The sequence below is a fragment of the Streptomyces sp. SolWspMP-5a-2 genome (assembly GCF_900091845.1).
Taxonomy (GTDB): Bacteria; Actinomycetota; Actinomycetes; order Streptomycetales; family Streptomycetaceae; genus Streptomyces; species Streptomyces doudnae.
On sequence record NZ_FMCI01000032.1, the window covers coordinates 1 to 47,861 of the forward strand.

At 70.6% G+C, this 47,861-nt stretch carries 40 protein-coding genes, 1 tRNA gene and 3 pseudogenes; 28 read left to right on the forward strand and 16 right to left on the reverse strand.

Annotation, left to right across the window (positions count from 1 at the left end; all coding sequences use genetic code 11):
• From GA0115242_RS01980 to GA0115242_RS01995, 4 genes and pseudogenes are all read left to right on the forward strand, one after another.
• Window positions 1-952: tetratricopeptide repeat protein (locus tag GA0115242_RS01980; protein ID WP_141721454.1), on the forward strand; the 952-nt coding region annotated here is incomplete at its 5' end.
• 3 nt (window positions 953-955) lie between these two features.
• Window positions 956-2,201: pseudogene (locus GA0115242_RS01985) on the forward strand (PP2C family serine/threonine-protein phosphatase).
• Window positions 2,202-2,302: 101 nt separating this feature from the next.
• Complete coding sequence (locus GA0115242_RS01990) at window positions 2,303-3,634, forward strand: vWA domain-containing protein (RefSeq protein ID WP_093823826.1); 1,332 nt, start codon at window positions 2,303-2,305, stop codon at window positions 3,632-3,634.
• A 48-nt stretch (window positions 3,635-3,682) separates the two neighbouring features.
• Window positions 3,683-5,104 (forward strand): FHA domain-containing protein, encoded by a 1,422-nt coding sequence (locus tag GA0115242_RS01995; RefSeq protein ID WP_093823828.1) that lies wholly within the window; start codon window positions 3,683-3,685, stop codon window positions 5,102-5,104.
• A gap of 12 nt (window positions 5,105-5,116) precedes the next feature.
• Here the strand turns inward: GA0115242_RS01995 and GA0115242_RS02000 are convergent, their stop codons facing one another.
• Window positions 5,117-6,094: a methyltransferase domain-containing protein gene (locus GA0115242_RS02000; protein WP_093823830.1), complete on the reverse strand. Its 978-nt coding sequence runs from the start codon at window positions 6,092-6,094 to the stop codon at window positions 5,117-5,119.
• 96 nt (window positions 6,095-6,190) lie between these two features.
• Between GA0115242_RS02000 and GA0115242_RS02005 the strand changes: the two genes are divergently transcribed.
• Window positions 6,191-6,595 (forward strand): globin, encoded by a 405-nt coding sequence (locus tag GA0115242_RS02005; RefSeq protein ID WP_093823832.1) that lies wholly within the window; start codon window positions 6,191-6,193, stop codon window positions 6,593-6,595.
• Between the two features lie 293 nt (window positions 6,596-6,888).
• On the opposite strand, the gene GA0115242_RS02010 is transcribed toward GA0115242_RS02005, so the two are convergent.
• The 8 genes from GA0115242_RS02010 to GA0115242_RS02045 all read right to left on the reverse strand — a co-directional run bounded on the left by GA0115242_RS02010 (window position 6,889) and on the right by GA0115242_RS02045 (window position 17,494).
• Window positions 6,889-7,557 carry a hypothetical protein gene (locus GA0115242_RS02010; protein ID WP_093823834.1) on the reverse strand — a complete coding sequence of 223 codons (669 nt, stop codon included), beginning with the start codon at window positions 7,555-7,557 and terminating at the stop codon, window positions 6,889-6,891.
• Complete coding sequence (locus tag GA0115242_RS02015) at window positions 7,554-7,964, reverse strand: acyl-CoA thioesterase (protein WP_093823836.1); 411 nt, start codon at window positions 7,962-7,964, stop codon at window positions 7,554-7,556. The genes GA0115242_RS02010 and GA0115242_RS02015 overlap by 4 nt, the downstream gene beginning before the upstream one ends.
• A gap of 6 nt (window positions 7,965-7,970) precedes the next feature.
• A complete protein-coding gene (ettA, locus tag GA0115242_RS02020; protein WP_093823838.1) occupies window positions 7,971-9,635 on the reverse strand; it encodes an energy-dependent translational throttle protein EttA in 1,665 nt (554 codons plus the stop codon).
• Window positions 9,636-9,786: 151 nt separating this feature from the next.
• On the reverse strand, window positions 9,787-10,161 hold the full coding sequence (locus GA0115242_RS02025; RefSeq protein ID WP_093823840.1) for a hypothetical protein: 375 nt from the start codon (window positions 10,159-10,161) through the stop codon (window positions 9,787-9,789).
• A gap of 44 nt (window positions 10,162-10,205) precedes the next feature.
• Window positions 10,206-11,624 carry a Cys-Gln thioester bond-forming surface protein gene (locus GA0115242_RS02030; protein WP_093823842.1) on the reverse strand — a complete coding sequence of 473 codons (1,419 nt, stop codon included), beginning with the start codon at window positions 11,622-11,624 and terminating at the stop codon, window positions 10,206-10,208.
• A 261-nt stretch (window positions 11,625-11,885) separates the two neighbouring features.
• Window positions 11,886-12,458, reverse strand: coding sequence for a single-stranded DNA-binding protein (locus tag GA0115242_RS02035; protein WP_093823844.1), 573 nt, complete (start codon window positions 12,456-12,458; stop codon window positions 11,886-11,888).
• Between the two features lie 400 nt (window positions 12,459-12,858).
• Complete coding sequence (locus GA0115242_RS02040) at window positions 12,859-15,084, reverse strand: GTP-binding protein (protein WP_370672248.1); 2,226 nt, start codon at window positions 15,082-15,084, stop codon at window positions 12,859-12,861.
• Between the two features lie 802 nt (window positions 15,085-15,886).
• On the reverse strand, window positions 15,887-17,494 hold the full coding sequence (locus GA0115242_RS02045) for a dynamin family protein (RefSeq protein WP_093823847.1): 1,608 nt from the start codon (window positions 17,492-17,494) through the stop codon (window positions 15,887-15,889).
• A 320-nt stretch (window positions 17,495-17,814) separates the two neighbouring features.
• Between GA0115242_RS02045 and GA0115242_RS02050 the strand changes: the two genes are divergently transcribed.
• Window positions 17,815-17,890, forward strand: a tRNA-Arg gene (locus GA0115242_RS02050).
• Window positions 17,891-18,126: 236 nt separating this feature from the next.
• Here GA0115242_RS02050 and GA0115242_RS02055 read toward each other — a convergent pair.
• The 4 genes from GA0115242_RS02055 to GA0115242_RS02070 all read right to left on the reverse strand — a co-directional run bounded on the left by GA0115242_RS02055 (window position 18,127) and on the right by GA0115242_RS02070 (window position 22,792).
• Window positions 18,127-19,518 carry a tyrosine-type recombinase/integrase gene (locus GA0115242_RS02055; RefSeq protein ID WP_237548634.1) on the reverse strand — a complete coding sequence of 464 codons (1,392 nt, stop codon included), beginning with the start codon at window positions 19,516-19,518 and terminating at the stop codon, window positions 18,127-18,129.
• On the reverse strand, window positions 19,515-19,700 hold the full coding sequence (locus GA0115242_RS02060) for a helix-turn-helix transcriptional regulator (protein ID WP_093823897.1): 186 nt from the start codon (window positions 19,698-19,700) through the stop codon (window positions 19,515-19,517). The genes GA0115242_RS02055 and GA0115242_RS02060 overlap by 4 nt, the downstream gene beginning before the upstream one ends.
• A 1,165-nt stretch (window positions 19,701-20,865) precedes the next feature.
• Window positions 20,866-21,417, reverse strand: a complete 552-nt coding sequence (locus tag GA0115242_RS02065; protein WP_093823850.1) for a GNAT family N-acetyltransferase — start codon at window positions 21,415-21,417, stop codon at window positions 20,866-20,868.
• A gap of 25 nt (window positions 21,418-21,442) precedes the next feature.
• Complete coding sequence (locus GA0115242_RS02070; protein ID WP_237548639.1) at window positions 21,443-22,792, reverse strand: hypothetical protein; 1,350 nt, start codon at window positions 22,790-22,792, stop codon at window positions 21,443-21,445.
• Window positions 22,793-23,047: 255 nt separating this feature from the next.
• Here GA0115242_RS02070 and GA0115242_RS02075 point away from each other — a divergent pair, with 255 nt between their 5' ends.
• The 18 genes and pseudogenes from GA0115242_RS02075 to GA0115242_RS02165 all read left to right on the forward strand — a co-directional run bounded on the left by GA0115242_RS02075 (window position 23,048) and on the right by GA0115242_RS02165 (window position 40,888).
• Complete coding sequence (locus GA0115242_RS02075) at window positions 23,048-23,566, forward strand: ATP-binding protein (RefSeq protein ID WP_093823852.1); 519 nt, start codon at window positions 23,048-23,050, stop codon at window positions 23,564-23,566.
• 42 nt (window positions 23,567-23,608) lie between these two features.
• Window positions 23,609-25,108: a sensor histidine kinase gene (locus GA0115242_RS02080; protein ID WP_093823854.1), complete on the forward strand. Its 1,500-nt coding sequence runs from the start codon at window positions 23,609-23,611 to the stop codon at window positions 25,106-25,108.
• A 63-nt stretch (window positions 25,109-25,171) separates the two neighbouring features.
• Window positions 25,172-25,687, forward strand: coding sequence for a roadblock/LC7 domain-containing protein (locus GA0115242_RS02085; RefSeq protein WP_093823856.1), 516 nt, complete (start codon window positions 25,172-25,174; stop codon window positions 25,685-25,687).
• On the forward strand, window positions 25,684-26,112 hold the full coding sequence (locus GA0115242_RS02090; RefSeq protein WP_093823857.1) for a DUF742 domain-containing protein: 429 nt from the start codon (window positions 25,684-25,686) through the stop codon (window positions 26,110-26,112). Before GA0115242_RS02085 ends, GA0115242_RS02090 begins: the two co-directional genes overlap by 4 nt.
• A gap of 58 nt (window positions 26,113-26,170) precedes the next feature.
• Window positions 26,171-26,746, forward strand: a complete 576-nt coding sequence (locus tag GA0115242_RS02095) for a GTP-binding protein (RefSeq protein ID WP_093823859.1) — start codon at window positions 26,171-26,173, stop codon at window positions 26,744-26,746.
• Window positions 26,746-27,387, forward strand: coding sequence for a GAF domain-containing protein (locus tag GA0115242_RS02100; RefSeq protein ID WP_093823861.1), 642 nt, complete (start codon window positions 26,746-26,748; stop codon window positions 27,385-27,387). The genes GA0115242_RS02095 and GA0115242_RS02100 overlap by 1 nt, the downstream gene beginning before the upstream one ends.
• A gap of 81 nt (window positions 27,388-27,468) precedes the next feature.
• A pseudogene (locus tag GA0115242_RS02105) lies at window positions 27,469-28,698 on the forward strand (acyl-CoA dehydrogenase family protein); the annotation flags it as partial.
• 761 nt (window positions 28,699-29,459) lie between these two features.
• A complete protein-coding gene (locus tag GA0115242_RS02115; RefSeq protein ID WP_256089347.1) occupies window positions 29,460-29,972 on the forward strand; it encodes a hypothetical protein in 513 nt (170 codons plus the stop codon).
• On the forward strand, window positions 29,969-30,544 hold the full coding sequence (locus GA0115242_RS02120; protein ID WP_093823863.1) for a DUF6624 domain-containing protein: 576 nt from the start codon (window positions 29,969-29,971) through the stop codon (window positions 30,542-30,544). Before GA0115242_RS02115 ends, GA0115242_RS02120 begins: the two co-directional genes overlap by 4 nt.
• Window positions 30,545-30,615: 71 nt before the next feature.
• Window positions 30,616-31,083, forward strand: a complete 468-nt coding sequence (locus GA0115242_RS02125; protein WP_093823865.1) for a DUF6082 family protein — start codon at window positions 30,616-30,618, stop codon at window positions 31,081-31,083.
• A 130-nt stretch (window positions 31,084-31,213) separates the two neighbouring features.
• Window positions 31,214-31,399, forward strand: coding sequence for an FxLD family lanthipeptide (locus tag GA0115242_RS02130; RefSeq protein WP_093823867.1), 186 nt, complete (start codon window positions 31,214-31,216; stop codon window positions 31,397-31,399).
• 270 nt (window positions 31,400-31,669) lie between these two features.
• Entirely contained in the window at window positions 31,670-33,568 is a 1,899-nt protein-coding gene (locus GA0115242_RS02135; RefSeq protein ID WP_093823869.1) for a lantibiotic dehydratase family protein, read from the forward strand.
• Window positions 33,565-34,635: a lanthionine synthetase LanC family protein gene (locus tag GA0115242_RS02140; protein ID WP_093823871.1), complete on the forward strand. Its 1,071-nt coding sequence runs from the start codon at window positions 33,565-33,567 to the stop codon at window positions 34,633-34,635. The genes GA0115242_RS02135 and GA0115242_RS02140 overlap by 4 nt, the downstream gene beginning before the upstream one ends.
• Before the next feature lie 23 nt (window positions 34,636-34,658).
• On the forward strand, window positions 34,659-36,707 hold the full coding sequence (gene fxlM / locus GA0115242_RS02145) for a methyltransferase, FxLD system (RefSeq protein WP_093823873.1): 2,049 nt from the start codon (window positions 34,659-34,661) through the stop codon (window positions 36,705-36,707).
• Window positions 36,708-36,711: 4 nt separating this feature from the next.
• Entirely contained in the window at window positions 36,712-37,821 is a 1,110-nt protein-coding gene (locus GA0115242_RS02150) for a hypothetical protein (RefSeq protein WP_093823875.1), read from the forward strand.
• A 200-nt stretch (window positions 37,822-38,021) separates the two neighbouring features.
• Window positions 38,022-38,834, forward strand: a complete 813-nt coding sequence (locus GA0115242_RS02155; RefSeq protein WP_141721455.1) for a hypothetical protein — start codon at window positions 38,022-38,024, stop codon at window positions 38,832-38,834.
• A 79-nt stretch (window positions 38,835-38,913) separates the two neighbouring features.
• On the forward strand, window positions 38,914-39,339 hold the full coding sequence (locus GA0115242_RS40220; RefSeq protein ID WP_141721456.1) for a hypothetical protein: 426 nt from the start codon (window positions 38,914-38,916) through the stop codon (window positions 39,337-39,339).
• Window positions 39,340-39,532: 193 nt separating this feature from the next.
• A complete protein-coding gene (locus tag GA0115242_RS02165; protein WP_093823881.1) occupies window positions 39,533-40,888 on the forward strand; it encodes a GntR family transcriptional regulator in 1,356 nt (451 codons plus the stop codon).
• A gap of 84 nt (window positions 40,889-40,972) precedes the next feature.
• Here the strand turns inward: GA0115242_RS02165 and GA0115242_RS02170 are convergent, their stop codons facing one another.
• The 3 genes from GA0115242_RS02170 to GA0115242_RS02185 form a co-directional block, all read right to left on the reverse strand.
• The gene (locus GA0115242_RS02170; RefSeq protein WP_176729722.1) at window positions 40,973-41,569 is read right to left on the reverse strand and encodes a hypothetical protein; all 597 of its coding nucleotides are present in this window, start codon (window positions 41,567-41,569) and stop codon (window positions 40,973-40,975) included.
• A complete protein-coding gene (locus GA0115242_RS02175) occupies window positions 41,566-42,753 on the reverse strand; it encodes an MAB_1171c family putative transporter (protein WP_093823883.1) in 1,188 nt (395 codons plus the stop codon). Before GA0115242_RS02175 ends, GA0115242_RS02170 begins: the two co-directional genes overlap by 4 nt.
• Before the next feature lie 728 nt (window positions 42,754-43,481).
• Window positions 43,482-43,931, reverse strand: a complete 450-nt coding sequence (locus tag GA0115242_RS02185) for a helix-turn-helix domain-containing protein (protein ID WP_093823887.1) — start codon at window positions 43,929-43,931, stop codon at window positions 43,482-43,484.
• Between the two features lie 680 nt (window positions 43,932-44,611).
• On the opposite strand from GA0115242_RS02185, the gene GA0115242_RS02190 reads away from it, so the two are divergent.
• From GA0115242_RS02190 to GA0115242_RS02205, 4 genes and pseudogenes are all read left to right on the forward strand, one after another.
• Entirely contained in the window at window positions 44,612-45,508 is an 897-nt protein-coding gene (locus GA0115242_RS02190; RefSeq protein ID WP_093823889.1) for a helix-turn-helix domain-containing protein, read from the forward strand.
• Window positions 45,509-45,510: 2 nt separating this feature from the next.
• Window positions 45,511-46,224: a zinc finger domain-containing protein gene (locus tag GA0115242_RS02195; RefSeq protein ID WP_093823891.1), complete on the forward strand. Its 714-nt coding sequence runs from the start codon at window positions 45,511-45,513 to the stop codon at window positions 46,222-46,224.
• Window positions 46,225-46,384: 160 nt separating this feature from the next.
• The gene (locus GA0115242_RS02200) at window positions 46,385-47,026 is read left to right on the forward strand and encodes a WhiB family transcriptional regulator (RefSeq protein WP_093823893.1); all 642 of its coding nucleotides are present in this window, start codon (window positions 46,385-46,387) and stop codon (window positions 47,024-47,026) included.
• Window positions 47,023-47,861: pseudogene (locus tag GA0115242_RS02205) on the forward strand (hypothetical protein); the annotation flags it as partial. The gene GA0115242_RS02200 and the pseudogene GA0115242_RS02205, both read left to right, overlap by 4 nt.

Consider the following 47,861-nt stretch of genomic DNA (forward strand, 5'->3'; position numbering starts at 1 on the left):
GCCGGGCATCGTCAGGGCCGTCGACGCCGCCGCCGCGGCGCTCGCCCTGCCGGTGCCGCGGGTCGACCCGGGCGACCCCGACGCCGGTTTCCTGGCCGGTCTGATCACCAGCGCGCCCACCGAACTCCTGGGCGCGCTCGCGGCGGCCCCCGCGGACTCGGTGGAGACCCGGCTGCGGCGCATCCGCGCCTGGCTGGAGAACGGCGACCTCGGCGCCGCCCTGAACGCGCTGCGGGCCGTGGAGGACGAGCGGCCCGACGACTGGCGGGTGGTCTGGTACCGGGGTGTGGCCGCGCTGGTCACCGGCGACCAGGAGGGCGCCGCGCTGGCCTTCGACGCGATCTACGACGCCTTCCCCGGCGAGACCGCCCCGAAGCTGGCGCTGGGGCTGTGCGCCGAGGTGCTGGGCCAGCTCGACAACGCGGCCGAGTACTACCGGCTGGTCTGGTCGACCGACCCGAGCTACGTGAGCGCCGCCTTCGCCCTGGCCCGGGTGCAGTTGGCGAGCGGCGACCGGGCGGCCTCCGTGCGGACCCTGGAGTCGGTGCCGGAGTCGTCGATCCACTGCACGGCGGCCCGGGTGGCGGCGGTGCGGGCGCGGCTGCGGCGGCGTCAACGGGACGGGGCCTCGGGGGACGTACCCTTCCTGGACGACCTGCGCGCCTCGGCGGGGCAGGTCGAGGCGCTCGACGCGTACGGTCTCGACCCGGCTCGCCGGGAGCAGTTGTCGGCCGAGGTGCTCGGGTGCGCCCTGGACTGGATACTCTCCGGTGGCCAGGGTTCAGGACCGGCGGCACAGCGGGTGCTGCTCGGCAGCGCGCTGGACGAGCGGGGACTCCGCTTCGGTCTCGAGCGTTCGTACCGCACGCTGGCCCGGTTGGCGCGGGGCGGCGAGGAGAGGATCGACCTGGTGGAACGTGCCAATCGTTACCGCCCCCGGACGTGGGTGTAGTTGATGTCGCAGATGCCCCAGCTGTCCGCGTGCCCGAGCTGCGAGTGGCCGCTCGAATCGGGCGACCGCTTCTGCGGCGCGTGCGGATACGACCTGTCGGCGGTCCCCGCCCGGCCGGACGACCATCCGACGGTCGCCCTGAACGGCGCGGTCCCGCCGGAGGAGCCGCCGCGGCCCGCGGCACCGGCGCCCGCTCCGGGAACCGGGCCCGCGGCACCGGCGGCCGCTCCGGGGACCGGTGTGCGCTTCGACCGCGCGCCGTCGTCCGACGACTACCCGCTGCAGGCGCCCGAACCGCCGCCCGCCGCGGCCCCCGAGGCGCCCGCCGCCGATCAGAAGGTCTGTGTGGCCTGCCGGGCGGGCCGTGTCGACCGGGACGGGGTACTGCGAGAACTGCGGGCACGCGCAGCCGCGCGAGCGCGACCACATGGAGCAGGAGGCGGGGCCGATCGCAGCCGTCTCCGACCGGGGCCTGCGCCACCACCGCAACGAGGACGCGTTCGCCATCGCGGCCTGCGCGCTGCCCGACGGCTCCCCGGCCTCCGTCGCGATCGTCTGCGACGGCGTCTCCTCGGCGACCCGGCCCGACGACGCGTCGCTGGCCGCCTCACGGGCCGCGAGCCGGTCGCTGCTGGCCGCGCTGCCCCGGGGCACCCATCCGCAGCAGGCGATGCACGAGGCCATCGTCGCCGCCTCGCACGCCGTCGACGCGCTGGCCGCCGAGCCCGCCACGGCCCGGGAGCAGGCCCCGCACCAGAACGCGCCGGCCTGCACGCTGGTCGGCGCGATCGTCACGGCCGGGCTGCTGACCGTGGGCTGGGTCGGGGACAGCCGCGTCTACTGGGTGCCGGTGGACCGCTCGTCGCCGCCCGCCCGGCTCACCGAGGACGACTCGTGGGCCGCGCAGATGGTCGCGGCGGGCCTGATGAACGAGGCCGAGGCGTACGCCGACGAGCGCGCCCACGCGATCACCGGGTGGCTGGGCGCCGACGCCTACGAACTGGAGCCGCACACCCAGTCGTTCAAGCCGGACCGGCCGGGTGTGGTGGTGGTGTGCACCGACGGCCTGTGGAACTACGCGGAGGGCGCCGAGGAGATGGCCGAGGCGCTCCCCGCGGACGCGGCCGTCCGGCCGCTGCACAGCGCCCGGGTGCTGGTCGGTCACGCCCTGGACGGCGGGGGCCACGACAACGTAACAGTGGCCGTCGTGCCGTTCCCCGCCACGGCACAGGGGGCAGGATCGGCCTGAGAGGCCGCGCACGGGGAAGGAGCCGCGGGACGGAGGGGACCGCCCGCGGCCGGACCAGGCCCTGTCCGGATCCGGGGGCCACGAGGGGGATGTGAGCAGCCATGGCCAATTTCTCGAAGGCGCACGTGCCGCAGTTCTCGGTGGACGTGTACCAGAACGAGTACTTGCCGGAGGGCGGCCGCGAGGTCAGCGCGATCGTGACGGTCACCGCCACCGGCGGCGGCACCACGGGCGGCGCGGTCGCGGCGTCCGGGCACGGCCCGTCGGCCGCGGTGGCGCTGATGGTCGACTGCTCCGGTTCGATGGACTACCCGCCGGCGAAGATGCGCAACGCCCGGGACGCGACGGCCGCCGCCGTGGACGCCCTGCGGGACGGTGTGCACTTCGCGGTGATCGGCGGCACGCACGTCGCCAAGGAGGTCTACCCGGGCGGCGGGCGGCTCGCGGTCGCCGACGCGACCACCCGGGAACAGGCCAAGTTCGCGCTGCGCAAGCTGGCGGCGGGCGGCGGCACGGCCATCGGCACCTGGCTGCGGCTCGCGGACCGGCTGCTGTCGTCGGCGGACGTGTCGATCCGGCACGGCATCCTGCTGACCGACGGCCGCAACGAGCACGAGGCGCCCGAGGATCTGCGGGCGGCGCTGGAGTCCTGCGCGGGCCGGTTCACCTGTGACGCCCGCGGGGTCGGCACCGACTGGGACGTGAAAGAAGTCACAGCGATCGCCTCGGCGCTGCTCGGCACCGCGGACATCGTGGCCGATCCGGGCGGTCTCGCGGCCGACTTCACCGGGATGATGGAGAAGACGATGGGCAAGGAGGTCGCCGACGTCGCGCTGCGGGTGTGGACGCCGGTCGGCACGTCCATCAAGTTCGTCAAGCAAGTCGCCCCGGCGGTCGCGGAGTTGACCGACCGGCGGACGGAGGCGGGGCCGCGCGCGGGCGACTACCCCACCGGTTCCTGGGGCGACGAGTCCCGCGACTACCACGTCTGCGTCGAGGTCCCGGCCGCGCAGCTCGGCCAGGAGATGCTCGCCGCGCGGGTCTCCCTGGTGGTCCCGCAACCCGACGGATCCGCCCGGAACTTGGGCGCCCAGGGCCTGGTGCGGGCGGTCTGGACCGACGACATGGCCGCCTCGACGTCGATCAACCCGCAGGTCGCCCACTACACGGGCCAGGCCGAACTGGCACAGGCCATCCAACAAGGTCTCGACCTTCGCAAAGCGGGCGATTTCGACGGCGCAACGGCCAAATTGGGCCGGGCCGTTCAACTGGCGAGCGCCTCCGGGAACGCGGATACTGCGAAACTGCTTTCGAAGGTGGTGGACGTGGTCGACGCCGCGACGGGTACTGTGCGACTGAAGGCGAAGGTCGCCGAGGCCGACGAGATGACTCTCGAGACCCGGTCCACGAAAACCGTTCGCGTGAAGAAGTGACCCTGCACCACCCGGACAGGCTTGACGAGGAGAGGGGGAAGCGCCGACATGCCGACCTGCCCGAACGGACACCAGTCGGGTTCCGACGACTGGTGCGAGGTCTGCGGTCACCGCATGGCCGGTTCCGTGCCCCCGCCTCCGCCGCCGCCCCCGCCCGGCGGTGGCTACGGCTTCCCGCCGCCGCAGGGCGGACGCCCCGGCCAGGACCCGGAGCTGTGCCCGCAGTGCCGCACGCCCCGCGAGGGCGGCGCCCCGTTCTGCGAGGAGTGCCGGTGGAACTTCCTCACCAACACGGCGACCTCGTACACCCCGGCGGCCCCGCGCCCGCAGGGCCCCGGCCAGGGCGCCCCGCGCTTCCAGCAGCCGCCCGGACCCTCGTACGGCGGCGCTGACCCGTTCGAGTACCAGGGTTCGCGCCCGTCGCAGGTGAACCGGCCCGCCGAGCCGATCCCGCCGTTCGGCGGCGACCCCTCGCGCCCCGACCCGTCCGGCCCCCCGAACTTCGGCGGCCAGGGGCAGTCGCCCTTCGGCCACCAGGGCCGTCCCGACCAGCAGGGCCCGCCGCCGTACGGCACCCAGCCGGGCCGCCCCGACCAGGGCCGCCCGCCGTTCGGGTCGGACCCCGACCAGCAGGGCCCGCCGCACTTCGGCCGTCCCGACCAGCAGAACCCGCCCTTCGGCGGGCAGGGCCGTCCCGATCCCTCGGGTCCGCCCGCTCCCCCGAACTTCGGCGGCCCGTCCGGCTACGGCTCCGACCCGTCCCGTCCGGTCCCGCCGCCGCCCGGCCCCACGCCCTCCGGAGGCCCCGGTGGCCCGCAGGCGTTCCAGCAGGCGGGGCCGCCCGCCCCGCCCGCGTTCCCGCAGCGCGAGACCGGCCGCCCGCAGCAGGGCGGCCAGGGCTTCGGCGGCGGTGACGACGACTGGGTGATCTCCCCGCCGACCCACGGCCCCGGCGGCCAGGGCGGTCCCGGCGGCCGTGGTCCGCAGGGCGGCCAGGGCGGCTACGGCTACCCCGGCCCCGGTGCCCAGCAGGCCCCCGGCTACCCGCAGGCGCCCCGCGGCCCGGTCACCTGGACGGCGACCATCGGCCCGGACCGCGAGTACTTCATGGCGATGATGCAGCGTTCAGGTCCGGAGGCGACCGGCCTCAACCTGCCCGCGTACTCGCCCGAGCAGCAGCGCACGCTCAGCGGCAACCAGGTCACCATCGGCCGCCGCAGGCACTCCACCGGCGACACCCCCGACATCGACCTGGCCGTGCCCCCGGAGGACCCGGGCGTCTCCCACCAGCACGCGGTGCTGGTCCAGCAGGCGGACGGCAACTGGGCGGTCGTCGACCAGAACTCGACCAACGGCACCACCGTCAACGGCGGCGAGGAGCCCATCCAGCCGTTCGTGCCGGTCCCCCTCCAGGACGGCGACCGGGTGCACGTCGGCGCCTGGACGACGATCACCGTCCGCCGGGGCTGAGGCGCGGGCCGGTCACTCCGGCAGGGGCCAGCGGTACCGGCCGTCCGGCCGGTCGAGCCACGCCCACCGGCGGTCGCCGTCGACGCTCACGCCGTACCGCTCCCGCACCGGCCGGCCCTCGCGCTCCCACAGCGCGTGGGCCGCGCGCGGGTCGAGGTCGTCGGGGGTGAGGGCCAGCAGGAAGCGGAACAGCTCGTGGTCAGCCGCCGCGGGCGGCACCCCGTCCGGTGGCTCCTCACGGGCCGCCCGGCGGGCCGCCCCGCGCAGCGGCACGAAGTAGGCGGGCGTGTGCAGGAACCGCCCCTCGGCGTGCCCGGCGTCCCGCACGGTCAGCGTGAGCAGCCCGGTCGCGAGGGGCGCGAGGACCCGGGCCCCCGGCACGCACTGGCCGGGCCAGGCGCGCGGCACCGAGGTGAGCGCGCAGGTGGCGATGATCCGGTCGAAGGGGGCGCGCTCCGGCACGCCCCGCGCGCCGTCCCCGGTGACGACGGCGGGCCGGTGCCCGGCGGCGGCCAGATGCCGGCGTGCGCTCTCGGTGATCTCCGGCTCCAGGTCGACGGTGGTGACGAGGGAGTCGTCGCCGAGCCGGTGGGCGAGCAGGGCCGCGTTGTAGCCGGTGCCCGCCCCGACCTCCAGGACCCGGTCGCCGTCGCGCACCCGCAGCTCGGTGAGCATCACCGCCATCAGGGACGGCTGGCTGCTGGAGGAGACCAGGTCGCCGTCGCGCAGCCGGGTCGCCAGCGGGACGTCCTCGTACACCCCGCGCAGCCAGCGGTCGCGGGCCCGCGGATCGGGGTCCCCGCACCAGCGCCGTTCGTGGCCCCCGGGGACGGGCGCGTAGTAGTACGGCACGAAGAGATGGCGCGGGACGGCGGTGAACGCCTCCCGCCACACCGGGTCGGTGTCCCAGACGCCGGTCGCGTCGATCGCCCGCACCAGCGCGCGCCGGGCCTGCGCGGCCGGCGGGGTGTCGGGTTCGGGGGCGCCCATGGTCCCACTGTGCGGCCCCGGCGCCGTCGGGGCGAGCGCCGGGACGGAAGTCCTGGGCCTGAGGTCCTGGTCCCCGCCGTCTGAGACCATGGAGGGGTGAACGAGATTCGGCGCGGAACGCTTCAGCAGCAGACCTTCTACGAGCAGGTCGGCGGGGAGGAGACCTTCCGCCGCCTCGTCCACCGGTTCTACGAGGGGGTGGCCGACGACCCGCTGCTGCGGCCCATGTACCCGGAGGAGGATCTCGGCCCCGCCGAGGAGCGCCTGGTGCTGTTCCTGATCCAGTACTGGGGCGGCCCGACGACGTACAGCGACAACCGGGGCCACCCCCGGCTGCGCATGCGGCACGCGCCGTTCACCGTGGACCGCGCGGCGCACGACGCCTGGCTGCGGCACATGCGGGACGCCGTGGACGACCTGGGCCTCTCCGAGGAACACGAGCAGACCCTGTGGAAGTACCTGACGTACGCGGCGGCGTCGATGGTGAACACCCCGGAGTGACGACGGGCCCCGGACGCCGCAGGGGACGGCCGGAGGTTCCGGGCGCCCGTGAGCAACCTGCACACCCCGGCGCAGTCCGCAAAGTCCACCGGACACTGCTTCCTGAAAGACCCAACGGACGCTGCTGCGCGCGCACTTCAGCGAACGCCGATGTCCGGGAAGTACAACGGCCGCTGACGTCGGGGCGGTGCAACGGCCGCTGACGTCGGGACGGTTCAACGGATGCTGACGTCCGGGCAGTTCAACGGCCGCTCACGTCGGGGCGGTTCAACGGATGCTGAAGTCGGCTGGGTTCAGCGGACGCTGACGTCCAGGGCGCCGAGTCCCGCGCGGCGTACGGCGATCGAGCCGTAGGGGGTGCGCAGGCGCAGCCAGGCGCCCGCGGCGACGAGGACCACCGGGACCCCGGGCCGCAGGAAACCGAGCGACTGGGCCGCGTGCACGGCCCGCACCGGCAGCCGGGTGCGGCCGACCGTGCGGGACCAGATCTCCCGCCCGATCCGGTCGAGTTCGGCCCTGGTGCGCCCTTCCGGCGCCAACTCCTGCGTGCGGGACCGGAATTCGGCGACCCCGGCGCGGACGAGCGCGCCCAGCGCGTCCGGCGCTGGCAGCCCGTTCTCGGCCCGCCAGCCGCCGCGCGGGGGCAGCACTCCGGCCCACGGCGGGCCGGTGACGGCGGTCGGGACGCCCGCCGTGGCCGCCGACTCGTCGACGGTCTCCAGGAGTTCACCGGCGGAGACGGTCACGTCCAGGGTGACGTCGAGGCCGTTCTCGTACGGCTTGGCGAGCCGGACGGCGCGGACCGCGAGCACCTCGAAGGACGGCGGTCTGCCGAAGACGGCGAGCGCGGTGCCGATCGCCTGGAGCCGCACGGCGGCGCCGCGGTCGTAGTGGAGCAGCCGGGAGAGGAAGGCCGCGAGGTCCGCCGCCTCCCCCTCGTCGGCGAGGTGGAGACCCGTCATGCGGCGACGGCCTCCTCCTTGTCGTCCCGGTACTCCGCGAGGAACTCCCGTTCCTCCGCGGTGATCCGCCGCGGGCGCTGGGTCTGGAAGTCGAACGGCACGATGACCGTCGCGGCCTTCACGTAGACCTGGTCGCCGTCCTTCACCTCGTAGCGGATGGTGAAGGACGCCGCCCTGATCTCGGTGACCCACAGCTCGATGTCCACGGGCGCGTGCCGGTGGACGAGCTGCCGCTTGTAGTCGATCTCATGGCGTGCCACCACCGACCCCTGCTGGAAGTCCTTCTCCGGGCGGAACAGGAAGTCGATACGGGCTTCCTCCAGGTAGCGGAGGAAGACCACGTTGTTGACGTGGCCGTACGCGTCCATGTCCGCCCAGCGCAGTGGGCAGCGGTAGATGTGCCGCAAGATCGATCAGCCCCGGGTCAGCTTCTTGTAGGTCGCCCGGTGCGGACGCGCCGCGTCCGGGCCGAGCCGCTCGACCTTGTTCTTCTCGTACGACTCGAAGTTGCCCTCGAACCAGAACCACTTGGACTCGCCCTCGTAGGCGAGGATGTGGGTGGCGACCCGGTCCAGGAACCACCGGTCGTGGGAGACGACCACGGCGCAGCCGGGGAACTCCAGGAGCGCGTTCTCCAGGCTGGAGAGGGTCTCGACGTCGAGGTCGTTGGTGGGCTCGTCGAGGAGCAGCAGGTTGCCGCCCTGCTTGAGGGTGAGCGCGAGGTTGAGGCGGTTGCGCTCACCACCGGAGAGCACCCCGGCCGGCTTCTGCTGGTCGGGGCCCTTGAAGCCGAAGGCGGAGACGTAGGCCCGGCTGGGCATCTCGACCTGTCCGACGTTGATGTAGTCCAGCTCGTCGGAGACGACGGCCCACAGCGTCTTCTTGGGGTCGATGTTCTCGCGGCTCTGGTCGACGTACGAGATCTTGACGGTCTCGCCGACCTTGATCGAACCGGAGTCCGGCTCCTCCAGGCCCTGGATCATCTTGAACAGGGTGGTCTTGCCCGCGCCGTTGGGGCCGATGATGCCGACGATGCCGTTGCGCGGGAGCGTGAACGACAGGTCGTCGATGAGGACCTTCTCACCGAAGGCCTTGCCGAGGTTGCTGACCTCGACGACGACGCTGCCCAGCCGCGGGCCCGGCGGGATCTGGATCTCCTCGAAGTCCAGCTTCCGCATCTTGTCGGCCTCGGCCGCCATCTCCTCGTACCGCGCGAGGCGGGCCTTGGACTTGGCCTGGCGTCCCTTGGCGTTGGAGCGGACCCACTCCAGCTCCTCCTTGAGGCGCTTCTGCCGCTTGGCGTCCTTCGCGCCCTCGACCTTGAGGCGGGTGGCCTTGGTCTCCAGGTACTTGGAGTAGTTGCCCTCGTAGCCGTGCAGCCGGCCGCGGTCGACCTCGCAGATCCAGCCCGCGACGTTGTCCAGGAAGTACCGGTCGTGGGTCACGGCCACGACGGTGCCCTCGTACTTGGCGAGGTGCTGCTCCAGCCAGTTCACCGACTCGGCGTCGAGGTGGTTGGTGGGCTCGTCGAGGAGCAGCAGGTCGGGCGCCTCCAGGAGGAGCTTGCAGAGCGCGACCCGGCGCTTCTCGCCACCGGAGAGCTTGGCGACGGACCAGTCGCCGGGCGGGCAGCCCAGCGCGTCCATGGCCTGCTCGAGCTGGGCGTCGAGGTCCCAGGCGTTGGCGTGGTCGAGGTCCTCCTGGAGCTTGCCCATCTCGTCGAGCAGCGCGTCGGAGTAGTCGGTCGCCATCAGCTCGGCGATCTCGTTGAACCGGTCGAGCTTGCCCTTGACGCCGGACACGCCCTCCTGGACGTTCTCCAGGACCGTCTTCTCCTCGTTGAGCGGGGGCTCCTGGAGGAGGATGCCGACGGTGTAGCCGGGGGTCAGGAAGGCGTCGCCGTTCGACGGCTGCTCCAGCCCGGCCATGATCTTCAGGACCGTCGACTTACCGGCACCGTTCGGACCGACGACACCGATCTTGGCACCCGGGAGGAAGCTCAGGGTGACGTCGTCGAGAATCACCTTGTCGCCGTGCGCCTTGCGCGCCTTGCGCATGGTGTAAATGAACTCAGCCAAGAGAAACCGTCCGGCAGCTTGAAATCAGGCAAGGGCAGATACACCCCATCTTGCCGTACGTCCACCCTCGGGTGGTAACCCGTGTGGGCTAGGCGCCGTGAGCTGGGGTTTGTCCGGGAGGCCGTGGGGCGGCGATGGCCCGCCCGCGCTCTCAGGGACGGGACGGGCGCCGGGTGAGCAGGGCCGCAGTCACCAGCGTCACCCCGACGGCCCCGGCGACGCCGATCGGGCCAGCCGAGCGGACCGCGTGGCTGGAGCGCCAGGACAGGACCGACCAGCGGGACTGCGCGGAGCACAGAGAACCGGTGCTCAGCCAGGAGCCCCCGGACAGCGCCGACAGGGCCGAGCCGATCGAACCGGCGGAGAGCGCGCTGCCGATCGAGGCGACCGACAGGACCGAGCCGACCGAGCCGATGGAGAGCACCGACCCCACCGAGCCGATCGACAGCACCGAGTCCTGCGACCAGAGGGAGAGGAAGGAACCCGTGCGGGGGTCCGTCGCCGTGGGCTTCGCCGACTTCGTCATGAGGCCATTGTGCCCGCGCCGCCCGGTCCCCCGCAGGGCGCCGTTCAGCTCTCCCCGGCGGCTTCCTCGCGCTTGCGGATCACGACCAGGGCCGCTCCGCCGATCACCACGAACCCGATGGCGACGCCCGCGATCAGCGGGGTCGGGGAGGTGCTGCCGGTGGCAGCGAGGTTGGTGTCGCCGCCGGAGATCCCGCCGACCGTGGCCGGGCTGGGCTCGCTGAGCGTCTGGACGGCCGCGCCGCCCTCCTCGCTGCTCTGCGTCCGGCAGTCGAGCACCCCGGTGAACCGTGTCGCGAGCGCGCCGGGTCCGCTGATGGTGAAGTCGTACGCCTGGTCCTCGCGCAGCGGGACCGTCACCGTGCGCGACTCCCCCGCCGGGATGGCGTAGTCGGTGCCCATCAGCGAGAACGCGAACTCCTCGTCGCCCCGGTTGGCCGCGGTGATGTCGAGGCCGCCCTTGACGCAGTTCAGCTCGGAGGACAGGGCCGGTACGGCGCCCTGCCCGCCCCAGGTGGCGGTCGCCGTCGCGGAGACCGTCGACTCGCTCGACCCGGCCAGGATCTGCGTCTGACTGCGGCTCTCGGAGACCAGGGCCCGGCCGACCGGGACGGTGGTCGACGCCTGCACGGTCAGGGCGGCCGAGCCGTCCGCCGCGTCCTCGGGCACGTCGAAGAAGACCTTGTCGCCGTCGGCCGCGTCGGTGATCTCCTCGCCGTCCTCGCCGACGATCCGCACTCCGCTGGTGACCGCGTCGGCGGGCGGCGTGAGCGAGACCCCTCCGGCGTCGGTGCGCACGGTGACCGGGCCGAGCCGCTCCCCGGGGTGGCCGGAGACGGCGGGCGGGTCGAGGGTCAGCGACGCCGTCGGCTCGGTGAGCGCGACCGCGTTCTTCTCCAGGTAGTCCGCGAGCTTCTCGGCGCGCGGCTCGACCGCGTCGATGTCGGCGGCGTCCGAGTAGCGCCAGATCGCCACCTGGGTGCCGGCCGCCGCGTCCTGCTCGGTCAGTCCGCCCTTGACTCCCGCCTTGGCGGCGAGCGCGGCGAGGTCGTTGACCTGGGGGTAGGAGTTCTGCAGGATCCAGCGGATCTTCCCGGCCTGCTTGTTCGAGGCCAGCGAGGTGCCGCTCCAGGACGTCTCGTGGTAGCGGGCGTCGCGCTGGGTGGGGTTGTGCAGGTCGATGCAGTACGTCTGGAGGGTGCCGCCGCCGTCGACGGACATCTCGAAGAGGCCCGCCGAGACCTGCTGGTCGCCCGTCTCGTCGTGGATCACCGCGGTGCCGTACGTCTTCAGCCCGCCGATCGTCGCGGTGGCCCCGCTCCGGCCCGGCGCCGTTCCCTCGGCCGCCGCCGCACCGGCTCCGGCCAGCGCCCCGGCGGTGAGGAGTCCGGACGCCAGCGTCAGGGCGGCGAGCCGGGCGGTGGCCCGCCTGCGCAAGGACGACACAGAGAACACAGAAAGCACCAAATTCCCCTTCGAGCAGGACCCTTTGACGTGGAGGTTTGGTCCCACCAGCAGAATCAGAAGCCCTGAGAGCTATGCCCGGCATCCTAGGTATGCGCTTGCACCGCCTTTCCCGGTCATACGGCCGGACAACGGATCCGACCTTGAATCGTTATCGCCCACGCCGGTGACGAGCAGGGCTTATCGACAAATCCACTACGTGGTCACGGAATGCATCGGCCGATAAGCCGCACTCGGTTCAGCGCGGGACACGGGGTGACATCACGTCACCGCGACCGGCTCGTCCTCCGGTTGCCCCGGCCCCGCGACGCCCTGCCCGTCCGGGCCTGCCGGTTCCCCCCGCCCATCCGGGTCGGCGGAGTCGGCGGGGTCGGTGGGGTCTGCCAGTCCGGCGGGACCGGCCGCCGGCCGTGCGGTGTGCGGTGCGGCCGTCTCCCAGTCGGGCTCGGGCCGGGCGGTCCTGGCCGCCGTCTCCGGTTTGCCCGCGCGGCGGAACGCCGAGGTGCCGCGGGCGAGATCGTGCCCGATGGCCACCGCGTCCAGGTCCGCCGAGGTCCGGCTCTGGCCCTCGCGGACCTCCGTGCGCACCTTCAACCGCCCCTGCACGACGACCGGGTCGCCGACGCTGAGCGACGCCGCCGTGTTCGTGGCGAGCTGGCGGTTGGCCCACACCGTGAAGAAGTTGGTGTGCCCGTCCGCCCAGGTGTTCTTCTCCCGGTCCCAGTACCGCGAGGTCACCGCCAGTCGGAACCGCGCCGACGGCCCCGACGGCGTCTCCCGGTACACCGGCTGGGTGGCCACGTTGCCCACGGCGCAGACGATCGTCTCGTTCATGGTTCGCCCCTCCCCGCCCGGCCGTTGGGACCGGGCGGACCCCCGCCCGCGGGCCCCTCCCGCGCGGCGGCTTCCGTCATCCGTGACGACCGCGTCCGCCGCGATCGCCGCGCAGCCAGACTGCCCCCACCGGGCCGGACCCGCCGGGCCCTGTGGACCACCCCCGGCCTGTGGAGAACCCCGTCACCCGCACGAGCGACCCCACGTTCCCCAGCCGCCCACCACCCCACCGGGGCCCGCCAAGTCCCCCGGGCGGGCCCGCCCGAACACCCCGAGCGCCCCGAGCGCCCTGACTGCCCTGGACACCCCGGCTGCCCCTGCGATCCCTGCCGTCCCTGCTACCCCTGCTACCCCTGCTGCCCCTGCGGTTCCTCCCGCTCCCCCTCCCCCTCCCCCGCTGTCACCCGGCGCCCGCCGCCGCCCCCACCCCCGTGACGCGCGCGTACTGCTCCCTGACCTCCCGGTACCGCAGGAGTTCCGCCGCCACCGGGTCCAGGACGCGGGCGCGTCCGCAGCCCGCCGCGGCCTCCCGCAGGCGCCGTTCCGCGTCCGTGCCGTAGCGGCGGGCCGGACCGCGCGCCGCCATCCGGCAGCTCCACTCGACCAGCGGGCCGCCGATGATGCCGAGCACCATCAGCAGCACCGGCACCCCCAGGTTCGGCGCCATGACGTCCACGATCTGCCCGGCCAGCCACAGGCCGCCGACGATCTGGAGGATCGTCATGGCCGCCTGGGTGAGCACCGCCGCGGGCCACCAGCCGGGCCGCGGCGGACGGCCGGGCGGCAGTCCGGCCCGCGCCGCCAGCTCGTCGAGCGCCTCGGGCAGCCCCTGCGAGCCGCGCACGGCGGCCTCCCGCACGGCCTGCGCCCAGGGCGCGGGCAGCCCCGTCGAGGCACGTTCGGAGAGCGTCCGCACGGCGTGCTCGACGCGCTGCCTCGCCGTCGCCTCCTCGTCGGCCTGGTTGCGCACCGGGAGCCGCCCGGTGGGCGAGTCGTAGCGGTCCTGGTACCAGCGCCACAGCCGAAGCCACGGCGTGCCGCACGCGCGGTTGGCGTTGCGCAGCCACGCGCGTTCGGCGGCCTCACCGGCCGCGGTGGCGCCGACCGCCTCGGCGAGCCGGTCGGCGAACTCGTCGCGCGCCTGCTCGCTCAGGCCGATCCGCCGCCGGGTGGCGTAGACGGGCCTGAGCCCGGCCGCCGCGTGGTCGAGGTCGGCGGCGATCCGCCGGGCGGGCGCGCCGCGCTCGGCGACGAACTGGCCGAGGGAGTCGCGCAGTTCGCCGACGCCGTCGCCGGTGAGGGCGGAGAGCGCGAGGACGGTGGCGCCGGGTTCGCCGTACTCGCCGAGCGCGATGCCGTCCTCGTCGAGCAGGCGCCGCAGGTCGTCGAGGACCTGCTCGGTGGCCTCGCCCGGCAGCCGGTCGGTCTGGTTGAGGACGACGAACATGACCTCGGCGTGTCCGGCCATGGGCCGCAGGTACCGCTCGTGCAGGACGGCGTCCGCGTACTTCTCCGGGTCGACGACCCAGACGACGGCGTCGACCAGCGCGAGCACCCGGTCGACCTGTTCGCGGTGCTGGACGGCGGCCGAGTCGTGGTCGGGCAGGTCGATGAGGACCAGGCCGCGCAGTTGCGCCTCCGCCTCCACGCTCTGCACCGGGCGCCGCCGCAGCCGTCCCGGGATGCCGAGCCGGTCCAGGAGGCTCGCGGCGCCGTCGCTCCAACTGCACGCGATGGGCGCGGAGGTGGTGGGGCGGCGGACGCCGGTCTCCGAGATCGTCACGCCCGCGAGGGAGTTGAACAGCTGCGACTTGCCGCTGCCGGTCGCGCCCGCGATGGCGACGACGGTGTGCTGGCCCGAGAGCCTGCGCCGGGCGGCGGCCTCGTCCAGGACGCGCCCGGCCTCGGCGAGGGTGCGGCTGTCGAGCCGGGTCCTGGAGAGGCCGACGAGTTCGCGCAGCGCGTCCAGGCGGGCGCGCAGCGGTCCGTCGTAGGCGAGGGGCGCGGCCAGCGCCTGCGCGGTGGGTCCCCGGGTCTCGACGACGGCGACGGGTTCCGGGGCGGGGGTCCCCTCGGTGACGCGCCGGGCGATCAGGCCGTCGTCCCAGGCACCGGTGGGCGGCGGCTCGGGCGCGGGGGCGCTCGGCGGGACGTCCTGGTCGCGGCGCGGCGGGTTCCTGTCGCCCCGGCGGCGGCGCGGCGCGTCGCCGTCCACGCGCGCGTGGCGGGCACGCCCGATCCCGACGGCCGCGTAGACCCTCCCGGCCCCGGACAGCGCGCGTTCGGCCGCGGCCCGTTCGGCCTCGTCCTCCGGTCCACCGTCGCGGACCTCCGCACCGGCCTCCCCAGGACGCCCGGAGAAGGGCGCGGCACCGGAGGACTCCCCACCCCCGGCCACCGCACCGCCACGCCCGGGGCCGACACCGGCCTCGTCGGCAGGGGGGACGTCGCCAGGGGGGACGTCCGCACGGGGGCCATCGGCAGCGGGCTGCTCGGCACCGGCCTCGTCCACGTCGGCGACCGCCCCGGAAGACTCCCGGGACGGCTCACCGGGCGCCCCGGGAACGCCCTGATCGGGAACCTCGGCGGTCCGGTGCAGGGTGGGGCGGTCCAGGGTGGGCGGAATCCAGGAGGACCGGTCTCCGCCCAGGTTCTCGTCGACGGGCGCGGCCTCCTTGACGGTCTGCTCGTCGGCGGGCGCGTCCTCCTTGACGGGCTGCTTCTCGACCGGCGCGTCCTCCTTGCCGGGCTGCTCCTCGACGGGCCGGTCCCAGTCCCGGTCCTCGTCCTCCGTGGACTGGTCCCCGGCAAGGCCGTCCCAGACAGGGTGCCTGCCGCCGGACGCGTCCTCAGCGAGCCGCTCGTCGACCGCCTCACGCGTGGCGTACCGGTCCCAGGCGGAGGGCTCGTCCGCCGGGTGCTCATCGCCGGACCGGTCCTCGCCGGGCCGAGCCTCGGCGGGACGGTCCTCAGCGGGCCGAGCCTCGGCGGGACGGGTGCCGTCAGCCCGCACCAGGGCAGACGGGTCTCCAGCAGACGGGTCTCCAGCAGACCGCTCCCCGACGGGACCGTCTCCCGCAAGCCGCCCATCAACCGGCCCATGCCCAGCGGACCGCTCCTCCGCGGCAGCGCCCTCCCCGGCGGGACGGCCCTCGACTCCGCCGTCCACCGCCCCTCCCCCCTGCTCCGCGGGCCCGCGTTCCCCACCCGGCGCCCGGCGCTTCAGCCGGTCCCGGGCCTCCTCCTCGTCCCGGTTCCGACGCTCGTCCCGCGAACTGCCTCCCTGACCCTGACCCTGATCCCGCTCCTGCTCCTGCTCCTTGCTCTGACCCTGCCCCTGGTCCTGGCCCGGGTCCTGTTCCTTGCCCCGGTCCTGTTCCTGGTCCTGGTCTTGGCCCTGGCCCTGGTCGGTGACGGCGGTCATGCGGTCACTTCTCCTTCTGCAGTACGGACAGCGCGGCGATCAGTTCGGCCTGGGGTTCGGGGTGGACGTCGAGGGCGTCGAGCGGGGCGAGCCTGCGTTCGCGTTCCGTGTGCATGACGCGGTCGAGGTGCTCGGCGAGCAGCCGTCCCCCGCGGTCGCGCAGCCGCAGCGCCCCGTGCGCGCCCAGCCGCTCGGCGAGGTTCTCGCCCGCGGAACGGGCCCGTCGGCCGCCGAGCAGGGCGGTGGCGACGAGCGCGGCGACCACCTCGGGGTCGGGCGCGACATTGCGGTCGAGGTCGCGGATCTCCTCCTCGGCGTACTCCTCCAGCTCGCGCCGCCACCGCCGTACCGCCATGCCGATGCGGTGCTCGGGGGTCTCCAGGTGCGGGTCGCGGTCGGTGAGGCCCGGGGCGAGCGCGGCGGGCTCCCGGCGCCAGGCGTCGTCGACGCGCTCGTCGGCGGCGGTGACGGCGCACAGCAGGAGCGCGGCCAGGCTCTCCACCAGCGCGTCGAGGAGTTCGGCCGCGGTGCAGTCGAGGGGGAAGGCCCGCCAGCGCTTGAGGGCGCCCCCGGCGAGCACGGCGCCCGCCTGCAACCGTCCGCGCACGCGCGTGTGCTCGCTGTCGTAGGCGCCGTCCACGGCGGCGGTGAGGCGCAGGGAGGCGGCGTACTGCGCGGCGGCGGCACCGGCCAGCTCGGGCATCCGGGACTTGAGCGAGTCGAGGACGCCGTACGCGGTGCGGGCGAGGGCCTGCTGGCGGGCGGCGGGGTCCTGGACGTGGTGGACGAGCCAGGAGCGCAGCGGCGCGACGGCGCTGGCCGGGAGCAGCCCGCCGCCCCAGGCGGACTCGGGGAGTTCGGGCACGGTGAAGCGCGGCACGTGGCCGAGTCCGGCCTTGGTGAGGAGGGCACCGTACTGCCGGGACACCTCGGACGCGACCTGGTGCGGCACCCGGTCCAGGACGGTCACGAGCATGGCGTCGTACTCCTTGGCGGTGCGCAGCAGGTGCCAGGGGACGGCGTCGGCGTAGCGGGCCGCGGTGGTGACCATGACCCAGATGTCGGCCGCGCAGATCAGTTCGGCGGCCAGCACCCGGTTGTCGGCGATCAGGGAGTCGACGTCGGGGGCGTCGAGGAGGGCGAGTCCGCGCGGGACGCTGTCGGCGGTCTCGACGCGCAGCACGCGCGCGGGGTTCTCACCGGGCAGCAGCAGGTCCTCGCCCGTCTCCTGGTGCGGCACCCACACGCGGGTGAGGTCGGGCAGCACTCTCATCCCGCTGAACCAGTGGTGGTCCTCCGGGTGGCACACCAGCACCGGCGTCCGGGTGGTCGGCCGCAGCACGCCCGCCTCGCTCACCCGTCTCCCGACAAGGGAGTTGACGAGAGTCGACTTCCCGGCCCCGGTGGAGCCGCCGATGACGACGAGCAGGGGCGCTTCGGGTTCGCGCAGCCGGGGAACCAGGTAGTCGTCGAGCTGGGCGAGCAGTTCGTCGCGGTTGGCACGCGCGCGTGGAGCCCCCGCCAGGGGCAGCGGGAAGCGTGCGGCGGCGACACGGTCGCGCAGGGCGGAGAGTGCGTCGAGCAGCTGAGGCCGTACGTCCAAGGTCACCACATGTGAAGAATGCCCAATTTTAGGGGAATTCTGAAGCATATGAGTATGTCTGCGCGCCGACAGGACACAAGGGGCGGAAGGGATGACCGGGACACGGGTGCGGTCCAGGCATAACGAGTGCACAACACCCGGTGCGCCGGGCGCCAAAAGCGATGCACGATTCGTACCTGCCTGCGATTATCAGGACCGCTTCACCGAACCTCCACATTGAGCCACGGAGGCGAAGCAACAGGGACAAGGTCGTGGGAGCCCTATCCTTGTCCCCAACATCGTCACGGCCCGGCCCGCACCCGGGCCGCACGACAGAGGCCACCACACCGGCCCCCGTAGCTCAGTGGATAGAGCAGGCGCCTTCTAAGCGCTTGGCCGCAGGTTCGAGTCCTGCCGGGGGCGCCACAGCCACACCCCCAATCAGGGTACTAAAGCCCAGGTCAGAGGGGTTGGAGCCGCGCCTCGGCAAGCGATCCGAGCAGGCTCCCATCAGGCCCTGTTGTCCGGTTGGCACCGACCAAATCCGGGTCTCTACGGGTGTCCGTCCCACATACGTCCCACAGAATCGGACCCTCCGAGCCCCTCCCGGGCGACACGACAAAGCGGCCCCGCCTCCGCTTGCGCAGAGCCGGGGCCGCCCGTCAGGTCACGTCTGATTGACGATCCTCATCGTCTTCCAAGTTCTTCAAGATCCCGACCACGTCCCCGTCGATGCAGCGCGCATACGTACTCAGGAGCACCTGAACGCTATTGCCCGCCCACTCAGCCACCTGCGCCGGCGGAGTGCCGCGGTTCAGCCAGGTAGTGAGGCAGGTGTGACGCAGGTCATACACCCGCTTGCCGGTCGGAGTCTTCTGCTCTCGCTCCGACAGCACCGCCTCACGGGCCTTCACCCAGACCCGCCGGAACACCGACCCCGCGAGCATGCCGCCCTTCTCGCCCGGAAAGAGGAGGTCGCCCTCCCCCAGCTCGTACTCCTTGATCATCGCGCGGAGCATCCGGACGAGGACAGGCCGGATGGGGACAATGCGCGTATCGCCCTCCCCCCGCCCCTTGAGCCACCTCCGCTCATGAACCGTGCGGGTGTCGGTCCACTGACTTCCGACCTCCGGCTGAGCTTCATGAACCAGGAACTGCCCCCAGCCGGTCTCCGGCAGCGTCGCGTCCCCGACGCGAAGGGCGACTGCCTCCTCTGGGCGCAAGCCGGCGTGGTAAAGGGTGGCAAAGAAGGCACGGTAGAGGGATCCTCGCCGGGGGCGCCCACCGATCCAGTCCAGCATCGCCGCCACATGGTCGCGACTGAGGAGACGCCGCTTGTCGACGGACTCCGCCACCTTCGGCGAGGTGCGGCTCCTGCCCTTGGGGAGCGGATCGCGTTGCAGGTAGCCACGCCGGACGGCGTAGATCATGACAAGATTCATGATGCGGTCGTTCCGCTTCACCGAACTGGCGGCTGCCGCCTTGCCGTCGAGCCGCGTGCCGAGCGCTGCAACGACCTTGTCGACGACCTCGGTCCTTTCCCAGGCGCTCATAGGCGAAGAGTTTCGCTTCACCCAGTCGAGGATCGTGCGCATGTCCTCGGGTACCGGCTTATCGGGGTCATTCCTTCGGTTGCTGAAGGTGTACTCCCGCAGCGCCCTACGCACCTGTACCGGATCGAACTGCTCCGGAACGGGTTTACGCAGGAGCGCGATCGTCGTAGCCGTTAAGGCCTTCGCCATGTTCTTGCGGCTATTGCCGGATGCGCTGGGCCACTTCCAATCAACGTACTCGACGGCGAAGTCGAACCAGTTCGTATCAGCGGCTTTAGCCGCCCACGCCAGCGGAATACCGGTCTCTATATCGAACGGTTCTCGCTTACGGTGGGCCGCCATGAGTTTCGAACGCTCATCGTCGGCAACAGCGTACTTCTTGTAGGTCTTACTGTGCTTCTTGCGCGCAACCTTCCAACGGACGGTGTAGCTCTTTCCTTTCGCTCGCTCGTTAGTCTCTATCGGGTAGAAGCGAACATCCAACGAGCTTGCATCCCTCAAGTGCGCTCCTCGCATTCTATGAGCCAGTTTTCAAGATCGCCGCGACGCACACGAAGCGATCCGTTAGGAAGCCGTATACACCTCGGGCCTGCTCCCTTCTGCCGCCAGTCGTAGAAGGTGGATCGAGCTATTCCCAACTCCTCACACACGTCATCGACCGTCAACTTTTCCCCCGGTCGCATCACTACCGACACACCGCCACCTCGCGGAAATCGAGGGCGGGGATCGGTGCCCCGGGCGGATGTAGACGGGCAGGCGGCGTCGCGGATCGGTGCATGGCAGGGGTTCCTTGCTGAGGGAGAGGAGACCGGGTCTCGGCAGTACCACCTCACGCAGCCGCGCTCGGTTGGCCGCCCATCAGCGGCACGCACTGCCTGCGGCGGCTACGCCGCAGCAGCCGCCCCGCGCTCCTCTGTAGGCCAGCGGCGTCTGCACCCGCCACGACCCCACCGCCAAGCGCAGTCGAGAAGCGAGCACCTCAATGGTCGCCAGGATCGCCGGTTTGGCTAACCGGTGATCGTCGGCTATGTTGCCCGCCTCGTTGGCTGTTTCGGTCCCAGCATCGCGTGGCCCCTCCTGAGGACTGAGGCGCCTAGAACTCCGATCTGAGGCGCCCTCGCTCCGTATGACAAAGTGTCCGCAGCCGGAATGTGTGCGCTGCGGACGTTGTACGTTGACATAGTTCCGGAACACTTATCCAGTCGTCACGGACGCTTTCGTGTCTGCCGTGAGCGATTATGCAGAGACCGGTAGTTCGGTGGCAGTCCTTCGCGGCCCCCGGCGCGCGCCACCTGCACGGGTCATTCGGCATGAACTCGTAGCGAGATTCAAGGCGCACCGCTAGCCGGGAGGACGCCAATGCGCAAGAGCCAACGGATCTGCGCGAGTACTGTGCGCCCACAAGCCGCACCGCGGCGAGGGCGAGCAGCCAGCCCCCCGAGGGTCGACGTCTTCGCGTGGACGAAGTACGACGGACACGGCCCCGGCGCCGAGCAAATCGGGAAGTTGCGCACCGCACTGGAGCTTGGGCTCGGTGGAGGGCGAAGAGGCGGCGCTTCCTCGCCCTCACGGGCGTGGAGATCACCGCGGTGGACTTCTCCGCCCGCTAGTTGGAGTGGGTTTGCTCATGGTGGCAGGTCGAGCCCGTGCTCTTCGTCCAGGCCCAGGGCGTCCGAATCCTCAGCCGCACTGAGCGGAACTGGACGCGGTCTTCTCCCTTGGGGGCGCGACCTGGTTTACCGAGCCGGAGTAACTGCTGCCGCACCTAACCAAGTGCCTAGTCCCGGAGTTGAAGAACAACCGCCGCGGGGCCGCCCAGTCGAACCAACGCCGCGGCTTACGGGCGGGTCAGGCCGGGCGCTTCCACTCTTCGGCGAGGATCCCGTGAACGATAGAGTCCCGCCACTGCCCGGCGCGCTGAATGTGGCTCCGGATGACCCCCTCTTCGACCATCCCAGCGGCGGACATGGTGCGGGCGGAAGCATCGTTGAGCGGTGAGCGGGCGCCCCAGACGCGGTGCAGACCTAGGTCGAGGAAGGCCACGCCCAGGAGCAGGTGGACGGTCTCCAGGCCGTACCCGACGCCCCAGGCGTCCGGACGAAGCGCGAAGCCCATCGTGGCCGCACGCTGCTGGTGGGGGTCGATCGCCAGGCGACCGACCCCCACAAGGTGCTGCGTGTCTCGCTCGACGACGACTAGGCCGTACTCCGTACGGGGTTCGGCCGTGGCGGTAGCGATCCAGCCAGCCACGATCTGGCCCACCTGGTCGCGGGTGCGCGGCTCGAACGACATGTGCGCCGTCGCATCTGCGTCGCCGTAGATTGCGTGCACACCGTTCGCGTCCCCGATATCGGCCTCGCGCAGGGCGAGGCGGGCGCTGGAGCGGGCGACGAGGTTCATGCCGGCGACTTTACCGGCGTGACGGTTACCGCGGCAGAGCGGGGCGATTGGGCTTGTAGAGCCCAATCTCCTCGTGCAATTCCCGGCCGGTGGCCGCCTCCCGCAGAGGGCCGGTGGACAGGGCGCTGCGCACGCGATGGACGGAGGTGACGATGCCGGCGTTGCGGTAGCTGGGGGGAAGGTCCAGCACGGGGCGAACGGCGTCCGCCGCGCCTTCGAGGTCACCACCGTTGAGCCTGACCAGGGCCAGGTTGCACTGGGAGCCGGCGAGGTCGCCGAACGCCCAGTTCGGATCGCCCTTGTCGCTCAGCCCCTTCACCGCCTCCTCGGCGAGCCTGCTCACGTGGGCATCGCCTTGCCCCAGGAGGACAGCGGCCTCCACGTGGTAGTACCGCTGCTTCGGCAGGGAGTAGGTCAGCAGGCCGCCCAGCTCGTCCAGCGCATCCGGGGTGATCGTCTCGCGAAGACGTTCGGCTCGGGCAGTGGCCTCCTGGACCGCTTCTGCATCGCCGAGTACCGCCGCGGCACGAGCTTCGAGGCCAGGGAGCCACACGGACACACTGCCGCCCTGGTGCCCGGCGGCGGCACCCTGGCGAGCGAAGTGGAGGGCGTCCTCGGGCTGCCCCGCCCAGTAGGCGATCAGGCTCTTCAGCCCGTCGACCAAGGCGACCAGCGCCGGTTCCTCAGCCTCGCGAGCGCAGAAACTGGCGGTTCGGGCCTGCATCCGGGCGGTCGCCGGGTCACCCATGTCGTGACTGCCCTTAGCCATCATGAGGGAAAGGATGGCGGCCATTCGCAGCAGCTCACGAGCCTGCGTGGGCCGGGTCCGCCCGCCCTCGATGAGCCGAAAGGCGTCGTCCTGTGCCTGGGCCAGATCTTCCCAGAGCTCGGCGAGGGGGACCCGCGGGTACTCCTGAGCGATGCGGGTCACCTCATCGCGAAGGAAGCCCAGTGTCTCCTCTCCCACCTGATTGTTCTCGGCTCCCAGAGTGAATTGCATCGCGCGTCGCGCAGCCATCGCGCCCACCTTTCTCATCTCGCGCAGGTCCGTGCCGAGGTAGGCAGGGACGTCAGTCTGTGGCGTGCCGGGCACCGCGCCGGGAGCAGTGTGCGCGGCCGGCCTCCAGAGCTGCTCGATGCTGTGACCGAACAGGTGAGTCAGGACCCGCTGGAAGTCCTTCTGCGGCTTCCGGGCGGTGTAGTACCAAGCCTCGAATGTGGCGGCTGCGGGCTCCAGCGTGGCCAGATGCGGCAGTCCATCGAGCGTGGCGACTTCTTTGGCGGACTTCCTGAAGTGACGCAGGAAGACGACATGGTCCTTCCAGGCGCGCCGGTCAACCTCGGCGCGGAACAAGGTGGGTTGCGTCTCCGGCATGTTGCCCTCCTTGTGTGCCAGCACGTCAACTCGGCCGACGCTAGACCGACTTCTACCTCACGCTGCCCGAAGCGAGGGTCTTTCAGCAAGCCGCAAAAGGACCGATGAAACACCGAGGCTTCCTCGGCAACGGCCGGGTCAAGCCGATGGAACTTCGTGGGTGGTTCCGAGCCGCGTCCTTGGCCACGCTCATTCAAGTGATCGCGCAGAGTGCCGAAGTGATGACGGTCTCAGCGCATGACCTGGAGGCCAGCGATGAACTCGACTACAAGCGCCACTGCTCCACTTGTCGGGCAAGGCTGCAAGCGCCGGAGCAGCCGGCCGTCGAAGTTGGGATTCGACGCTGCCTTCACCCCCGAGCGCTGCCGCGTCGCCGGCGCCCGCAGAATGACCGCGTCCCAGCTGCACCTGTGGCACGTGTCCAAGTCGCTGACCGCTGACGTCGTCGTCATCGTCTCCGAACTGGTCACCAACGCCATCCAGCATGGCAGTGGCGACGTCAAGTTGCGGGTGCAGTGCAGTGCGGACCGCCTGCTGGTTGAGGTCAGCGACCACAACCCTGCCCCTGCCCGGATGCGGCCCGTACACGACGAAGACACCCGCGGACGCGGCCTGCGCATGGTCGACCAGCTCGCCATGGACTGGGGCGTGAGCGATGGCGGACTCACCACATGGGCGGCGCTCGAAATTCCCCTTAAGACGCAGGCTCCCTCCGCCACCGCGCGGTCGCGGCTCCAACATCCCACAGCACGCGTCAGCCCACCGCGGATCTGACGCCGCAGCACGCTTAGCCATCCCACCCTGACGAGGATTCCCATGTCTGACAGCGCCTTCCCGGCACGGCCGGCCGCTACAGGCCACCGCAGACGGCGGCCACCTCTCGATGCGAACACGCTGTACCTCGCCCGCCGTGCCGTGGCTCTGCCCTTGGTAGTCCTTGCCGCGCTGCTGCTCGCCGCTTTCGGTCTCCGGTCGGGGTCCGTCGTAGGCCCCGGATGGGCCCTGACCGGCCTCGTCTGCGGACTGTCGGGGGTCGTCGCGGTGGCGGCGCACGGAGCGCGCGCCGTCGCTGGCGCGGTGCAGTTGGCCGTGGAGGAGTTACAGGCTGCAGCGCTGAACGGGATCGCGGGGGCAGCGGCAGCCGTCGAGAAGTCGGTGCAGTGGTCTGCGGACGAGTTGTGCCGCGGGAAACGTCCGCCGTTGCCGGATCCGCAGACCACGCAGTCGCCCATTGCGAACGCCGAGATCAACAACGTGCTGGGTGCCCTCCAGGCGCAGGCGATCGCTTCGCTGATCCGCGTGCACGACGAGTCCCAGTCCGTTGTCCTGCTGGAGGTGCTGCGCCGCCTGGCCATGCGTGAGCACGCCCTGGTCAGCAAGGCGCTCCAGGCACTGAGCGAACTGGAGATGCTGACCGACGACCCAGAGCTGCTGGCCAAGATCTTCGAGATCGATCACCTCGTGACGCGGATGCGCCGCCAGGTCGAGAGCACGGCGGTTCTGGGCGGGCAGTCCCTGCGCAGCGTGCGTCGGCCCGTTCCCGTTGCGACGGCCTTGCGCGGTGCTGTCTCCGAGGTCGTGCAGTATCCACGGGTGGCCGTCGCGGCGGGTTCCGTGGGCGCCGAGCTGGGGCTGCCAGGTCATGTGGGACCGGACCTGACGCACCTGCTGGCCGAGCTGATCGAGAACGCCTGCGAGTGCTCGGATCCGGCGACGCGGGTGATGGTGCGCGCGCAGCGGGTGCCACACGGGCTGGCCATTGAGGTCGAAGACCGCGCCATCCCCATGCACCCGCAGGCACGAGCCCAGATGAACCACCTGCTCAAGGCGCCCGCCGAGGTCGACGTGAGCGGCCAGGTCCGGGCCGGGCAGCTCGGCCTGCTGGTCGCCGCGAAGATCGCACAGTCACACGGACTGTCGGTCCTCCTGCAAGAGAACGTGACGGGGGGCACCACCGCCCTGGTCGTCATACCGGCACGGCTCCTGGTTGCCATTCCGACGATCGAGGATGCGGGCGCGCTGCCGCCCGAGGAAGCTAGTGGCTCCGGGCGGCAGTCGCAGCAGGTAGCCGCAGCTCCTGTCGCCCCGGGGCCGGTCACACATCTCGGCGCGGCATCGACCTCGGCGGGTCATTCGGCCGACGCACCTGCTCTTCCCGCGCGCAGGCGCCGGTCGGAACCTTTCCGACCGCCACACGAGCGGCAAGCGCTGGTGTCCGCGGCAACGCCCGGGCTCGCAGCCGCCTTCCGCGGCGGCCTCCAGGCCGGCGGCACTGTCGGTTCCCCTACCACCTCGGCAGAGCACCCCACCTCCTGACCCGCCCCTTCGCGTTCCCCTGGGCCCACCCACTGGCCCTTCCCCCCTTCTGGAGCGATTCCTATGAACACCCACCCCGCGATGAGCAACGTGCCCGACGGCACTCCCACATCCGCGACGACGGCAAGCGGACAGCGGGACGACATGGTCTGGCTGCTGCGGCAGTTCGCCTCCGAGACGCAGGGCGTCACGCACGCCGTCCTGATCTCGCGCGACGGACTGCGGCTGCTGGACAGCGACGTCGACAAGGACTGGGCGGACGAATTGGCTGCCGCCTTCAGCGGTGTTGCCTCCCTCGCGGCGAACATCACCGGCCCCACACACAAGAAGAGGCCGGCAGGACAGGTCATCATCGAGCGGGACGACTGCCTGTTCTTCGTCCAGAGCGCCGGGCGCAGCGCGGCCTTCGACAACCACCCCGGCAACGAACACGGCGAGGTGGACACCGTCCTCGCCGTCATCGCCATCCGCGACGCCGACGCGGGCACCGTCGGCTTCGAGATGGGCCGGCTCGTGGCGAAGTTCTCTCCCTACATGGTGATCCCCGTCCGCGTCGGCACAGGCGGAGCGGTCCGGTGAGCACGCTCGGCCGCGCGGCCGAGCAATCGGCGTTCGTGCGGACATACACGGTGGTGCGTGGGCGTACCAAGCCGCGGCACCTGCTCGGTCTGGAGACCGTGCTGGAGGCCGGGCAGGGAAGGCCCGGCCCAGCCCAGGCCGAGGAGTGCGAGGAGATCCTCGCCCTGTGCCGGGAGCGTCGACGGTCAGTGGTCGAGCTGGCGGGCCGCCTCGGTCGGCCCGTGACCGCCGTGAAGATCCTCGTCTCCGATCTCCTGGACGCGAATGCCCTGGCCGTCCCCCTGACCGACCCCTATGCCGGTACCGGCCAGGGATCCGGTCCGTCTACTCAACTGCTGGAAGCCCTCTCAGCGGGCTTGAGGAGGAAGTGGCCTGATGCCGTCGCCAAGTGGCCTGATGCCGTCACCTACCCCGAGGCCGGATGACCTGGCCACGGGTTCGCCGCACTCGCAGGCGGCCGGTGCGCCGACAGTGCTGAAAATCGTGATCGCCGGAGGCTTCGGTGCGGGCAAGACCACCGCTGTGGGGGCCGTCAGCGAGATCACGCCGCTGAGCACGGAGGAGTACCTGACTGAAGCGAGCACGGACGTCGACAGCCTGGCGGGCATCGAGGCGAAGACCACCACCACGGTCGCCTTCGACTTCGGCCGCCTCAGCCTGCCCGACGCGCCGACGCCCCTGGAGCTGTTCCTGTTCGGTACGCCCGGCCAGGACCGGTTCGTCGACCTCTGGTACGACCTCTCCCGTGGCGCTGTCGGCGCCATCGTCCTGGTCGACACCCGCCGCCTGGAGAGCAGCTTCACCCCCGTCGGGTTCTTCGAGGACATCCACCTGCCCTTCGTCGTCGCCGTCAATCAGTTCGACGGGGCGTACCGCTACCACCCCGAGCAGGTCCGCACCGCCCTCGAACTCCCCACCTCTGTTCCGGTGGTCACCTGCGACGCCCGTGACCCGAACCACGTCGCCGGCGTCCTGCTCACCCTCGTCGACCACGCCGTGAACAACGCCGCCATCAGCCGCGATGGTCACGCCCCTTACACCACCCTCCAGGACGCCTGATGCCACAGCACCCCAGCAACCCGTACCGCGCGCCGCAGGCCGCCCCATCCCAACGATCCTTACCGCGGCGCGACTCGCGGAACACCAACCGCGGCCCGTTCGTCCCGGCCGCCCCCGCCCTCAACAGCCAGCCGCCCCAGCAGTCGCCGGAGCTGGCCCAACGCTACGAGTTGCTCAGCCGCTTGGGTGTGCCCCCCGTGGCCACCGAGGACTTCGACGACCTGGCCCGCAACGTGGCTGAGCGGGCCGGCTTCCTGTATGGATTCGTCAACCTGTTTCTGGACGAACAGACCTTCGTCGGGCTGCACCAGCCGCCCACAAACAGCGGGTTCGTGATCGTCGGCCGCACCATGAGCCGCGACCACGGCTGGTGCCCGGAGGTCATGGCCCGCAGGAAAGCTCTGCCGCTGCACGACGTGCACGCCAGCCCGCGCTTCAGCGGCAACGCGGTGGTCGACGCGGTCGGAATCCGTTCCTATTTCGGCGCCCCGCTGATCCACGCCAGCGGCACCGTGCTGGGAACGGTGTGCGTCATCGACCCCGAGAAGCGGTCCCTGCGCGAGGCCCGCCATCTGCGGGACATCGTCATCAACGCCAGTTCGCAGGTGATGGACCACATCGCCCACGCCCCCGTCCGTTAGACCCTGCCTCACTCCCACCCGGAGCCGTAGGCGATCCCCGGCCGCTCCACCTTGCGAACATCACCCAGGGAGAGGGAGACCTTGTCCACCACACCGCCACCGGCGTTGCGTCCCTATCTCACCGCCAGCCACGACCTGCTGTGGCGGGAAGCGGATGACTTCGCGGCCGAGCACGTCACGCCGCGCGCCGCGCGGATGGAGGCCGCTCCGGGCAGGGTGGAGCGCAAAGTCGCCGACCTGATGGCCGTCCGGCGCTGGTTCGCCGTCACCGTCCCGGCCGTCTTCGGCGGACTGGGCGCTGGACACGTGGCCAAGACCATCCTCGTCCACCGCGTCGCGCGGGTCTCGGCGGCTGCCGCGACCATCCTCCAGGCCACCCTCATCCCCGTCGGCGCCCTGCTGCTTTTCGCCACCTACGAGCAAAAGGGCCGCTGGCTGCCCCAGGTAGCGGACGGGTCCCTGCTGTTGTCGATCGCGGTGACCGAACCGCTTGCCGGCGGACACATCGGCGGCGTCGAGACCACCGCCGAACGCATCGGTAAAGAGTGGGTCATCACCGGCAGCAAGATCCATATTGGCAACAGCCACGTCGCCGGAGCCCACCTCGTCGTCGCCCGCACCGCCACAGCCGGTGTGAGCACCTCGCAGGCACTGACCGCGTTCATGGTCGAAGCCGACCGACCCGGGCTTTGCGTCCCCGGCCATCGTCCCGGCCTCGGCCTGCACGGCTTCTCCACCGGCCGCCTCGACCTCGACCATGTCCGCGTCCCCGAGGACAACGTGGTCGGCGAGGTCGGCCAGGGACTGGCCGTGGCCCAGAGCAGCAGCATCCTCTACGGCCGCCCCAACCTGGCCGCCGTCAGCCTCGGCATCCACGAGGCGGTCGTGGACACCACCACCGCCCGTCTCAAGACCCGGCCCCGCTACCAGGGCACCCTGTCCGACCTGCCCGTCCTGCGGGACCGCGTCGGGGACATGGAGGCCCGCCTGCGCGCCGCCCGGATACTCGCCTACCAGTCCGTGCACCTCCTCGACCAGGGCCTGCCCTGCGACGCCGACCTGATCAACGCCAAGTACCTCGGCCACAAGTGGGCCGCACAGTCCGCCCAGGACGCCATAGAACTGCACGGCGCCCACGCCTTCGACCGCGGCTATGTCCTCCAGCGACTGTGGCGCGACATCCAGCACACCTACCCACCCGCCGGCACCGGCGAAGTTCAACGCATACGCCTGGCTGACGCAGCCCTCGGCGAGGACCACATTCAGTGGTCCGAACGCCTCGCCGCCGAAACCGCCTGGGCATGTCCCGACCGCCGTACGAGCCCCCGTGCGTGGCACCCCGTGAATCCAAACCGCCGCGCACGGGCCCGTGCCGCCGACCCCCGACCCCCGCAGGGGTCGGCGGCACCCCGCCCAGTGACCGTCCATCCGAGCCGAGAAAGGGACACCGTGCCCCCGCCCGTGACGACCAGCGCACCCATCACCCCCCTGACGCCGACCCTGAAGCGCGTCGCCCAGCATCTGGCCAACGGCCTCGCGCCGAAGGACATCGCCACGCAGGCCGGGCTGTCGGCCGTGACCGTCCGCCAGTACATCCGTGACATCCGGGAGTGCCTCCACTGCCCGCCCCGCTGCAAGCTCCCGGTGATCGTGCACCGTCTCCTCGTCGACCTGCAGGTGACCATTCCCACGGCGGACCGGCCGGCGCCATCGCTCAGCTCGGACCAGATGCTGCTGCTCCGAGCCGTCGCCGAGCACAGCGATGCCCGCGACATCACCATTGCTGCCAAGGTCGCTCCCGCGGACCTGCGCGCTACGCTCGACCAGCTCCTGGCTGACACGGGCGCGCGGGACATCACCCACCTGGTGATTCTGGCTCATGGCTGGAAGCTCCTGATGGCCGAGCAGCCCCACCCGGCACGGAGTGGGGCCAGCCTGTGAGCAAGCCCGCGCCTTCTGTGGCCCGCAGGAAGCAGTCGCCTGCGGAGTCGCCTGCCCCGGCGCCTCTGGTCGCCGCATACGAGGTACGCCCGTTATGCACCGACGCCGAACGTGAGGAAGCAGCAGCCCTCGTGCAGGACCGGCAGCGCTGGCTCGCCGTCCGCGATCTCCCCGCGCCCGCCCGAGCTGACATCCCAGCCCTCTTCCGTGACTCTCAGACGGAGTCGGCCGGGCTGTTCGAGGACGGGAAGCTGCTGGCCTGCTTCATCCCCCAGTGGGAGGCGATCAGGCGGGACGAGGGCTTGTGCCTTCACCTGCGCTGCGTTCACACCCTGCCCGACCAGCCCGACGACGTCACCCGGCTGATCACCCTGTGGGCATCCGACTACGCCGCCCGGCAGGGCCTCCCCTTCGTCCGGGCCGAGACCCTGGCCGCCCATCCCCCGGACGCCGACCCCGTTGCCGCCCTTCTGCGTCGGCTCACCGACATGGGCTGGAGCGTTAAGAGTTCTGGCACAGGGCGGAAGGGCGACCGCGCCGCTCGCCTCGAACTCGCTGCCGAGCGCCGATCCGGGCTGAGCGTCCTCATCGGCTGCTGCCTCCACGCGCCGGGGACGGTCCCGGACGATCGGAGCAGCGCGTGACGACCGCGACACCCCAACATCCCGACCTCGCCCGCGAGCTGATCGCCCGCGCTGAAGCGTCGGCCGCGCACCGAATCCGCCGACTGCGCAATCAACTCGACGGCGTCCAACTCGGCGAAGGCCGGCACGCCGACCACGCCAACACCAAGTTTCTGCGCCGCGTCCTCGGCGAATTCGAGTGGCCCGGCCACCGCGTCGTCGGCCCTACTGCTGCCCGCGCCGCCTGGAGCATCGCCCTGCACAGCGACCACGACCTCACCTTCCAGCGCGCCGCCACCATCCTGCTCGGGCGTGCGGTCGAGGCCGACGACGCGCTCGTCCAGCACTGGGCACACCTGCACGACCGCTCCCTCATCACCAGCGGTCGTGACCAGGAGTACGGAACTCAGTTCCTTCTCCGAGCCGAGGGCGTCGAACTGTGCCCGCTGCGCGCGCCGGAGTCGCTGGACGAGCGAAGGGCCAGCGTCGGTCTGGCGCCCATCGCAGTTGCCCTGCAAGCGGTGCGGCGCCGGCACACCCCGGATCGCTGTGGCGATGAAGCCCCGACTTTCGTGCCCGCGGGAGCCACATGAAGGCAGGGCACCGAATTCCTCACCAGCTGGACACTCGCCCACATCTCCGCACCCAAAAGGGGCCTTTCCTTATGAAACTCACCACGGCTGTCATCGCCGCAGGCACCGCTGCCGCCCTCACCATCGCTGCGGTAGGAGCCGCCCGGCTCAGGCAGGACGCGCGACACCAGACCGAGCGGAACGATGCGGTGGTCGCCCGCAACCATCTCGACTGGCTGGCGCAGATATCCACCACCCCCGACCTCGCCAAGCTCTGGGCGCCCGAAGACATGGACGTCGAGGAGTACATGCAGCTGCTCAAGGCCAACCAGCTGATCTGCATGCTCAGCCTCCGCGACCGCCTCGGTCTCGTCCGCGACGGGCACCTGCCGTTCTCCGCCTCCATGGTTATGAGCAGCGACGTCTGCCGGCGCTACTGGCACCGATTCGGCGACCTCCGCGTCCAGGAGGCCGAGGGCGACGAGCGAGCCGAGCAGTTCACCCGGGCCTTGGACCAGGCCGCGAAGAACCACCCGCAGGCCCGGTCCTCGGCAGCTTGACGACAGCGCACACCGACCTGTGACACGCGAGGCCCACGCGTATTCGCCGCCCGCTGCCGTCCGGCAACAGACCCCGGGGCCCGACCGGGCCTCGGTATCCCGCACCATCCATCTCTCTCAGGAGGCAAGCATGACCGCCATCCAGGCCGAGGAGCCGACCGTCCCCGCACAGGCGGACCTCGTGACGACCGAAGACGACCCGTTCGGGCTGGACATCACCTTCATCGAGGGCACGCCGGCGACCGAGACGGTCCTGATGTGCAGCACGGGCGACACCTGCGGCAGCTCCTGCCCCAGCGCCTGCACCACTTCGTAAGCCAGGGCTACCCCGGCAACGCGGGTCGGACGAGTTTTCCCCGTCCGGCCCGCCCCGATCGCCAAGCAGAGGACGAGGAGAGCCCTAATGACACGGCACCGGCCCAGCCTGTACAAGGCCACGGGACAGGCCATGCTGCGCGCCGCGGTTCACACGGCCGAGCCCGCCATGCCTCCCTGGCCGACGACCGCTGCGTCTGCGTCTGCGTCTGCGTCTGCGTCTGCGTCTGCGTCTGCGTCTGCGGAAGAGTGGCGCGCGTGGCTGCGCACGGTGTGGTCCGACACAGACTTCCGTCTCACCGTGTCGCAGGCCAGCCCTCGCCTGGCGGACCAGGTGCAGGCCATCATCGACGGCCGCACACCGAAGGCACGCAGGATGCGCCGGGCGGCGCTGGCCACCGCCCGCTACGCGATCCGCTACGCCCGCCGCTCCACCCCTTACGGCCTGTTCGCCGGCGTTGCCCCGCTCGGCTTCGCCCAGGTCACATCCGTCCGCATCGGCGACGAGCACCAGGCCGTAGGCCGCCCCGAGCCGGTCGGCCTCGATGAAGTGATCAGCGCCTGGGAGAGCGACGCTGCACGCATGGCCGACGCCGAGGTCTGCGTCAACACCCTGGTCTGTCAACGCGACCAGCACATCCACGTGCCCTCCGAAGGCGACGCCGAGTTCCGTCTCGATCTCAGCCCCGCGCTGCGTCTTGTTCTCGACCTGGCCCGATCGCCGATCGGGTACCGCCAGTTGTCCGACAAGCTAGCCGCGGAGTTCCCCGCCGCGAGCGGCATCGCGCGCGACCGGCTGCTCGGTGATCTGCTGCGGGTTCGGCTGCTGCGCTCCTCGCTGCGTGCGCCCGCCACCGTCGCCGACCCCACCAACGTCTTACCGCCTGCGGCACGCGCTCAGGCAGCCGGTCTGCGGACCGCGTGCGACCTGCGGCTGGACTCCGACGTGCGGCTGCCCGAGCAGGTGCTGACCGAAGTGGAGACCGCCGCAACTGTCCTGGCCCGCCTGGTCACCCATCCGACCGGGACACCGACCTGGCGGCGCTGGATCGAACATTTCTCCGAGCGCTACGGCGAGAACACCGCGGTGCCGGTGGAAGCGGTGACGGACCCTGAACGGGGCTTGGGCTTCCCTGCCGGCTTCGTCACGGCAAGCGAACCGCCCCGGCCGATGTCCCGGCGTGACCGGCTGCTGCTGGAGCTGGCCGGCACCGCCGCCGCCGAAGGCGAGCGCACCGTCGCGGTGACCGGGGCGGTGATTGAGGAACTGGAAACAGCAGCCGGCGACAAGGCTCACTGCCTGGCGCCGCACCTTGAATTGGCCGCACAGGTCCACGCCACCTCTATTCCCGCCCTGGATCGAGGAGACTTCCGGCTGCGCGTACTCACCGTCTCCCGCTCAGCCGGATCGATGACCGGCCGGTTCTGGCACCTGTTCCCCGGCGCCGAGAAGGCGTACGCGAACCTGCCCACCGTCGATCCGGAGGCGGAACTCGCGCAGCTCTCCTTCCACGCCGGACGCCTGTCGGCCGACCTGCTCACCCGCGCGCCCCAGGGCCTGCCGCGGGTCGTCAGCGTCGGCGAATTCCGCCGTCCCGAACCGCACGTCCTCTTCCCCCGCGACCTGGCGGTCACCGTCGCCGATGGCCGCCCCCACCTGGTGGAGTCCGCGACAGGCAAACAACTGGAGCTGCTGGCCCCCACCGCCATCAACTTCCTGTGGAACAACTACACCCCGCCGATGGCACGCTTCCTCGGCGAGATCAGCCGGGCCACCACCCCGCAGGTGACCTGGTTCGACTGGGGCGCCGCCTGGACTCTGCCCTTCACCCCAGCCCTCACCTACCGGCGCACCATCCTCACCGCCGCCCGATGGAAGATCCGCAGCCGCACGCTGCCCGCCCGCACCGCCCCGCTCCAGCAGTGGGCGGACCAACTCCACACCTGGCGTGCGCGGTTCCAGGTGCCGGAGCGGGTCCTGCTCGCGGAGGACGACCAGCAGCTGCCCCTCGACCTCAACCGCAATATGGACCTGGACCTTCTGCGCGCCCACCTGGATGCCAACCCCTTCGGCATCGCCACCCTGCACGACGCGCCCCCGCCGGATGCCGACGGGTGGATCGGCGGCCGAGCCCACAGCATCGTCGTCCCCCTGGGCAGGCGCTCATGACCACGACGATCGTGCCTGGTACGCAGGACCTATCCGAGGGCTCTCTGGGGACGGCCCTGCTCGACATCGAGCGCCGTGATCTGTCCACCGCTCGCCGCCACCTCGCCCAGGCCACCGCCCGGGGGGTGAGTGCCGGAAGAAACGCCAGTCTCTTCCACGGCGCACCCGCCCTCGAGTTCGTCCTGACACGCGCACATGGGGCCGGTGACGATGTCCGCGCGGCCGTCGACCGCGTCGTGGACGCCCGGCTCGCCGCCGTGCGCCGTCGGCAGGCGGCCGGCTCGCTGCCCCACCTCGCAGAATGGGACCTCATCCGCGGGCTGACCGGACTCGCCGCGCTGCTGCTGGACCGGCGCCCGATCGCGCCCCGGCTGCCCGACGTGCTCGCCTGTTTGGTCGCGCTCGCCCACCCCGTACGCGGCAACGGCCGGATGCTGCCCGGGTGGTGGTCGGCGGTCGGCCCGGACGGGAAGGACATGGCCGGCGGGCACGGTAACAACGGCATGGCCCACGGCATCGCGGGGCCCCTGGCCGTGCTCTCCATCGCCCTGCGCTGCGGAGTGCGTGTCCCCGGGCAGGAGGAAGCCGTGGCCACGTTCGCGAGCTGGCTGGAGCGGCACGGTGCCCACTACTGGACCAACGCAGCCCGCCTGGACGCCGCCCAGCCTCCCCCGGCGGAGCCGGCTCGCCAGTCCTGGTGCTACGGCCAGCCAGGCATCGCCCGCGCCCAGCAGCTCGCCGCGCTCGCTCTCGGCGACTCCGACCGCCGCCGGCTGGCCGAGGACAGCGTCGAGGCCCTCCTGACCGATCCACTGCGGCTCGCTCGCATCTCCGACTCGACCCTGTGCCACGGCTGGGCCGGACTGCTGGTGCTCACCCGCGCGGTTTCCGCCGACAGCGTGGCACCCGCACGCTTCACCCCGATCATCCAGGACCTGCACCGGCGGCTCGTCGCCAACTGGGAGCGCCTGCCCAAACCCGGCTTCATGGAAGGCCGCGCCGGAGCCCAACTTGCCCTGAGCGAAACAGACATCACCGGCTGGACCCGCGCCCTCCTGCTCACCTGACTCTCGCAAGGAGTTTTCTGCCCATGCCCTTCGACGACGAGAATCTGCCACTCCCGCCGGACACGTCCTGGTGGCACGCCTCCGTGGCCTTCCCCACCGCCCCGCGCGCCTACGCCGCCCAAGCCCTGGCGACCGCGCTGGACGGGCGCCGGTTCCACTTCCTACGCAAGGACGCGGGCGTGCGCCTGCGCACTGAACAACCCGCCACCAGCCTGCTGGACGAGCTCGTCGCCGACCGGGTGATCACCGGCTGGAGGGGCGGGATCTACGAGCCGGAGACGTATGCGTTCGGCGGCCCCGAAGGCATGGCGGTCGCACACGACGTGTTCTGCGCCGACAGCCCGGCCGCGCTCGCCGAGACCGGTGCCCCCGGTGCCCGCGAGCGCAGCGTAATGCTGCTGTCCGCCATGATCCGCGAGGCGGGCCTGGACCCGTTCGAAGCAGGCGACGTGTACGCCCGGTGGGCCGTCCTGCGGCCCCCCATCGCGCCGCCCGAGGGGACCGCGCTGGAGCAAGCCGTCTCCGCGATGCGGCGGCTGATGAATGCGGACGCTGCCCGGCGCCCCGGCGCGGAAGCGGGCTGGGGCGAGCGCGTCGCCGCGTTCGAGGACGCCGGCCGCCGCCTTCGCCGACTCGCCGCCGACGGCGGACTGATACGCGGAATCCGGGGCGTCATCGCCCATCACGCGATCTTCGTGTTCAACCGCGCGGGCGTGCCTGCCGAAGCTCAGGCTGCCACCGCGTGGCTCGGCCGTCACGTCGCCTTCTCCGCCCAAGAAGGCGCTGACGTGTCTGCCCGCAAGTCCGCCTCGGCGGACCCTAGCCTCCCTCGAATGGAGACCACAGTGACACCCGTAACCGACCCTGTTCAGCTGCGCGAAGCCCTCGCCCAGCGGCTCGTCGACAGCGGCCACCTGCGCAGCCAGGCGACCATCGACGCCTTCCGCACCACCGACCGGCATGCCTTCCTGCCCGGCGTCGACCTGGAGAGCGCGTACAAGGAGGACGCAGTCCCGATCAAGCACGACGAGTACGGGGAGATGATCTCCTGCATCTCCGCGCCGTCCATCGTGGCCACCCAGCTCGAACAGCTCGGCGCCCGGCCCGGCCACAAGGTCCTGGAAGCCGGCGCCGCCACCGGCTACAACGCCGCCCTCCTCGGCAAGATCGTCTCCCCTGGCGGGCAGGTATGGACCTTGGACGTCGACCAGGACCTGGTTGCCGGCGCGAGCAAGCACCTCGCCGAGGCCGCCGTCGACAACGCCACCGCGGTGATGGCCGACGGAGCCGCCGGGCTGCCCGAGCACGCCCCCTACGACCGGATCATCTTCACAGTCGGCGCCGGCGACGTCCCCGTGAAGATCCTCGACCAGCTCGCCCCCGTCGGACGCCTGGTCCTGCCGATGCGCATCCGCGGCAGCATCTCCCGCTCCTTCGCCTTCGAGCGCGACGGCGACACGTGGAAGACCGTCTCCTGTGAGATGGCCACCTTCATCCCGTTGCGCAAGGGCGTCTGCGACGACGTCTACACCCTCGTCCCCATGGCCGGCGAGGGCAACGTGCGCCTGGAGACGTTCAGCGAGCAGGACGTCAACCGCGAGGCCCTGCGCTCCGTCCTCGACGAGCAGCAGACCAAGATCTACACCGGGGTGAAGTTCCGGCAGGGCTCGGCGTGGGAGTGGCTGTACCTGTACCTGGCCTGCGTGCTGCCCAACGGCCTGTCCCGCCTACCGGGCCAACGCCCCGGGTTCACACCGCACTTCGGCTGGGGCTCCATGGCCGCCCTCGACGGCGGATCCCTCGCTTACCTGACCATCCGCGACGGCGAGGACGAGCAGGGCCGGTACTGGGAAGTCGGCGTGATCGGCCACGGCGAAAGCGGCGCCGACCTCGCCGAGCGCGTCGCGAGCGAGATTCGCGCCTGGGACGCGACCGGCGGCAACGACGCCCCCGAGCCGGGCTTCCGGATGGCCGTCGCGGACTCGCGTGACCGGCTGACGGCGGACGACGCCTGCTTCGTCGTCGACAAGCCCTACAGCCGACTCGTCGTCGACTGGGCGCGCAAGGGCTGAGCCGATGATCCCCGCGATAGCCAGCCGCATCCCCCTGGTCCGCCGTACCAAGGCGCCCGCTCTCTCCTTGGAGAAGCGCATCAACCACCTCACCGGGCTGACCGTCGCGCCCGCAGGTGCGAGCCACCACGACCTGGTGGCCCGCGCCTGCGGGGTCCTCAACTACGCCGCGCTCATCGCCTCCGACGTCGGCCTGCCCGACCTGGCCGCCGACCTGTGCTGGCGCCAGCACCAGGTCTTCGCCAACGCCGGACGCCTGAGCGGACCGATCGCCGTCATGTCGCTGATGCCGCTGGTCAACCTCTCCCGGCTGCTGACCCGCGACGGCCAGGGCGAGGCCGCCTACGACCTGCTGGTCCGCCTCAACCACGCCGCGCGGCAACGGGAGAAGACCGAGATCGACGGCCGGACCGTCGACCTCTCGACCCTGACCGGCACGGCCGAGGATCGCCGCACGGTGTGCCAGGAGCTGTACGTCACCCTGCTTGTGGACGGCGCCCGTGCGCTCGCCCGCACCGGCCGGTGGACCGACGCAGCGGAAGCGATGGCCCGGCACCGCGGCATCGGTAACCGACTCCTCGACGGCCGCCAGATCAAGATCATGGCCCTGATAGAGCAAGGCCAGAACGAGCAGGCGCGCGACCTGATCTACACCACTCAGCCCACCGAGCCCTGGGAGGAGGCCGTCGCCCTCCTCCTGCGCGCCCACAGCCTGCCTGCCACCCCCGTGCCTGAAACCGACCTCGACCGCACCGTGGAGAAAGCCCTCCATCTACTTGACCAACCCGATCCGCCGACCGCCGTCTTCCAGACCCGGGTGGCCCTGACAGCACTGGAACTCGACCGCACCGGACGCCACACCGCACGCATCCTCAACCGCATCGTCAACATCGCCCAAATCGACGCCTACGCCGCGCGGGAAGCACTGCACCACTCCCTCGCCGCATCCGCTATCGAAGACCGCGGAACAAGCGCGCTTCAAGTAGTGATCACCACGGCCGGACTGCAATCCGGCATCCTGTCCACCCGCCACCACGATGCTCTGACCAGCACGGTCGGCCACGCTGAGACAGAGCTGGAGAAGCTGCTGCAGGCCAGCCCCGAGCCGGGCTAGGAGCGCGACCGGGGCTCTCCGTTGTGCCGCAGAGGCCATCGGTCGGCGTCGGCGATCGGCCATTATCCGCTCGTAGCCAACTCCTGCCAGCACAGGGTTGCCGCGCCCTCGGGGCTCCCGGACGTACCAATTGCTATTTCACCGTCACGATCCGCCGCGCAGTCGCGGCACACAAAAATCAGCAGAAAGATCACCAGGAAATGCCGCACATTATTCACCAGGAAGCTGGCTCTGCATATGACTCACTCGGGGAACGCCTCGACAGGATCGCTGCCGAAACTGCGCCGCTGGTCAGAAAGGTGACACAACTCGACTTGCCGGAACCGGTGGTTATCCGCACAATGAAAGTCCCACACTGGAAAAAGGCTCATCGGCGCGCTTCGAAGGATCAGCTGAAGCGGGAGTCCCGCGAAGTCGGGGCTTCCTCGCAATCCGAGGCCAAGAGGATACGCCGCCAACGGCTCTTCAGCATGAGGATGCTGTGGCCGACAATGCTCGGTCAGGCCGTCGAACTCGAACCAGGAAAACCCGAGTTGCTCATCCTGCCCGAGGCGCTCCGACTTGCCGGCCGACTCGGAGACGATCCCGTGCTGTATAAAATTCTCGCGCACGAGATGACACATCTGGCACAGTACTGCGCCAGCGGCGGAGCGGTGTGGGCGGCACAGGATACCCTTTACCCGAGCCTGCGCGGGACCGAGGAACGGGATTATTCTTTCCTCCTTGAGGGGCATGCCTATTGGGCGGACCGGCAGGTCACGGCCAAGCTCTTCGGTGAACCGGTATCGACTGACGAGCCCAGCCCTGACGCATCTTCCCTTTATCTCAAAATGTTCAAAAGTCCGCTACGGTCAGAGGCCGTCGAAAGGGATCGGCGCTCTCTCGACAGCGTGACTTCGATTCTCGAAGCCACGGGCGCGGCGACTTTCAACCGAGTCTGGACAGATCCTGACCTCGTGCCTCTCAAGTCCGAGACCAGCAAGCCGGAATTCTGGGAACAGCGCATGGCCTAAACCGAACAAATAAGAATTTACCGTGCGAGTTTTCCACTCTCACGGCAGATCCGCGCTTGACGCTCGAAGGTGAAATCCTGTGGTGCTACTCGGCGACATATCCGACCTCCGGCTCATCTACACCGCTGCCGAAGCCCTGCACGGCGCGCTGTCCGCACACGCTCTGGCCTTTGACATCCACGTCCACAGCGACAGCCTCATCCTGCTGCTGCTCCACGATTCCCTGGAACTGGGCACCGCCGCGGCTTTCGCCCGACTCCTGGGCAGCTCTGCCGACCTCGCCGCCGGGCTGGACCTCAACCGCCCACGCGGTGTTCGTAGGCTCGCAGAGCGTATGACGTGGCTGGTCATCGGGGTGACCGGATGTCGGGTCCTCGTGGACGGTGACCCCGGATGCGGTCACGCCCCGGATCATCTCGCCCTCTACCTGACAGGCGAGCAAGCTCATCACCTGGCCAATCGCATCGAGAACGGTCTGCCCTCACGACGGCCTCTGACTCCTTGAGGAAGCCGTCGCGCCCGACCACCGACTCCGTCCGCGGGCGAACCAGAAGCCGACACCCACCAACTGCCCCAGGCCCGATGCAGACACGGATCCATAACCGTGCAGGCAGAGGCCGAGCCGGGCGGCACGTCAGCAACCCAGCCGCCGTGCCGCCCTCCCAGCACCCCTCGACCATCGCAGGACAGCCACCGACATGATCACCGCCAGCCACCCCCACAGCCCGCGCACTGCCGCGCCCACCTCGTCACATCGCCTGGCCCAGACGGCGCGGGCGCTGCGGCAGCTCCTGGGCCGCTCCTACCAGTTCGGCGATGTCCTACCGCCCGTCGCCGTACTGGCCGACCGTCTGGATGTCTCCCAGGACCAGCTGTTCGAGGCTCTGGCCCGACTCGCCTGGGGGCGGCAGGTAATCGCCGTCCCCGGCAAAGGCATCGTGCGGACAGACCCCTCCACCACCCCGGGGGCCCGTCTGCTGGTGCGACGAGGGTCGGGTCTGACCCAGAACTGGGCGCTGCCGTCACCCGCCCCGGAAAAACACGTGCAGGCCACACTCATACGGCGTATCACGTCGGGTGCCTACCCTCCCGGAGAGCGTCTACCGTCTCGCCGTGACCTGGCACGCGAATTCGGCATCAGCAGCCATCGCGTGGCCAAGGCCGTCGCTCCGCTGATCGACCGCGGGATCCTCGTGCTCGGGACGCAGCCGTGGCAGGGCTGCACCGTCCACCCCGACGCTGTGGCGCTGGCACGGCGCGACCCCGTCATCGACATCCTGCGCCGCGCGGACCCCGGGCTCCCGCCGGGCTATCTCCACGTGAGGGACCTCGCCGTTCGTGCCGCAGGCACCCGGTCCACCGCCCGGCTGACACCCTCCGAACGCACCCTCTACCGCTCATCCATCACAGCCGCACACGACGCCGGCGCATCCCGACAGGAGATCGCCGACCTGCTGCGCCGGTCACTATGGGTCGTTGCCCGGTACCTCGGCACCAACCCGCAGGCCGACCGGGTGGAAGCACTGATCGACGACAAAATTCAGAGCGGTGCCTACCCCATCCGCCACGCACTCCCGCCCCGACGGCAGCTGGCCCGTGATCTCGACGCGACGACGTCCGCTGTCGACCTCGCGGTGGACCGGCTGTGCGCGGCCGGCGCCCTCCAGCGATTCCCCGGCTGCGGCACCGTCGTCATGGATCCCGACCAGACCCCGACTGCCTCGCTGCTGATTGTCCGAGCCCCTTCCGGGAGGGAGCAACTGCGTACCGTTCCCCCTGCCGGGCGCAGCAGCACCATCACGGTGCGCGAAGCAGTCGTCCGCCGCATCCTCACCGGTGTCTACCCGGAAGGAGGGCCCATCCCCTCGCAGGCCCAGCTGAGCGCAGAGTTCACCTGCTCCGACTCGGTCGTTCGCCGGGCTCTGGACCCGCTCAGATCCGCAGGAGTCCTCCTCCGCCTGCCCGCAGCTCCGCACCGGAGGACCACCGTGCACCCCGCAGCACGACACATCCTGTCAGCACACGGCGTGCGCTCTCTGCTCGGCGGACCGTAAAGGTCAAATCATTTCGGGCGCAATAGCGGCTGATATGCCACCACAAAAAAGCGGACGTCGCCCTAGCCAACAGACTCCACCTGATCAGCGCGCCAGGTGAAAGACGGCTGCAGCCACGATGGCGCCGAGGATGGTGCCGGCCACCACTTGGTTGCGCGTGTGGTCGCGCAATTCGACGCGGGACCAGCCGACGATGGCAACCAAGAGGAAGCCCAGGGCCATCCACAGGCCGTAGGTCTGCACAAGCATCGCGCAGGCACCTGCGGACACGGCCTGGTGGACGGAGATTTTCCAGACGAGGGTGATCGCGGCGAGGATCGCAAGCGTCACAAGCATCGAGACGATGAGGGCAACCATGGTGCGGGGCGCCCTCGCGACTAGCATCAGGACGATGCCGGTGGCTACTGAGAGCAGGATGACGGCCATAACGACTAGTCGTGCTGGCTTCGCTCCGACGTGCCTGTCGCCCCAGTGTCCTTTGCGAATGCCGTACTTGATGAAGGTAATAGGAATGACGGCCGCGAAAAGGGCTCCGACCACACTCCAGGCAACTCCCGCCCATTGTGCGGTGTGCCAGCCCACCAGCAGCGTGACAGCAATGATCCAGTTCTTCGGCTCAAGCCAGTCTGTAATGCGGCGGGCCAGCCGCGACTCGCTGGGGCGAACATCAGTTGTTGTCATGTGAGGAGATCCTTTCCGAAGCGTCCTGCATGTGAAATAGAGTGTTCTTGCCGAACAAACTCGGAAACTACTGGCGAGGAGAGGTACGCGTGAGAAACAGCGCGCAACCATGACAGTTCACTCGCTCTATCTCGGCCAGTGACGCCGAGAGGTGGATATGCAACTCCCCCCAGCCGCTCTCCGTTTTGCGCAATCTGTACGGCTGCCCGCAGCCAGCAGGCTTCCGCCAGTGCGCTGGAGAGTTGCGCATCGACGCCTTCTTGACAGACGAACCTCTGAGCCTTTGCGTACATGTCGATTGACACGTACTCGCGAAGCGCCAGGCAGGCATCCTCGATCTCGATAACGCATCGCTCCAGCCGGAAGGGGATACGCCACCCGCCCACGGATGTCGCCAGTACCACGTACGGAGCTGCTCCCGTCAGCTGCACCCAAAAGGGAAGCAACTTCCGTAGGGTGCTCCACGCAGCGACGTACTCGACAGCGACGGAAAGAGGAGGCAAACAGACGCCAATTGCGACCGACAGGACGGTGGCCTGCTTGAGCGTTGTGGAGAGAAGGTTTTCCAACTCTGGAAAACTGGTGCCGGAGGCAAGCTCAACCGTCACAAAGATAATCCGTTGAATAGCGTAAAGGCTTCCGAGCAGAGTCCCCAAGCCCAGGAATCCGAGGCCGGCCTTACCCAGGAGAGTCCGACTGTGGCGCACGCCGCCAAGGAACAGCCAAGTCGCTACGAACATGGCGATGCCGATGTAGAGCGTGAAGACCGCCATGTAGAGGACTGGGAAGAGCGCGCCACGTCCCTCCCCAAGACGGACAGGCCCTCCGGGCGTCCAGTTGGCCAAGGCGTAGAAGGTGAGCATGAGGGGCAATGTCACGCCGGCAGCCACCAGCCGAGTGCGACGGGCCAAGCCCTGCGGCCGAACGACTGCAATGACGAAGTCGAGCAGATATGCCGCCGAGGTAACGCCGAGCAGGTGCTTCAACAACGGTGACAGCCTGGCGTCTACACCGACGGCGGCCTCGACTGCCTCTTTGACCTGCGGGACCTCGAACGTCATGGCAGCCGCGAGAGTTGCCAAGGTCAAGGCCAGGCTTCGCTGCTTGCGGGAGTGACGAAGGGACGGCAGTCGCCACAAGGTCACCAGCCAGAGGACGCCTGCGACGAGGGTGGATGTGCTCATGAGCGGCGGTTCCTCCGTGGGTGGACCAGGGCGTCGTCGAGCCGCGAGACCGCGCCGGACCGGCCGCGTTCCCGGCCCGAGTGAGCAAGGTCGCGAAAGAGCTCTCCCAAGCAGGAGGCGGCCATCTCAGCGTCGTACTCGGTCTCACTGTCGTAGCTCGTCCGACCTAGAGCGGAGAGCACCGCGGAAGGGTCGACCCCGTCCGGGACAAGCCCCAGTAGCGACTTGACGACGCTCTCGTTGCTCCCAGCGTGCCCGAGCAGCAGGTGCGCTAGTTCGTGGCGCACGATTTGCGCACGATGACGTTCACTGGTAGCTGCGACGTGAAAGACGTAATCCCCATGATCGAATGAGAGAACCATTCCGCAGGGAGCGTTGATTCCCCCACTCTCAGGCAATTCATGGAGATAGAGAGGGCGGCCACGCTTGATGGCGAGCTGTCGACATATCTCATCCACCGCGTAGGGATCGGATATTTCGACCCCTCGCAGCTCCTCCTCGCACAGTCGCCGCAGCTGCGCCTCTCTACGCGCGAATTGCCGATTGAACATGGACGATCCTAGCTGTAGCCCCGCATAAGCCCTGACACGGCCCGCACTGACCGGAACCAACCATTCAGTTTGGTTCCAGCGGAGCTTTGCATACGCATAGATGGTTCCCCAAGGCGATCTTGATGGGCCAGGCGCGGCATACCGGCCAAATTCGCCCAACATGTGAGCGAGGTCACATCACTGCTCGGGCTTGTCGAGCCCTTCCCACCGGCGCGCTTGGTTGATCACGTCCGTGATCATCCTCAGACTGCCCGCCGAGAGGCCGTTGGCTCGCAGCGCAAGGCCGCGCACGCCGCTGTCCGCTACGGCCTCGATGAGCTCCACGGAGGCGCGCACCTTTTCAGCCTCCTCGGGGTCATAGTCCGAGAAGAAATACTGCTCTTTGACGTGAAAGTGACCTGCAAGTCGCTCCACGGTCGTGTAGGTGGGGTTGGGCTTCGCGCCGGTCCGCAGCTGCGAGATCGCGCTCTCGGACACGGAGATCGCCCGGGCGACCTCGGCGTTGGTGTAGCGCTTGCCGGTCTCCGGGTTCCTCGTGGCCTGGAACAGGTGGTTGAGCTTGTCGGCGAAGCGCCGAGCGTCGGCCGGGCCACCAGGCACATCCGCCGGCCCACTGGACTCCACCATCACCCGCTCCTCCCACCTGGGCACCCACTCCGGACTGTACTGCAGTGTAGTTCCCAGAACCAAAGACGAGGATCCTTCACTTTAGTGTTGACAGGCTGGCAGCACTTTGGCGTAGGTTCTCGATCACGGCTTCACTGAAGTGTTGCAACGTCGATAGGGCGCTGCGAGCGCTCCTTGTCCGACCTCCAAGACACGCTAGGACCTGCCCATGATCGCTCCACCCCCATCCCTGCAGCTCACGCGACTTCTACAGGGTTCAAGAACCAACTCTGGACCTTGACACGGAGCCGTGCGTATGTTCGTCGTCCACGGCCGGGCAGACCGCCCGCACGAACGAGCACAGGAGTAACGACGTGCACAGTCTCCGGGCCCCGTAGGTCCCAGGACACAGCGACGGCGCCCGAGAGCTGCAACTCCCGGACGCCGGACGCTTAACGGCTGTACCGCCCCGGCAAGGGCGGCGATCGCCACGATCACCACACTGATCCCTTCCACGGGGCGTCTCAGCGTGGTAATACCAAAGGAGATTCTTGCATGCGCTCCGCCCTGCGCAAAAGGCCCTTCCGTTCGGCCTGCGTGGCAGCCAGCTCCGCCTCGGCGCCTCCGCGCCCCGAGCCGCACCTCACCGCCATCCTGACCACAGCAAGCCGACGCTCCCGCCCGCTTGACGGGAGCGGCCGGTGAGCAGCGAAGCCCGCGAGTGGGTCTGGGAGCACAGCTCCAGCCGGGGGGCCGCGCGTCTGGTCCTGCTGTCCATCGCCGACAGAGTGGCCGACGATCAGTGCGTCGCCTGGGCCTCGCTGTCCAGTCTGGCCAAGCGCACACGTGCCTCGGTCTCCACGGTGCGCGAAGCCGTCGAGCGTCTGCTCCTCGCCGGCGAGCTGGAACAGCTCGACGACCTGGTGGGCCCGCAGCGCAGCACGGTCTATCGCCTGCCGCTCGCCGCCGAAGCGGTCGCACAGGCGCTGCGAGAACAGCAGGAGGAAGAGGGCGACACGGCGGGCCCAGACGAGGCCGACGGCCCTGCAAAGCTCCGCTTGTCGGCGCTGCGGCGGTATGGAATTCGCCCGCGTGAGGTGCCGGAATCCCCCGCGCGGGTCCGGAAACCGGCAGTACCAGAAACCGGCAGGCCGCGACGGAAACCGGCACAGCGGCGTACCGGCCACCGGCACAACGATGTACCGGCCACCGGCACACAGAACCGTAGTGAACCTGATTTGAACCGGAGGTACAGCAGTGGTGGTGCTGCGGTCACGTCGGCTGCCGAGTGGCAGATTGACCCCGCCTCCCTCACCTGGGCCCGCCAACAGGGACACCTCAACCGCCTCGGCGAGCAGGGCCTGCAGGCCGCCGACGCGAAGTGGCGTGCCCACCGGGCGGGCCATGCTCCAAGGCCGGTGGATGCCTGGGCTGCCGACTGGCGCTCCTGGGTTGCCCGGGAGCACGCACCGGGTCACCCGAACCCCTACGCCGTGCCGGGTAGGGGCCCCTCGACGCCAGGCGGGATGACCCGGGCCGAGGCCCATACTGCCGCCCTTCTCGCCGCCCTCGACGAGCCGACCGGGATGGAGGGCTGACCGTGGATCGCCGCGAAATCGCCGCCCTACTGGCCTACATCGGCCGACTCGACCCCCGCACCATTCGCACGGACCAGGGCGAGGCCCGCGACCAACTCGCCCAGTGGCACGAGTTGCTCGGCGACATGCCGATGGCAACCCCGCACGGCTGGGACGCCCGCATCGCCGCACGCCAGCACTACCGCACCTCGCCGTACCAGATCCAACCCGCAGACGTGGTCCGCCCCTGGGAGAGCTACCGGCGCAACCGCCTGGCCCTCCACTGGGACCCCACACCGTCCGCGGACCCGGACGACCAGGCCGCCTGGACCGCAGAGCTGGTCGGCACCCGCCGTGCCGTCGCCGCCGGCATAGCGCAGCCCGCGTATGCCCCGGCCATCACCAGCAGCCAGGAGGGGATCAACCCGAGGCTGCAGGCTCGGCTGGACCAGATCGGCTCCTGCATACCGCCCGCCGCCCACGCCGCTCTCGCACCGTTCCGGCCCGCCCGGGCAGCACGCGAAGCCGCCGTCGCGCAAGGGCTGCCCGATGCCCTGAGCGTGCGATGCGAGTGGTGTCTGGCCCCGGTCGGCGAGCCGTGCCGGCGCCGCCGGATCGGCCCCAAGGACGGGGTACACGCCATCACGCCGCGCGCCACCCCGCACCCCGGCCGTGTGGACCTCGCCGCCCAGCAGTCCCAGCACGCCGAGCAGGCCCAGCAGCCCGCCCTGGCCTGACCGGCGCCTCCGGCGCGTGCATCCCGTCCGCTGCACCGCCGCAACCTCACCGTCCCGCACCGGATGCGGCGCACACCCACGCGCCGCAGTCGGCGCCCGACGCCGCACCCGCCAGGCACTGCGCCAGCCGGCCGGTGTGGCAGCACATCGGAGACTCGCCTTGCGCCACATCACCACCCACGACGCGCCGGCCACCGGCCTGCGCGGCATCGGAGACACCAGCTGGCACGTCCGCGGAGCGTGCCACGGCATGGACGTCGAGGACGCCGACGCCGTGTTCTTCCCCGGTCCCCGGGATCACGAGGAGATCGCGGAGGCGAAGGAGCTGTGCGGCTGGTGCCCCGTCCGCCGCGCGTGCCTGGACTTCGCCCTGGAGAACGTCCTCAAGGAAGGCGTCTGGGGCGGGCTCACCGAAGCCGAGCGGCGCCCGCTGCACGACAACCTGCACCGGCGCCTGGACTACCGGCGTGTGACCGCCTTCTTCCAGGGACGCGACGTGCACGTGACGGAAGCCGAGCGGCAGGTGGCCATCGACCAAGCCTACGTCCGGGGCTGGCAGCCCGACCGACTCGCCGCCGCCCTGCAGATCAGCCACAAGCACGCCCGCGACCTGCTCCGGCAAGCGGCCAACAAGGTCTTCGACCGGGACCGCAACTACGGCGTGCCCCGCTCCAAGAAGAAGCGGAAGAAGACCTCCAAGGCCAAGGGCACCCCCGCGCCCGCAGCTCCCGGGAATCAGCAGCCGACAGGCCGCCCGGCGGCGTCGACCCCGGCGCACGCCCCTCTCGGAAAGGCAGCATGACCCACCCTGTCCTCGCCTTCGGTGCTACTTCGGACCTCCCTCTCCTCCTCGCCGCCGCCGTGCCCGCCGCCCTCGCGCTCGTGCTGACCGCCTGGGCGATCCGGCGCCGGGGAACCCGCCCGCAGAAACGTCTCGGCGGCCCGGCGGTCAAGGTCGCCGCCGTCGCCGCCCTGGGCTGCACCGCCTACAGCGCCGACACCAGCTGGCGCTTCGCGGCCGACTACCTCGACATGGCCGGCACCGCCGAGCGCGTCGGCATGTTCGCCGCCGCCGAACTCGCCCTATTCGCCACCGCGCTGATGGCACGGCAGAACCTCGCCGTCCAGGGCGCTCCCGGCCTGCCGGGCACGCTGGTCTGGGTGATCACCACAGTGCAGGTGATCCCCGCCTACGCCGAGAGCGGCCCCATCGGCGGCACGGTCCGCGCCTTCGTCGGACCGGTCATGGCGGCGATGCTGTGGCACCTGGCCATGGGCATCGAACTGCGCCTGCGCACCCCGGGTGCAGCCTCGAACGGACTGCTCGCCGTCCTGGGCCGGGAGGCACGCGAGCGGCTGCTGTCCCGCCTGGGCATCGCCGCGCGGGACCGCGACGCCGCGCAGATCACCCGGGACCGGGCCACCGCCCGTGCGGTCACCCTCGCCGCCCGCCTCGCCGAGCGCACACCCGAGCAGCAGCAGAGCCGTCGCGGTCGGCGGCTGACGCGACGCCTGTCGAAGGCGGTCGGCAGGGCTTCGGTCGGCACCGACCCTCACCAGCGGGCGCAGCTGCTCGACCAGCTCGCCGCTCGGCGACACGCGCTGGCGCTCGCCACGGTCCCGCTCCCTTCTCCCCT

What these genes read in the sequence shown, in the direction of transcription:
- GA0115242_RS02185 (WP_093823887.1), bottom strand. Translation starts at nt 43,931, where the DNA reads ATGGTGGAGTCCAGTGGGCCGGCGGATGTGCCTGGTGGCCCGGCCGAC.
- fxlM (WP_093823873.1), top strand. Translation starts at nt 34,659, where the DNA reads ATGCCCTTCGACGACGAGAATCTGCCACTCCCGCCGGACACGTCCTGG.
- GA0115242_RS02080 (WP_093823854.1), top strand. Translation starts at nt 23,609, where the DNA reads ATGTCTGACAGCGCCTTCCCGGCACGGCCGGCCGCTACAGGCCACCGC.
- GA0115242_RS02165 (WP_093823881.1), top strand. Translation starts at nt 39,533, where the DNA reads ATGATCACCGCCAGCCACCCCCACAGCCCGCGCACTGCCGCGCCCACC.
- GA0115242_RS02155 (WP_141721455.1), top strand. Translation starts at nt 38,022, where the DNA reads ATGCCGCACATTATTCACCAGGAAGCTGGCTCTGCATATGACTCACTC.
- GA0115242_RS02000 (WP_093823830.1), bottom strand. Translation starts at nt 6,094, where the DNA reads ATGGGCGCCCCCGAACCCGACACCCCGCCGGCCGCGCAGGCCCGGCGC.
- GA0115242_RS01990 (WP_093823826.1), top strand. Translation starts at nt 2,303, where the DNA reads ATGGCCAATTTCTCGAAGGCGCACGTGCCGCAGTTCTCGGTGGACGTG.
- GA0115242_RS02035 (WP_093823844.1), bottom strand. Translation starts at nt 12,458, where the DNA reads ATGAACGAGACGATCGTCTGCGCCGTGGGCAACGTGGCCACCCAGCCG.
- GA0115242_RS02070 (WP_237548639.1), bottom strand. Translation starts at nt 22,792, where the DNA reads ATGCCGGAGACGCAACCCACCTTGTTCCGCGCCGAGGTTGACCGGCGC.
- GA0115242_RS02065 (WP_093823850.1), bottom strand. Translation starts at nt 21,417, where the DNA reads ATGAACCTCGTCGCCCGCTCCAGCGCCCGCCTCGCCCTGCGCGAGGCC.
- GA0115242_RS02060 (WP_093823897.1), bottom strand. Translation starts at nt 19,700, where the DNA reads ATGCGACCGGGGGAAAAGTTGACGGTCGATGACGTGTGTGAGGAGTTG.
- GA0115242_RS02150 (WP_093823875.1), top strand. Translation starts at nt 36,712, where the DNA reads ATGATCCCCGCGATAGCCAGCCGCATCCCCCTGGTCCGCCGTACCAAG.
- GA0115242_RS02100 (WP_093823861.1), top strand. Translation starts at nt 26,746, where the DNA reads ATGCCACAGCACCCCAGCAACCCGTACCGCGCGCCGCAGGCCGCCCCA.
- GA0115242_RS02130 (WP_093823867.1), top strand. Translation starts at nt 31,214, where the DNA reads ATGACCGCCATCCAGGCCGAGGAGCCGACCGTCCCCGCACAGGCGGAC.
- GA0115242_RS02125 (WP_093823865.1), top strand. Translation starts at nt 30,616, where the DNA reads ATGAAACTCACCACGGCTGTCATCGCCGCAGGCACCGCTGCCGCCCTC.
- GA0115242_RS02025 (WP_093823840.1), bottom strand. Translation starts at nt 10,161, where the DNA reads ATGACGAAGTCGGCGAAGCCCACGGCGACGGACCCCCGCACGGGTTCC.
- GA0115242_RS02170 (WP_176729722.1), bottom strand. Translation starts at nt 41,569, where the DNA reads ATGACAACAACTGATGTTCGCCCCAGCGAGTCGCGGCTGGCCCGCCGC.
- GA0115242_RS02175 (WP_093823883.1), bottom strand. Translation starts at nt 42,753, where the DNA reads ATGAGCACATCCACCCTCGTCGCAGGCGTCCTCTGGCTGGTGACCTTG.
- GA0115242_RS01995 (WP_093823828.1), top strand. Translation starts at nt 3,683, where the DNA reads ATGCCGACCTGCCCGAACGGACACCAGTCGGGTTCCGACGACTGGTGC.
- GA0115242_RS02010 (WP_093823834.1), bottom strand. Translation starts at nt 7,557, where the DNA reads ATGACGGGTCTCCACCTCGCCGACGAGGGGGAGGCGGCGGACCTCGCG.
- GA0115242_RS02075 (WP_093823852.1), top strand. Translation starts at nt 23,048, where the DNA reads ATGAACTCGACTACAAGCGCCACTGCTCCACTTGTCGGGCAAGGCTGC.
- GA0115242_RS02085 (WP_093823856.1), top strand. Translation starts at nt 25,172, where the DNA reads ATGAACACCCACCCCGCGATGAGCAACGTGCCCGACGGCACTCCCACA.
- GA0115242_RS02140 (WP_093823871.1), top strand. Translation starts at nt 33,565, where the DNA reads ATGACCACGACGATCGTGCCTGGTACGCAGGACCTATCCGAGGGCTCT.